The sequence below is a fragment of the Streptomyces sp. NPDC001530 genome (assembly GCF_042894545.1).
GTDB lineage: Bacteria > Actinomycetota > Actinomycetes > Streptomycetales > Streptomycetaceae > Streptomyces.
The window spans coordinates 1-57296 of the sequence record NZ_JBIAVS010000039.1; the positions used below are offsets into that span (position 1 = coordinate 1).

The 57296-nt window shown below is 70.4% G+C and carries 50 protein-coding genes and 1 pseudogene (1 of these 51 running past the window's edge); 31 read left to right on the plus strand and 20 right to left on the minus strand.

Annotated features, from left to right (window positions below):
• Nucleotides 1-188: 188 nt before the first annotated feature.
• Nucleotides 189-992, minus strand: a complete 804-nt coding sequence (locus tag ACFY0T_RS46590; protein ID WP_388884636.1) for a L,D-transpeptidase family protein — start codon at nt 990-992, stop codon at nt 189-191.
• 292 nt (nt 993-1284) lie between these two features.
• On the opposite strand from ACFY0T_RS46590, the gene ACFY0T_RS46595 reads away from it, so the two are divergent.
• From ACFY0T_RS46595 to leuE, 3 genes are all read left to right on the plus strand, one after another.
• Nucleotides 1285-2865: a methylmalonyl-CoA mutase gene (locus tag ACFY0T_RS46595; RefSeq protein WP_388884637.1), complete on the plus strand. Its 1581-nt coding sequence runs from the start codon at nt 1285-1287 to the stop codon at nt 2863-2865.
• An 81-nt stretch (nt 2866-2946) separates the two neighbouring features.
• Nucleotides 2947-3849, plus strand: coding sequence for a hypothetical protein (locus ACFY0T_RS46600; protein ID WP_388884638.1), 903 nt, complete (start codon nt 2947-2949; stop codon nt 3847-3849).
• Nucleotides 3850-3933: 84 nt separating this feature from the next.
• Nucleotides 3934-4584 (plus strand): leucine efflux protein LeuE, encoded by a 651-nt coding sequence (gene leuE / locus ACFY0T_RS46605; RefSeq protein ID WP_388884639.1) that lies wholly within the window; start codon nt 3934-3936, stop codon nt 4582-4584.
• Here the strand turns inward: leuE and ACFY0T_RS46610 are convergent.
• Nucleotides 4581-6026, minus strand: coding sequence for an FAD-dependent oxidoreductase (locus ACFY0T_RS46610; protein ID WP_388884640.1), 1446 nt, complete (start codon nt 6024-6026; stop codon nt 4581-4583). The genes leuE and ACFY0T_RS46610 overlap by 4 nt on opposite strands.
• A 68-nt stretch (nt 6027-6094) precedes the next feature.
• Here ACFY0T_RS46610 and ACFY0T_RS46615 point away from each other — a divergent pair, with 68 nt between their 5' ends.
• On the plus strand, nt 6095-6745 hold the full coding sequence (locus ACFY0T_RS46615) for a TetR/AcrR family transcriptional regulator (protein ID WP_388884641.1): 651 nt from the start codon (nt 6095-6097) through the stop codon (nt 6743-6745).
• Between the two features lie 76 nt (nt 6746-6821).
• On the opposite strand, the gene ACFY0T_RS46620 is transcribed toward ACFY0T_RS46615, so the two are convergent.
• From ACFY0T_RS46620 to ACFY0T_RS46645, 6 genes are all read right to left on the minus strand, one after another.
• Complete coding sequence (locus ACFY0T_RS46620; RefSeq protein ID WP_388884642.1) at nt 6822-7745, minus strand: class I SAM-dependent methyltransferase; 924 nt, start codon at nt 7743-7745, stop codon at nt 6822-6824.
• 138 nt (nt 7746-7883) lie between these two features.
• Nucleotides 7884-8921, minus strand: a complete 1038-nt coding sequence (locus tag ACFY0T_RS46625; RefSeq protein ID WP_388884643.1) for a CU044_5270 family protein — start codon at nt 8919-8921, stop codon at nt 7884-7886.
• Nucleotides 8918-9514 carry an RNA polymerase sigma factor gene (locus ACFY0T_RS46630; RefSeq protein WP_388884644.1) on the minus strand — a complete coding sequence of 199 codons (597 nt, stop codon included), beginning with the start codon at nt 9512-9514 and terminating at the stop codon, nt 8918-8920. The genes ACFY0T_RS46625 and ACFY0T_RS46630 overlap by 4 nt, the downstream gene beginning before the upstream one ends.
• A 132-nt stretch (nt 9515-9646) precedes the next feature.
• Nucleotides 9647-10828, minus strand: coding sequence for an acyltransferase family protein (locus tag ACFY0T_RS46635; RefSeq protein WP_388884645.1), 1182 nt, complete (start codon nt 10826-10828; stop codon nt 9647-9649).
• On the minus strand, nt 10825-12159 hold the full coding sequence (locus tag ACFY0T_RS46640) for an alpha-2,8-polysialyltransferase family protein (RefSeq protein WP_388884646.1): 1335 nt from the start codon (nt 12157-12159) through the stop codon (nt 10825-10827). Before ACFY0T_RS46640 ends, ACFY0T_RS46635 begins: the two co-directional genes overlap by 4 nt.
• Nucleotides 12156-13136 carry a glycosyltransferase family 2 protein gene (locus ACFY0T_RS46645; protein WP_388884647.1) on the minus strand — a complete coding sequence of 327 codons (981 nt, stop codon included), beginning with the start codon at nt 13134-13136 and terminating at the stop codon, nt 12156-12158. The genes ACFY0T_RS46640 and ACFY0T_RS46645 overlap by 4 nt, the downstream gene beginning before the upstream one ends.
• 198 nt (nt 13137-13334) lie before the next feature.
• Here ACFY0T_RS46645 and ACFY0T_RS46650 point away from each other — a divergent pair, with 198 nt between their 5' ends.
• The 21 genes from ACFY0T_RS46650 to ACFY0T_RS46750 all read left to right on the plus strand — a co-directional run bounded on the left by ACFY0T_RS46650 (nt 13335) and on the right by ACFY0T_RS46750 (nt 40984).
• A complete protein-coding gene (locus ACFY0T_RS46650) occupies nt 13335-14642 on the plus strand; it encodes a DUF6716 putative glycosyltransferase (RefSeq protein WP_388884648.1) in 1308 nt (435 codons plus the stop codon).
• Between the two features lie 32 nt (nt 14643-14674).
• Entirely contained in the window at nt 14675-15982 is a 1308-nt protein-coding gene (locus ACFY0T_RS46655) for a cytidylyltransferase domain-containing protein (RefSeq protein WP_388884649.1), read from the plus strand.
• A gap of 14 nt (nt 15983-15996) precedes the next feature.
• Complete coding sequence (locus ACFY0T_RS46660; protein WP_075028354.1) at nt 15997-16935, plus strand: N-acetylneuraminate synthase family protein; 939 nt, start codon at nt 15997-15999, stop codon at nt 16933-16935.
• Nucleotides 16936-16964: 29 nt separating this feature from the next.
• Nucleotides 16965-18116 carry a hypothetical protein gene (locus ACFY0T_RS46665; protein ID WP_388884650.1) on the plus strand — a complete coding sequence of 384 codons (1152 nt, stop codon included), beginning with the start codon at nt 16965-16967 and terminating at the stop codon, nt 18114-18116.
• A 206-nt stretch (nt 18117-18322) separates the two neighbouring features.
• Nucleotides 18323-19417, plus strand: a complete 1095-nt coding sequence (pstC, locus tag ACFY0T_RS46670; protein ID WP_388884651.1) for a phosphate ABC transporter permease subunit PstC — start codon at nt 18323-18325, stop codon at nt 19415-19417.
• Nucleotide 19418: 1 nt separating this feature from the next.
• The gene (pstA, locus tag ACFY0T_RS46675) at nt 19419-20738 is read left to right on the plus strand and encodes a phosphate ABC transporter permease PstA (RefSeq protein ID WP_388884652.1); all 1320 of its coding nucleotides are present in this window, start codon (nt 19419-19421) and stop codon (nt 20736-20738) included.
• Entirely contained in the window at nt 20738-22525 is a 1788-nt protein-coding gene (locus ACFY0T_RS46680; RefSeq protein ID WP_388884653.1) for a substrate-binding domain-containing protein, read from the plus strand. Before pstA ends, ACFY0T_RS46680 begins: the two co-directional genes overlap by 1 nt.
• Nucleotides 22526-22647: 122 nt before the next feature.
• Nucleotides 22648-25338: a hypothetical protein gene (locus ACFY0T_RS46685; protein WP_388884654.1), complete on the plus strand. Its 2691-nt coding sequence runs from the start codon at nt 22648-22650 to the stop codon at nt 25336-25338.
• A gap of 137 nt (nt 25339-25475) precedes the next feature.
• Nucleotides 25476-27470, plus strand: coding sequence for an Ig-like domain repeat protein (locus tag ACFY0T_RS46690; protein ID WP_388884655.1), 1995 nt, complete (start codon nt 25476-25478; stop codon nt 27468-27470).
• A gap of 119 nt (nt 27471-27589) precedes the next feature.
• Nucleotides 27590-28498, plus strand: a complete 909-nt coding sequence (locus ACFY0T_RS46695) for a sortase (RefSeq protein WP_388884656.1) — start codon at nt 27590-27592, stop codon at nt 28496-28498.
• Nucleotides 28499-28619: 121 nt separating this feature from the next.
• The gene (locus ACFY0T_RS46700) at nt 28620-28991 is read left to right on the plus strand and encodes a hypothetical protein (RefSeq protein WP_388884657.1); all 372 of its coding nucleotides are present in this window, start codon (nt 28620-28622) and stop codon (nt 28989-28991) included.
• A 176-nt stretch (nt 28992-29167) separates the two neighbouring features.
• A complete protein-coding gene (pstB, locus tag ACFY0T_RS46705; protein WP_388884691.1) occupies nt 29168-29989 on the plus strand; it encodes a phosphate ABC transporter ATP-binding protein PstB in 822 nt (273 codons plus the stop codon).
• A gap of 340 nt (nt 29990-30329) precedes the next feature.
• Nucleotides 30330-31550, plus strand: a complete 1221-nt coding sequence (locus ACFY0T_RS46710; RefSeq protein WP_388884658.1) for a M20 family metallopeptidase — start codon at nt 30330-30332, stop codon at nt 31548-31550.
• 324 nt (nt 31551-31874) lie between these two features.
• Nucleotides 31875-32927, plus strand: a complete 1053-nt coding sequence (locus ACFY0T_RS46715) for a BMP family protein (protein ID WP_388884659.1) — start codon at nt 31875-31877, stop codon at nt 32925-32927.
• A 293-nt stretch (nt 32928-33220) separates the two neighbouring features.
• Entirely contained in the window at nt 33221-34270 is a 1050-nt protein-coding gene (locus ACFY0T_RS46720) for a BMP family protein (RefSeq protein WP_388884660.1), read from the plus strand.
• A gap of 209 nt (nt 34271-34479) precedes the next feature.
• On the plus strand, nt 34480-36141 hold the full coding sequence (locus ACFY0T_RS46725) for an ABC transporter ATP-binding protein (RefSeq protein ID WP_388884661.1): 1662 nt from the start codon (nt 34480-34482) through the stop codon (nt 36139-36141).
• Nucleotides 36141-37271, plus strand: a complete 1131-nt coding sequence (locus ACFY0T_RS46730; protein ID WP_388884662.1) for an ABC transporter permease — start codon at nt 36141-36143, stop codon at nt 37269-37271. The genes ACFY0T_RS46725 and ACFY0T_RS46730 overlap by 1 nt, the downstream gene beginning before the upstream one ends.
• A complete protein-coding gene (locus ACFY0T_RS46735) occupies nt 37268-38533 on the plus strand; it encodes an ABC transporter permease (protein WP_388884663.1) in 1266 nt (421 codons plus the stop codon). Before ACFY0T_RS46730 ends, ACFY0T_RS46735 begins: the two co-directional genes overlap by 4 nt.
• Entirely contained in the window at nt 38530-38943 is a 414-nt protein-coding gene (locus ACFY0T_RS46740; RefSeq protein ID WP_388884664.1) for a cytidine deaminase, read from the plus strand. The genes ACFY0T_RS46735 and ACFY0T_RS46740 overlap by 4 nt, the downstream gene beginning before the upstream one ends.
• Before the next feature lie 63 nt (nt 38944-39006).
• Complete coding sequence (locus tag ACFY0T_RS46745) at nt 39007-40284, plus strand: thymidine phosphorylase (protein ID WP_388884692.1); 1278 nt, start codon at nt 39007-39009, stop codon at nt 40282-40284.
• Between the two features lie 241 nt (nt 40285-40525).
• On the plus strand, nt 40526-40984 hold the full coding sequence (locus ACFY0T_RS46750) for an STAS domain-containing protein (RefSeq protein ID WP_388884665.1): 459 nt from the start codon (nt 40526-40528) through the stop codon (nt 40982-40984).
• On the opposite strand, the pseudogene ACFY0T_RS46755 reads toward ACFY0T_RS46750, so the two are convergent.
• Nucleotides 40901-41884: pseudogene (locus ACFY0T_RS46755) on the minus strand (sigma-70 family RNA polymerase sigma factor); the annotation flags it as partial. The gene ACFY0T_RS46750 and the pseudogene ACFY0T_RS46755 overlap by 84 nt on opposite strands.
• Nucleotides 41885-42160: 276 nt before the next feature.
• Nucleotides 42161-43474: an MFS transporter gene (locus ACFY0T_RS46760; RefSeq protein ID WP_388884666.1), complete on the minus strand. Its 1314-nt coding sequence runs from the start codon at nt 43472-43474 to the stop codon at nt 42161-42163.
• Between the two features lie 62 nt (nt 43475-43536).
• Here ACFY0T_RS46760 and ACFY0T_RS46765 point away from each other — a divergent pair, with 62 nt between their 5' ends.
• Nucleotides 43537-44490: a LysR family transcriptional regulator gene (locus ACFY0T_RS46765; protein ID WP_388884667.1), complete on the plus strand. Its 954-nt coding sequence runs from the start codon at nt 43537-43539 to the stop codon at nt 44488-44490.
• A gap of 102 nt (nt 44491-44592) precedes the next feature.
• On the opposite strand, the gene ACFY0T_RS46770 is transcribed toward ACFY0T_RS46765, so the two are convergent.
• The gene (locus ACFY0T_RS46770; RefSeq protein ID WP_388884668.1) at nt 44593-45354 is read right to left on the minus strand and encodes an alpha/beta hydrolase family protein; all 762 of its coding nucleotides are present in this window, start codon (nt 45352-45354) and stop codon (nt 44593-44595) included.
• A gap of 113 nt (nt 45355-45467) precedes the next feature.
• Between ACFY0T_RS46770 and ACFY0T_RS46775 the strand changes: the two genes are divergently transcribed.
• A complete protein-coding gene (locus ACFY0T_RS46775; RefSeq protein WP_388884669.1) occupies nt 45468-46622 on the plus strand; it encodes an adenosine deaminase in 1155 nt (384 codons plus the stop codon).
• 143 nt (nt 46623-46765) lie between these two features.
• Nucleotides 46766-47119, plus strand: coding sequence for an ATP-binding protein (locus ACFY0T_RS46780; RefSeq protein ID WP_388884670.1), 354 nt, complete (start codon nt 46766-46768; stop codon nt 47117-47119).
• Between the two features lie 82 nt (nt 47120-47201).
• On the opposite strand, the gene ACFY0T_RS46785 is transcribed toward ACFY0T_RS46780, so the two are convergent.
• The 5 genes from ACFY0T_RS46785 to afsQ1 form a co-directional block, all read right to left on the minus strand.
• Nucleotides 47202-47405, minus strand: a complete 204-nt coding sequence (locus tag ACFY0T_RS46785) for a PspC domain-containing protein (protein WP_388884671.1) — start codon at nt 47403-47405, stop codon at nt 47202-47204.
• A gap of 88 nt (nt 47406-47493) precedes the next feature.
• Nucleotides 47494-48045 (minus strand): VanZ family protein, encoded by a 552-nt coding sequence (locus tag ACFY0T_RS46790; RefSeq protein ID WP_388884672.1) that lies wholly within the window; start codon nt 48043-48045, stop codon nt 47494-47496.
• 266 nt (nt 48046-48311) lie between these two features.
• Entirely contained in the window at nt 48312-48974 is a 663-nt protein-coding gene (locus ACFY0T_RS46795; RefSeq protein ID WP_388884673.1) for a hypothetical protein, read from the minus strand.
• The gene (locus ACFY0T_RS46800) at nt 48971-50560 is read right to left on the minus strand and encodes an ATP-binding protein (RefSeq protein ID WP_388884674.1); all 1590 of its coding nucleotides are present in this window, start codon (nt 50558-50560) and stop codon (nt 48971-48973) included. The genes ACFY0T_RS46795 and ACFY0T_RS46800 overlap by 4 nt, the downstream gene beginning before the upstream one ends.
• An 88-nt stretch (nt 50561-50648) precedes the next feature.
• Nucleotides 50649-51326: a two-component system response regulator AfsQ1 gene (gene afsQ1 / locus ACFY0T_RS46805; protein ID WP_388884675.1), complete on the minus strand. Its 678-nt coding sequence runs from the start codon at nt 51324-51326 to the stop codon at nt 50649-50651.
• Nucleotides 51327-51622: 296 nt separating this feature from the next.
• On the opposite strand from afsQ1, the gene ACFY0T_RS46810 reads away from it, so the two are divergent.
• Nucleotides 51623-52402 (plus strand): SigE family RNA polymerase sigma factor, encoded by a 780-nt coding sequence (locus tag ACFY0T_RS46810; protein ID WP_388884676.1) that lies wholly within the window; start codon nt 51623-51625, stop codon nt 52400-52402.
• A gap of 176 nt (nt 52403-52578) precedes the next feature.
• Here ACFY0T_RS46810 and ACFY0T_RS46815 read toward each other — a convergent pair whose 3' ends face one another.
• A complete protein-coding gene (locus ACFY0T_RS46815; RefSeq protein WP_388884677.1) occupies nt 52579-53598 on the minus strand; it encodes a hypothetical protein in 1020 nt (339 codons plus the stop codon).
• Nucleotides 53599-53813: 215 nt separating this feature from the next.
• Here ACFY0T_RS46815 and ACFY0T_RS46820 point away from each other — a divergent pair, with 215 nt between their 5' ends.
• Nucleotides 53814-54221 carry a peptidase inhibitor family I36 protein gene (locus ACFY0T_RS46820; RefSeq protein ID WP_388884678.1) on the plus strand — a complete coding sequence of 136 codons (408 nt, stop codon included), beginning with the start codon at nt 53814-53816 and terminating at the stop codon, nt 54219-54221.
• A gap of 28 nt (nt 54222-54249) precedes the next feature.
• Here the strand turns inward: ACFY0T_RS46820 and ACFY0T_RS46825 are convergent, their stop codons facing one another.
• Nucleotides 54250-54888, minus strand: a complete 639-nt coding sequence (locus ACFY0T_RS46825; protein ID WP_388884679.1) for a uridine kinase — start codon at nt 54886-54888, stop codon at nt 54250-54252.
• 361 nt (nt 54889-55249) lie between these two features.
• On the opposite strand from ACFY0T_RS46825, the gene ACFY0T_RS46830 reads away from it, so the two are divergent.
• Entirely contained in the window at nt 55250-55660 is a 411-nt protein-coding gene (locus tag ACFY0T_RS46830) for a hypothetical protein (RefSeq protein WP_388884680.1), read from the plus strand.
• A gap of 132 nt (nt 55661-55792) precedes the next feature.
• On the opposite strand, the gene ACFY0T_RS46835 is transcribed toward ACFY0T_RS46830, so the two are convergent.
• Both ACFY0T_RS46835 and ACFY0T_RS46840 read right to left on the minus strand, forming a co-directional pair.
• Nucleotides 55793-56698 (minus strand): aldehyde dehydrogenase family protein, encoded by a 906-nt coding sequence (locus ACFY0T_RS46835; protein WP_388884681.1) that lies wholly within the window; start codon nt 56696-56698, stop codon nt 55793-55795.
• Between the two features lie 2 nt (nt 56699-56700).
• Nucleotides 56701-57296, minus strand: partial view of an aldehyde dehydrogenase family protein gene (locus ACFY0T_RS46840; RefSeq protein ID WP_388884682.1) — the 3' end only. It continues 862 nt past the right edge of the window; 596 of the gene's 1458 nt are visible here — the last part of the coding sequence; its start codon lies off the right edge, out of view; its stop codon occupies nt 56701-56703.

Below are 57296 nucleotides of genomic sequence, written 5' to 3' on the forward strand. Positions count from 1 at the left end.
TGTTGGGCCCCGCCTGTGTGTTTTTTGGGGGCCGCCGTGGGAGCCGGGCCGGCGGCCGGGCGGGGGGGACCCCACAAACAAATTGGGGCGCGGGGGGGGGGGGGGGGGCCCCCCCCCCCCCCCCCCCCCCCCCCCCCCCACTCCCCTTCTCCGCCGATACGGCTTCTCCGCCGATACGGCGCCCGTCGTCACCAGTAGACGACGACCTTGTCGCCCCTGCGGACCTGCGCGAACAGCGCCGCGATCTTCCCTTTGTCCCGTACGTTGACGCAGCCGTGCGAGGCGCCGTAATAGCCGCGGGCCGCGAAGTCCGTGGAGTAGTGGACCGCCTGGCCGCCGCTGAAGAACATCGCGTACGGCATGGACGTGTGGTAGATCGTCGACACGTGGTAGCGCGACTTGAAGTAGACGCTGAACACACCTTCGCGGGTCGGCGTGTACTGCGAGCCGAACCGTACGTCCATCGTCGAGACCGTCTTCCCGTCGACCATCCAGCGCAGGGTGCGGCTCGTCTTGCTGACGCACAGCACGCGGCCCGTCATACAGCGCGGGTCCGGCTGCGCGGGCGGCTGCCCGCCGTAGGGGTACAGCTCCCAGTCGGCCGGCTTGTGCGTCATCCTCGTCAGCCGCTGCCAGGTGACGGTGTCCAGTACGCCGGTGCGCGGCAGTCCGCGCTTGCCCTGGAAGCCCTTCACGGCGTTGACCGTCGGGGAGTCGTACGTCCCCGTCGGCGCGGTGATCAGCCAGGCGACCTGGTGCAGCCGGGCCTGCAGTTCGCGGACGTCGGTGCCCTTGTCGCCGCGCGACCACAGGACCTTGGGGGCGGGGGCGTCCGGCTTGCCGTCCTCCGGCGTGGACGTGGCCGTCGGGGTGGGCGTGGCCGTACGGCCGGTCTTCACGGGCGGCGGGGTCTTCCCGTGCGCGCCCACGGCCTGTGCCGTACAGCCGCTCACCGCGACGAGAGCCGCGAGGGCGGCCAGTGATCTCTTCATACCTTTCGTCTTACCTGTTATGCGCATCCGGACCCCCGTTTTGCCGTTGTGTCACCTGAGATGCTCCCCGCGCGTGACCGGTTGCGAACTAGGCGGCATGGTGGAGAGCGGAACGGCGAGAACGGTGAAAGCGGTGAAAGCGGCGAGCACGGTGAAGGGTGAAACAGGTCCGTGAACCGGTCTGTGAGCAAGGTCCCAGCGTGGGCCACTCCACCGGGCGCACGGCCGCCGCTACAGTCCGTCGCGAGGGTCGGGTCCTACCAGTAAGTAGCTTCAGCGGGAGGCACAGCAAATGGCGCGCGAATCCGAGTCCGGTCTGCCCATCGAACCGGTGTACGGGCCGGAGACTCTGGAGGGCTGGGACCCGGCCGAGAGGCTGGGCGCGCCGGGTTCGTACCCCTTCACTCGTGGCGTGTACCCGTCGATGTACACGGGCCGTCCGTGGACGATGCGGCAGTACGCCGGGTTCGGCACCGCCGTGGAGTCCAACGCCCGCTACAAGCAGCTGATCGCCAACGGCACGATGGGTCTGTCGGTCGCCTTCGACCTGCCCACCCAGATGGGCCACGACTCGGATGCCGCCATCGCGCACGGCGAGGTCGGCAAGGTCGGTGTGGCGATCGACTCGGTCGAGGACATGCGGATCCTGTTCGGCGGCATTCCGCTGGACAAGGTCTCGACGTCCATGACGATCAACGCGCCCGCGGCGCTGCTCCTGCTGATGTACCAGCTGGTCGGCGAGGAGCAGGGGGTGCCGGCCGACCAGCTGACGGGCACGATCCAGAACGACGTGCTGAAGGAGTACATCGCGCGCGGGACGTACATCTTCCCGCCGAAGCCCTCCCTGCGCCTGATCGCGGACATCTTCAAGTACTGCAAGACCGAGATCCCGAAGTGGAACACGATCTCGATCTCCGGCTACCACATGGCGGAGGCGGGTGCCTCGCCCGCGCAGGAGATCGCGTTCACGCTGGCGGACGGCATCGAGTACGTGCGCACGGCGGTCGCGGCCGGCATGGACGTGGACGACTTCGCCCCGCGCCTGTCGTTCTTCTTCGTCGCCCGTACGACGATCCTGGAGGAGGTCGCCAAGTTCCGTGCGGCCAGGCGCATTTGGGCCCGGGTGATGCGGGACGAGTTCGGTGCGAAGAACCCCAAGTCGCTGATGCTGCGCTTCCACACGCAGACGGCGGGCGTGCAGCTGACGGCGCAGCAGCCGGAGGTGAACCTGGTCCGCGTCGCCGTCCAGGGCCTGGCCGCGGTGCTCGGCGGTACGCAGTCCCTGCACACGAACTCCTTCGACGAGGCGATCGCGCTCCCGACGGACAAGAGCGCGCGACTGGCCCTGCGTACGCAGCAGGTGCTCGCCTACGAGACGGACGTGACGGCGACCGTCGACCCCTTCGCGGGCTCGTACGTCATCGAGAAGATGACCGACGACGTGGAGGCCGCCGCCGTCGAACTCATGGCCAAGGTCGAGGACTTGGGCGGCGCGGTCAACGCCATCGAGCACGGCTTCCAGAAATCCGAGATCGAGCGCAGCGCGTACCGCATCGCCCAGGAGACCGACTCCGCTGAGCGGGTCGTGGTCGGCGTCAACCGCTTCCAGCTCGACGAGGAAGAGCCCTACGAGCCGCTGCGGGTGGATCCCGCGATCGAGGCCCAGCAGGCGGAGCGGCTGGCGAAGCTCCGCGCGGACCGCGACCAGGCGGCGGTGGACGCGGCGCTGGCCGACCTCAAGAAGGCCGCCGAGGGCACGGACAACGTCCTCTACCCGATGAAGGACGCCCTCCGCGCCCGCGCGACGGTCGGCGAGGTGTGCAACGCGCTGCGCGAGGTATGGGGGACGTATGTGCCGTCGGACGCCTTCTGAGCAGGGCTTTTGAGGGAACCCGGGGAGTGGGCCGGTGCGTCGTAAGGAGACATACCGGCCCGCTGTCTCGGGGAGGCTCAGATGAAGTTCGGATCGGAGTTCGGATCGGGCAGGCCGCGCGAGAACGTCCCACGGCCGAAGGTGGAGCCCAAGGCCGAGCCGCTGTGGCGAGAGACTCCCGAGCTCGATTTCGGGGATGACATCGGCTTCCCGTTCGACAAGGAGCCGCGGCTGGACCTCAAGGGACTGGCCGTCGACGTCGGTCCGCTCGCCAACGAGAAGAAGGTCCTCGACAACGCGCTGTCCGTGATCGAGGGCATGGAGCCCCCGCTGACCCTCGAGAAGGTCAACGAGAAGACCAAGCACCTCGCGATCACGTTCCACGAAGTCGGTGAGGACGAGGAGTCGGTCATTGCCCTCACATGTCCCCTGGAGCCCCTGGACCCCGAGGGCGCCACCGTCTACGACGCGGCGTCGGCGGTCATCACGGGCCTGCACGGCGACATCGACGCCGCCCTGCTGCAAGGGGTCCACGCCGAACTCAAGAGCGACGGCAGTCTGGCGGCCGGCGCGGCCCGGTGTGTGATCAGCGGCTTCCTCATCCACATGATGCCGACGTCGGTGATCGGCAAGACCGTCACGATGCTCAGCGACGCGGTGCGGGGCATGCGCGAGAAGGCCGAGCAGAAGGAGCTGGAGGCGGCCAAGGACTTCGCGCAGACGCAGGGGTTCGCGGAATGGCTGCGCCATCGGGAGGCCGGCGAGAGCCGGCCGACCGCGCCCGAGTTCGACTCGGCGCTCGACCCGATCGGGATCGATGACAGGACCGTCACGGCCGAATTCCCCGGGTCGTTCGAGCTCTTCGCCGGTCCGTCCGCGCTCGAGCTCGACCACGGGTCCAAGGAGCTCCCTGACGCGTCGATCGACCTTCCCGACGAGACGATCGACTTCCCTGGCCTCGGCGGTCCCTCCCTCGGTCTGTGAACCGCGCGGGTACCCGGAGACCGGCCGTCTCACCGGGCGAAACTCCGGGAGGGAGTGTCGTACCCGCGTGCGACACTCCCTGTCATGCTCGGTGTCACTGATCTCCCCACCTACCTCGCAGGTCTCGTTCTGATCGTCCTGCTACCCGGCCCGAACTCGCTGTACGTGCTCTCCGTCGCCGCCCGGCGTGGTGTACGGGCCGGGTACACCGCCGCCGCGGGTGTCTGGTGCGGGGACACCGTGTTGATGACGTTGTCGGCGGCCGGGGTTGCCTCGCTGTTGCAGGCGAACGCCGTGCTGTTCGGGATCGTGAAGTACGCGGGCGCCGGGTATCTGACGTGGCTCGCGGTCGGGATGCTGCGGGCCGCGTGGGGGATGTGGCGGACCCGGCGGGAGCGGGCCGCCGAGGCCGAGGCGCCCGCGGTCGCCACCGAGGAGCGGCCCTTCCGGCGGGCGCTGGTGATCAGCCTCTTCAACCCGAAGGCGATCCTGTTCTTCGTCGCCTTCTTCGTGCAGTTCGTGGACCCGGGGTACGCCTACCCGGCCCTCTCCTTCGTCGTCCTCGGCGCCTTCGCCCAGCTCGCGAGCTTCCTCTACCTCACCGCGCTGATATTCAGCGGTACGAAGCTGGCGGCGGCCTTCCGCCGGCGCAAGCGGCTCTCCGCGGGCGCCACGAGCGCCGCCGGCGCCCTCTTCCTCGGCTTCGCCGTGAAGCTCACGCTCGCCAGCGCCTAGGAGAGGCCCACGAGGGTGGCGTACTCCGCCAGCCCCTGCGACGTACTGCCCGCCCAGCCGACGTAACCGTCGGGCCGGACGAGGAAGACCCCGGCTCCGTACGCCTCGTAGGAGGGGATCCGCACCGTGCGGACGGCGGGGAGCGGCGGCAGCGTCGTGTTCGTGGCGACGGTCAACAGCGTCCAGTGCGGCCCCCGGAACGCGTCGAAGAGGCGTACGCCGTCCCGGATGCCGTCCGGGGCGCGGTCGCCCGCGTGCAGGGCGTCGTCGGGCAGGTCCGTGCGGCTCTCAACCGCGAGCGAGCGGCCCCTGTAGCCGAGCCCGAGCTGCCGCGTGGCCGCGCCGCGCCGGACCTCGCCCCGGTGCACCCGGGTGGACAGGCCGAGCATGTCGGCGGCGACGGGCAGCCGCTCCTCCTCGTAGGAGTCGAGGAGCGCGACCGGCGCGCCCCCGCGCAGCACCGCGCCCAGCTTCCAGCCCAGGTTGTACGCGTCCTGGACGCTGGTGTTGAGGCCCTGGCCCCCGGCGGGGGAGTGGACGTGCGCCGCGTCCCCGGCGAGGAACACCCGCCCGGCGCGGAAGCGGTCCGCCATCGCGGCGCGCGGCCGGAAGTCCGAGGCCCAGCGCACCTCGGTCACGTCGCCGGGGGACAGGTGCGAGCGGGCGTCGACGACCTTGCGGATGCCGTCGAGGGAGAGGTCGACGTCCGTGCCCTCAGGGAACTGCGCCACGACCTGGAAGTCCTCCGTCCCCGTCAGCGGGCAGATCGCGAGGAAGCCGTCGTCGTCCCCGCGCGGCGGGAAGACATGCCAGTTGTCGCGGTCCAGCCCGGTGATCCGGACGTCCGCCACCAGCATGGGGTTCGGGTCCACGGTCTCCCCGGCCATGCCGATCCCGAGCGCGCGGCGCACCGCCGAACGTCCGCCGTCGGCGGCGACGGCGTACCGGGCGCGGACCGGGGCGCCGGAGGCGAACTCCACTGTCACGCCGTCCTCGTCCTGTGTGAGACCGGTGACCTCCCGCCCGAACGCGACCTTCCCGCCCAGTTCCGCCAGCCGCGCGAACAGGATCTCCTGGGTGCGCCACTGCGGCACCAGCCACGGCTCGGTGTACGGCGAGTCGCCGCTCGCCTCGGCCGGGTCGAACATCTGGTGCTCACCCACCCGCTTGCCGTCCTGCCAGATCATTCCGACCGGGTACGTGCCGCCCGCCGCGCGGATCGCGTCCAGTACGCCGAGGTCGTCGAAGACCTCCATCGTGCGCGGCTGGATCCCCTTGCCGCGCGAGCCGGGGAACAGCCCGTCGGCCCGCTCCACGACGAGCGCGTCCACTCCGCGCCGGGCGAGGTCGACGGCGAGGGCGAGTCCGGTGGGGCCGGCGCCGACGACGAGTACGTCCGTGTTGCCGATTCCGTCTGTGCCGATGATTCCGTCCGCGTTCATGACAGCCTCCTTAACGCTGTTAAGTTGCACGCTCGGAGCATGCCCTTAACGGCGTTAAACTGTCAAGCGTGGTTACCCAGAGATCCCCCAAGCTGGATAAGAAGCAGGTCGTCGAGACCGCCCTGCGCCTGCTGAACGAGGTCGGTCTCGACGGCCTCACGCTCCGGGCGATCGCCAAGGAGCTGAACGTCCAGGCGCCCGCGCTCTACTGGCACTTCAAGAACAAGCAGGAGCTGCTGGACGAGATGGCGACGGAGATGTACCGCCGGATGGTCGCGGGCGCCGGGCTCGCCCCTGACGCCACCTGGCAGGAGCGCCTCCTGACCGCCAACCGCGGACTGCGCGCCGCCCTGCTGAGCTACCGCGACGGCGCGAAGGTCTTCAGCGGCTCGCGTTTCACCGGCACCCTGCACGCCGTCGAGATGGAGCGGACCCTGCGGCTGTTCACGGAGGCCGGTTTCACCCTCGCCCAGGCCGTCCGCGCGACGTCGACCACCTACCTGTACACGCTCGGCTTCGTCACCGAGGAACAGGGCGTCCAGCCCCTGCCGGACGAGCGCCGCGAGGGCTACGACGTCGAAGAACGCGCCCGCCGGATGGCCGACTTCCCGCTGTCGGCCGCGGCGGGCGCGGAGATCTTCGAGGACTACGACCACCACTTCGAGGAAGGGCTGGCCCTGGTGATCGCGGGGATCGAGACGCGGTACGGGATCGGCTGAGCCGACCGCGGTCGAGCGCGACGTCGCCCCGTCGACCGTTGCACGGCCGACCGCCCCGCCCGTCGACCCCCGTATGTCAGCGCGCCCCCGAGTCCCTGCTCGGGCGGGCGCCGCGGATCGCGCGGGTGAGGACGGGCGGCAGCAGGTCGACGGCGATGCGACGGGTGCGGCTGCGGCGCCGGGCGGCGGACGTGTCCGGCCTGGTGGGGGCCCGGTTCGCGGTGGGATCGGGCTCGTTCGCGTACCGGGACGGCGCGAACGACGGTGCCTGCATGCCCTTCTTGGACTTGAGGCGGACGATACGGTGTCCGGCTGCCTGCTGGACGCTCAGGTGGCAATCCTCGCGTTCGCGCACCGCCGCCAGCAGCTCCTCCTGTACGGCGCCGGGATCGTCCCAGGTCCCGTACAGCTTCTGCGTGCTCAGACAGATCGGGCGCAGACCTCTGGTGAGCACCGCCTCCCAGGCGGCCACGGAGACGCCGGGTGTGTGTTCCGAGCGGAAGTCGTCCAGGACGACGACTCCGCCGGGCAGCAGCGCGTCGCGGGCGGCGCCGATGTCGTCGTACACATGCTCGTAGAGATGCGAGGCGTCGATGTGGACGAACCGGCAGGAGCCGGGGGCGACTTCCGCCGGGACCACACTGCTGGGGCCCTGCAGGACGCGGGGCAGCGTGTCGTGGAAGGAGAGGTAGTTCTCCTCGAAGGTCCGTCGGGTGAGCGCGCCGTACGACTTCGTCGACTCCGCCCGGTTGGCGTCGTCCGGCGCGCTGCCCTCGAAGAGGTCGCACACCGTGTACCGCTCGCCATCCTGGAGATGACGGCCGAGGAAGATCGCGCTCTTGCCCATGTACACCCCGACTTCCAGCAGGTCACCCCGCATTCCTGCGGACTCGTGCCGGTCCAGGAACCAGTCGAAGAGCATCTGGTCGAGGACGGGGAACCAGCCGGGTACGTCGTCGAGTACGCGGGGCGGTCGGGTCGTGCCTGATACGAAGGTCATCTGGAGAGAGCACTTCCTTGTACGGACGGGCCTGTACGGACGCTTGCGTGGACGAGCCTGTGCGGAACTCCTCGGTGTCTGCCCGGCGACGCGTGCCCAAACGGGCGGCCAGGTGAACGGCAGACCAATTCCTGTGCGTCACTTGTGCGGAGTGCCCGTCGGCTCGGGCGCCGTCCGTGCCGGGCCCACCGACAGGAAGGTGTTACGGCTGACCAGCCGGCCGTCCTCTGCGCCGCCGATGGCGTAGACACCGGTTTCCAGCAGGAGCGCGCTCTTCGGATCGATGACGAGGCGCCCGCGCCGGTCCTCGCCGTCGAGCTCCACCGCCGTACCGATACGCCCGGCGCCGTCCTTGGCCCGGCCCCGCAGCCGGATGCCCGGGATCTCGGCGAGCAGCTCGTAGAGCGCGCCGCGCAGCTCCGGGCCGGACGGTGCGCGGGACAGCAGGGCGTCGATGCCGTTGAAGAGGGCCTCCCAGACGGTCGGCTGCGGGTTGCTGCCGACGAGGCGGGCCTTGAGCGCCGCCGGGGTGGTGGGCAGCGTACGCAGATCGTCCCAGGTGATCCCCTTGTTCGCGACGCTCCAGCTCATCTGGTCCTTGCTCGGCAGGTGGGTGACCTCGCCGGAGTCCGACTGTTCCGTCAGCCCGTCGCGGCTCAGCCAGGAGACGTAGTGATTGCGGATGACTTCGGCCGGCAGGAACGTGGGGGCGCCGGGCCTCGGGGTCACGCCGTGCCTGATCTTCACCGCGGGGATGTGGTATTCCGCGGCGATCTCCACCCTCCAGTAGCGTGCCGTGGGCTTCGAGCCGCCTACCGCCACGAACGCGACCTGCTGGAGGAACTCGGGCGCGGTCTTGGCGGTGGCCGGTGGCCGGTCGTCGGTCTCACGGGACCCGGCCCTGGGCAGGAACACCGCCCCGGCCGCCACCGCGGCCGCCGCACCGGCCGTCCACAGGATCCGCCGTCGGCTGTGCAGGGGCCGAGGATCCGCGACGGGTTCGTGACGGACCTCCTCGGCCGCGGCCTCGCGCACCACGGCCAACGCCGCGGCCACCACCGCGGGTTCCGGCGGCGCGACCCGCCCGGCCGCCACCAGCCGGTCGGCGCCCGCGAAGTCCGGCGTGAACTCGTCGTCGTACTGCGTGTCGTTCTGGGTGTCGTCGTACTTGGTCATGCCGGATCTCCCGCCCTGAGTTCCGCCGTTGCGTCCGTCTCCCGCGAGGTCCCGAGGGCCTCTCGCAGTCGTGACCGGGCCCGGTGCAGCCGGGAGCGGGCCGTTCCCGGCGGGACCCCGACCGCGGTCGCGGCCTCGGCGGGCGTGAGCTGATCCCATACGACGAGCAGCAGCAGTTGGCGCTCGACCTCGGGCATACCGGCCAGCACACGGCGGATCAGTGGAGCCACCGCGGCGGCGTCCAGCCGCTGGTCGACGGCGTGCCAGGGGTCGGTGCTGGCCTCGCTCTGCGACGGGACCCCCTGGTCCTGCGCGGCGCCTCGCCAATACCCGGCCACCACGACCCGGGCGACCCCGAACAGCCAGCCGCGCGCGGTGCCGCGACCGGGGTCGAAGCCGGCACGGCCGCGGAACGCCTGCAGCCAGGTCTCCGACAGCAGGTCGTCCGCCGCGCCCGGCACCCGCAGCACGAGAAAGCCGTGCAGCGCGGTCGAGTGCCGGGCGACCAGCGGTTCGAACGCCACCGGGTCGCGCACCGACCGGGTGAGCAGCTCCTCGTCCGTCGCCGAGTCCGTTTCCGAGTCCGTTTCCACCGGACCTCCCCTCCCGCGGCCGTGAGAACGACGACCGCACCCGGTGATTGGCGGCCCGGTGCGGGCGCGTTCGGCGGAGGGGCGATTTCCGGCCAGGCGAACGGGTGGCTTCAGAGGCGTCTTACGGAGCGGTCAGCGCCTCGGCGTCGACAGGGCCGACCGTAGCTTCGGCGTCAGCCATTCCTCCACGTACCGGTTCAGCAGCCAGGCCAGGAGCAGCATGGTGGCGACCGTGGCCAGGAAGGTGCCGTACGACGGGATGTGCAGCGTCCGGTGGTAGTACTCGATGGCGACCCAGCCCAGGTGCTCGTGGACCAGGTAGAAGGGGTACGTGAGCGCCCCCGCGACCGACAGCCAGCGCCAGTTGGCCCAGTTCAGCCAGCCGAGCGCGATGGCCATCACCGCCAGGTAGCCGAACGTGACGACCAGGACGATGCCGAACGAGGAGCGGTAGGAGAAGAACTCCGGGTTCGGGGCGTGCCACAGCTTCGCCACGGCGTAGTGCTGGCCGATCAGCCAGCTCACGCCCACGATGCCCCAGGCGTACGCGTCCCGCCGGTCCCGGTGGATCAGGTAGAGGCCGACGCCGCCGATGAAGTACGAGGCGTACTCCGGCATCAGGACGATGTTCAGGAGCGGCTCGTTCGCGGCCTGCGCGATGGCCGCCGCCAGTGTCCAGCCCGCGCAGAAGAGGATCACCCGCTGCCGGTTGGCGCCCGGCAGGACGATGCACAGCGCGAAGAGGGCGTAGAAGCGGACCTCCGCCCACAGCGTCCAGCAGACGCCCAGCACCCGGTCCACGCCCAGGGGTTGCTGGAGCATCGTCAGGTTCACCAGCGCGTCGCTCGGCGACACCGCGTGGAACGCGACGACGGGCAGAGCGAACACCGCGGTCACGAGGATCACCGCCGCCCAGTAGGCGGGCAGCAGCCGGGAGGCGCGGGAGGCGAAGAACGAGCGCAGGGACCTGCCCCAGCCGCTCATGCAGATCACGAACCCGCTGATCACGAAGAAGATCTGGACACCGAGGGGGCCGTATGCGAACCACTCGTGCAACATCGGGAATTGGTGGCTGGGGGAAGTGCCCCAGGCCCGCGCGACCTCCCCGTCGCGGCCGCCGTAGTGGTAGCACGCGACCATCAGCGCGGCGACGAGCCGCAGCCCGTCGAGCGCACGCAGGCGTGGCGCGTGCGCCCGGGGCAGTATCCGGGGCGGGACGCCGTCCGCACCGCCTTCCGGCGCGGACTTCGGGAGCGAGGCGTCCGCAGGGGCGGACACGGATGCGGAGGCCGACGCGGCGGCGGAGGCGGTCATCCGAGCGTCGCCCGCTTCAACGACCGTGCGCGGCGCGCCACTCGGCGTACCGTCGCGTTGCGCGGGATGAAGGCGAGCTGTGACGGGACCGCGCCGGGCAGCGCCAGTGAGGTGAGGCGTCGACGCTTGAAGTACCGCCAGGTGTGCTGATTCAGATGGTGCGTCAGATACTCCTCGGCGGCCTTGCGCAGGTCGGGGTAGATCTTCGGCTGCATGGCGAATCCCACGGCTCGTACGAGTCCGGTCAGGGCGGTGACGTCCAGGCCGCGCCGCTGCTCGGTGACCGCCGCCCTGTCCGTCAGCTCGGGCAGCAGGGCGTCCACGATGGTGACGGGGACGCGATTGCTGTTCTCGTACGGCGTGAGGCGGTCGAGGAGCGGCTCGGTGCCGACGCGGGCGACCGGCAGGCCGTACAGCGCGGACGCCGTGAGCAGCGCGGTGGAGAAGCAGCCGACGACCAGGGCCGGGCGCATCCGCTGGTAGAGCACCTCGGCGAGGACCGGGGTGTCGAGCACGGTGAGGTCGGCGCCGAGCTTCTCGGCCTCCTTCTCCAGCATGCGCGACCAGCGGGCCGGGGCCGAGGGGTGCGGCTTGAACACCACGCGGGTGTGGCCGAGTGCGAGGGCGCCCTTCAGCATCTGCACGTGGAGGTTCTCCTCCTCCTCGGCGGTGAGGATGTCCAGCGCGGAGAGGTACTGGCCGAGCAGCAGGGCCGGTTCGTCGATGGAGGGCAACTCGTCGCCGGTGTCGCCGAGTTCGGCGAGCACCTTCACGAAGGCGTCCGTCGGGACGATCTCCGGCTCGACATCGAACTCCGTGAGGAGCAGCGGCTTGAGGCCGGGGACCAGGTCCAGGTGGAGCAGCCGGGTCACGCGCGTGCCGACCAGCGGGTCGATCTTGTTGCGGGTGGGGCCGTAGCTCATCAGGCCGTCCGCGTACACGGTGACGGGCGCGCCGGTGAAGATCTGCGAGACGCCGAGCGCCGGGTTCACCTGGATCGACTCGACGGCCAGCTCGATGTCGTCGTCGCCGAGGTTCCAGGCGAGCCGCAGATGCCGCTCCCACAGGGGCACGTCGTCGAGCCGCGGAGCCCAACCACCGGGGTGGAAGGGGGAGATGGTCTCGTTCCACGAGATCACGTCGTCGAAGCGGCCGCGCAGCCGCTCGAAGCCGGGCATCTCGTCCACGCCCGACGTCGTCTCGGGAGTCGCCGCGTTGTTGGAGACGAGCAGGATGCGACGGTCGGCCGGCGCGAAACACTCGGTGTCCAGCGCCGCGGCCAGCGTGGCCGTGCCGTACAGCGTGGACGCCATGAAGATCTGCGTGGTCACGCGGCCACCCCCGCGGCGGGAGCGGGCCGGCGGCGCAGCCGGCGCAGTCGCGTCGCGCGCTGCACGTCCATCGAGTCGAGGGCGTCGTCGAGCACGTCCTGCGGCATGCGCCGCAGCGCGACCGCGCTCATCGACTTGAGTTTCCGTGCCACCGCTGGCTCGAACCTTTCGATGGATCCCAGGTGATGGGAAATAATCGCGCAATACGTGCGCACGGCTTTGGGCAGGAGTTTTTCCGCCTCGCGGTCCTCGGCGGTTTCGGCCACCACCTGATCGAACGCGCGAATGAAATCGAGCTGACGTACGTCCCCGATCTGGGTCAGTGAGGAGGCTACGCCACGCCGGTAGAACACGCCCAGCAGCCCCACCGTGGCGAAGGATTCCGCCTCCCGGTGCAGCTTCCAGATCCACGGCCGGTCCTCGGCCGTGCGCAGTCCGTCGGTGAAGTGCAGCAGCCCACGGTCGACCAGCCGGCGGTGGTAGATGCCCGCCCAGGCGTAGGCGTAGTCGACGGAGGTGGAGCGGTCGGCGGGCAGGATCGCGTCGCGCGGACGCATCACCACGCCCCGCCGGCCGTGCGGAACGCGGTGGATGGTGCGGGCGCGCGCGGTGCACTGGACATGGTCCGTACGGACGAAGTCGCAGCCCAAGTCCTCGATGGAGGCGAGGAGTTGCTCGTAATAGCCGGGGGCGAGCCAGTCGTCCCCGTCGAGGAACGTGAGGTAGTCGCCGCGCGCCTTGTCGATCCCGGTGTTGCGCGCGGTGGCCAGTCCTCCGTTCTTCTCGTGTCTGACATACACCGCACCCGGGAGCTCGCGCTCCGCGCGCGCGAGAATGTCCGGTGTCTCGTCGCGCGAGCAGTCGTCGACGAGAATGAATTCGAAGTCTGCGCGGGCGTTCGCACGCAGGCTCTTCAGGGTGTCGGGTGCGTATTGCTGCACGTTGTAGAACGGCACGATGACGGAGAGCTTGACCACCCACGTGACGTTAGGCGGCGGCCCGTCATTCGTCTTGACCGGCGGCTTGATGTCAGGTGAACGGCGCGTGGCGAAGCTGTGAACCGGGCTTTTTTCCTGTGCCCAAGCGGCCCGATTCGCCATTCGTCGATGTGCTGTTAACCCTTTGTTGCATTCGGGTTGGGCCGCAACTCGAAATAGCTTCCTAGCGTCTTGGACGTGCCAGCAAGTACCACGAAGTCCCTGCGGGTCGCCGTCCTCGCGGATTCCGATACTAGGTGGAAATGGGGCTCGCTCACCGCGAACCGTATTTCTCCTAACGAATCGGACATTCGCCTCGACGGATTCCTCCTGCGCGGCCGTGCCACTCCCACCGCCCGCCAGCTCGAAGAAGTCGGCGTCCGCGCGGATTCCCTCCGTGAGGTCACCGCCGTCGAATTCCTGCGCGAGATGGCGAAGGAGCAGTACGACGTCCTGGTCCTCGCCCTGGTCGGCGGCGCCGTCCAGGCGATGCTGCACGGCCTGGCACACGCCTGGCAGGGGCGCGAGAAGCGGCCCGTGGTCGTCACCGGCTATGTCGGTGTCGTCTACGAGAAGCTCGCCGACGGCCTGCTGCTGCGGCACGGCGCGGACCTCGTCCTCGCCAACTCCCGCCAGGACGCGGACCGTTTCCGGGCCGTGTACGAGGGAGTCGGCGCCGACGCCTCCTCGGTCACGGAGGTGGCGCTGCCGTTCCTCGGCGGTGCCGCCTATGAGAAGAACGACCCGTACACGGTCGTCTTCGCCGCGCAGCCCTCCGTACCGGAGAGCCGCAAGGACCGTACGTACCTGCTGAACCGGCTGATCCAGCACGCACGGCTGCACCCGGACCGCGAGGTCCTGCTGAAGCTGCGCTCCAAGCCGGGCGAACACACCACGCACATCGAGGAGTTGCCCTACCAGAAGCTGGCGCAGAAGGCCGATCCGCCCGCCAACTTCCGCCTGGTCTACGGGCACATGGGCGAAGTCCTCGACCGCACCGACCTGCTGGTCACCATCAGCTCCACCGCCGCCCTGGAGTCCCTGCACCGCCGCATCCCCACCGTCGTGCTCACCGACCTCGGGGTGCGTGAGGCGCTCGGCAACCACCACTTCGTGGGCTCCGGCTGCCTCGCCTCCTGGGACCAACTCGACGACGGGCACCTGCCGTTGCCGGATCCCGCCTGGGTCGCCCGGCAGGGTGTCGCCGCCGACGGCTCGTACGAGACGGCCTTCGACGTGGCGCGGTTCCGCATCACCGAGCTGCTGGAAGCGTCCGAACTCCCGCCCCTCGCCCCCTACTACACGCCCGTCACCGCGCCCGGCTATCTGCCCGGCATCCTCGCCCGCCACCACCTCGGCCCGGACGGCAGCCCGCTGCCCGGCGCGCCCGCCGCGGACAAGGAACCCAGCCCCGTACGGCAGATCGTGCGCCGGGCGGCCCGCGGCGCCTACCGCCACGGAGTGCAGCGCGTGGCTCCCGTCATCCGGCGGATGGGCGAGCTGTGAGCGCCACGATCCCCTCCCAAGGAGTACAGACCATGTCCAACCCGGAAGCGGGCCAAGCGACGCCGGTACGTCGCGTGCTCGCGGTGATCCCCGCGCGGGGCGGCTCCAAGGGCGTCCCCGCGAAGAACCTCCTCCCGGTCGGCGGCGTCCCGCTGGTGGCCCGCGCCGTGCGCGAGTGCCGCGCCACCCGGCTGGTGACGGACGTCGTGGTCTCCACCGACGACCACGCGATCGCCGCCGCCGCCCGCGAGGCCGGCGCCGAGGTCGTGCTGCGCCCCGCCGCCATCGCCGGTGACACCGCCACCTCCGAGGCCGCCGTGCTGCACGCCATGGACGCCCACGAGGCGCTGCACGGCGCGGCCGTCGACGTGGTCCTGCTGGTCCAGTGCACCAGCCCGTTCATCGTCCGCGAGGACGTGGACGGGGTCGTGAACGCGATCGTGGAGAAGGGTGCGGACACCGCGCTGACCGTGGCCCCCTTCCACGGCTTCGTGTGGCGCGACGGCGACGACGAGCCCACGGTCCCGGTGGCCGTCGACACCGAGCGCACGGCGGCCGTGGGCGGTACCGACACCCTGGTCACCGGCACGGCGACCAGCGGCGGCTACGGCATCAACCACGACAAGTCCTTCCGCCCGCGCCGCCAGGACCGCCCCCAGGACCTCCTGGAGACCGGCGCCGTCTACGGCATGGACGCGGCCGGCTTCCGCGAGGCCAAGCACCGCTTCTTCGGCCGTACGGAACTCGTGCGCACCGACCCGGCCCGCGTGCTGGAGATCGACGACCCGCACGACCTCGCCCGGGCAAGGGCGCTCGCGCCCCTCTTCGACGCTTCACGTCCGGGCGCCCTCCCGACCGCCGACGACATCGACGCGGTCGTCCTCGACTTCGACGGCACCCAGACCGACGACAGGGTGCTGATCGACTCCGACGGACGGGAATTCGTCTCCGTGCACCGCGGAGACGGCCTCGGTATCGCCGCCCTTCGCAAGAGCGGGCTGACGATGCTGATCCTGTCCACGGAACAGAACCCGGTCGTCGCCGCCAGAGCCCGGAAGCTGCAGATCCCGGTCCTCCACGGCATCGACCGGAAAGACCTCGCACTGAAGCAGTGGTGCGAGGAGCAGGGCATCGCGCCTGAGCGCGTGCTCTACGTCGGCAACGACGTCAACGACCTCCCGTGCTTCGCCCTCGTCGGCTGGCCCGTGGCGGTCGCGAGCGCCCACGACGTCGTGCGCGGCGCCGCACGCGCGGTCACCACCGTCCCCGGTGGCGACGGCGCGATCCGAGAGATCGCCAGCTGGATCCTCGGCCCCTCTCTCGACTCCCTCGACAAGTAAGGAACTTCTCCGCCATGAGCACCAACTCCCGCCTGCGCCAGTTCGGTTCGAAGACCGCCGGCCCGGGTCACCCCGTCTACGTCGTCGGCGAGATCGGCATCAACCACAACGGCGAGCTCGAGAACGCCTTCAAGCTGATCGACGCGGCCGCCGAGGCCGGCTGCGACGCCGTGAAGTTCCAGAAGCGCACCCCGGAGATCTGCACCCCGCGCGACCAGTGGGACATCGAGCGCGACACCCCCTGGGGCCGCATGACCTACATCGACTACCGCCACCGCGTGGAGTTCGGTGAGGACGAGTACCGCCAGATCGACGAGTACGCCAAGAGCAAGAACATCGACTGGTTCGCCTCCCCCTGGGACACCGAGGCCGTCGCCTTCCTGGAGAAGTTCGACGTCCCGGCCCACAAGGTCGCGTCCGCGTCCCTGACCGACGACGAGCTGCTCCGCGCCCTGCGCGCCACCGGCCGCACGGTCATCCTCTCCACCGGTATGTCCACCCCGAAGCAGATCCGCCACGCGGTCGAGGTCCTCGGCTCGGACAACATCCTGCTCTGCCACGCCACGTCGACCTACCCGGCGAAGGCCGAGGAGCTCAACCTGCGCGTCATCAACACCCTCCAGGCCGAGTACCCGAACGTCCCGATCGGCTACTCCGGCCACGAGACCGGCCTGCAGACCACGCTCGCCGCGGTCGCCCTCGGCGCCACCTTCGTCGAGCGCCACATCACCCTCGACCGCGCCATGTGGGGCTCCGACCAGGCCGCCTCCGTCGAGCCGCAGGGCCTCACCCGCCTCGTCCGCGACATCCGCACCATCGAGGCCTCCCTCGGCGACGGCGTCAAGAAGGTCTACGAGTCCGAGCTCGGCCCCATGAAGAAGCTGCGCCGTGTCACGGGCGTCGTCGCCGAGGCGGAGATCGCCGCGGCCGCGGGCGAGCCGGTCGCGGTCTGAGCGCCTTACGACGGGACGGTCGTACGACGATGAGCCCCCGCGCCGGTTCCGCCGGCTCCCACACTCTCGCCTTCGTCGAGAGTCCGGTACAGCTCCTGAACGTGCTGGAGTGGGCACACACCCATGCCCACAGCGCCACGGCGCCCGGCGCGGGGGCCTCCGAGGCGACCGGGCCGGTGTCCGGCGCGGGGGCCTCCGGGATGGCCGAGCCGGTGTCCGGCGCGGGGTTCACCCTCGTCGTCCTGTCTCCCAACGACCCGATGACCCGCGGCCAGCTGCGCCGCATGGCCGAGCTGGCCCGCGACGAGGGCCACGAGGTCCGCTGGGAGGAGGCACGCGGCGGCACCACGGCCCCCTTCCACACGATCGGCGGCCTGGCCCCCCTCCTCCGCAAGGCCCAGCGCATCGTCATGGGAGACCCCTTCTCCCGCTACGTACAGCTGCTGCTGACGATCACTCGCGCCCAGGACCTGGTCGTGGTCGACGACGGCACGGCGACGATGGAGTTCGTCGCCCAGCTCGCCCGCGGCGAACGCCTGGTGCGCTGGCACCGGCGCGGTGGCCGCCCGGGCGCCCGCGACGTCCTCTTCGCGCCGGTCTCGGCCTCGGCGCGCCGCCGCCTCACCCCGAACGACCGCCGTACGGTCGAGGTCTTCTCCTCCATGCCGATCGACTCGGCACCGGACGGCGTCCGCATCACCGCCAACGACTTCTCCTGGACCCGCGCCCGCTTCGGCCCGCCCCGCATCACCAAGGGCGCGGACCTCGTCGGCACGTCCCTGGTCGAGACGGGCGTGGTGGACCCGGACCGCTACCTGACGGCGGTGAAGAGCCTGGCGGGGGCGCACGGCGCGACCCGCTACTTCGCCCACCGCCGTGAGAGCACCGACAAGCTGCACCGCCTGGCCGCCGAGACGGGCCTCGAAATCGTCCGCCCCGACCTCCCGCTCGAGCTGATCGCCCGCCGCGGCCCGATCGGCCGTACGATCCTGAGCTTCCCGTCGACGGTCGTCCACACCCTCCCGCTGGCCCTGGCCGGCACCGAGGTCCGCGTCGCCGTCTGCGACATCGACCCGACCTGGCTGACGGAGACCGCGTCCCCCCGGGCGCAGGGGTTCCTGTCGGGGGTCACGGGGACGGCGCGGGACGTACACCGGCTGTCCTCGGTGGCGGCGGTGTAGAGACACGCTCGAACGCTCGACTCGCAGAACCTCCACGGGGCTCGACTCGCAGAACCTCCACAGGTAACGCACCGAACAGACATACGTTGTTCGCGATCCAGCCACGGATCACGCGTGGGACCGACACGATTCGGCCATTGAATCTCCCCGCGCGGTGCCATCCGGCCGCCGCGCTCTGATTCCGTTTCCGGAATGGGGGGACCGCAGTGGCGTCCGCGCAAGAGGAGTCCGACAGACCGGAGTCCGACAGACCGGAGTCCGACAGACCGAGGACGGGCATACCGGTCTTCGGCACTCTGGTCCCCGGCACACTGGTTTTCGACAAGCCCGCTCCCCGGCGTCCGTACGCGGCCCGAGGGCTCGGTGACCGCATCTTCCGGTACCAGTTGACGGCCACCGGTGTCGCCGTCCTCGCCGTCATGGCGGGGGTCGGGCTCTTCCTGCTTCTGAGGGCAGGTCAGGCGCTGCGCGCCAGGGGCTTCGCCTTCCTCACCACCGCCGAATGGCAGCCGGACGTCCACCGGTTCGGCATCGCGGCCGTCCTCACCGGCACCGTACTGATCGCCGCCGTCGCGGTGACGATCTCCGTTCCGCTGGCCGTCGGGACCGCGCTGTTCATCTCCGACGTGGCCCCGCGCAAGCTGCGCCGCACCCTGGTGACGATGGTCGACCTGATGGCGGCCGTACCGTCGGTGGTGTACGGGCTGTGGGGGCTGTTCTTCCTCCAGCAGCACGTGATCGGTCTGTCGCGGTGGCTGTCCGAATGGCTCGGCTGGATCCCCCTGTTCAAGGTGGACGGCACCCAGCCGGGCGAGCCGCTCGCCTCGGAGAGCGTCTTCACGGCCTCCACCTTCGTCGCCGGGATCGTGGTCGCGCTGATGGTCGCGCCGATCCAGTGCTCGGTGATGCGCGAGGTCTTCTCGCAGGCCCCGGCGGGCGAACGGGAGGGCGCGTACGCGCTCGGCGCCACCCGCTGGGGAATGATCCGCGCGGTCGTCCTGCCGTACGGCAAGGGCGGCATCATCGGCGGCACGATGCTGGGGCTCGGCCGGGCGCTCGGCGAGACGATCGCGGTCTACCTGATCATCTCGCCGGTCTTCACCATCCAGCCGCACATCCTGCAGACCGGCTCGAACTCGGTCTCCTCGCTGATCGCCCTGCACTACGGAGACGCCTCCACCTTCGGCATGTCGGCGCTGATGGCAGCGGGCCTGGCGCTGTTCCTGCTCACCCTGGCGGTCAACTTCACCGCCTCCTCCGTGGTGGCCCGCTCCCGTTCCGGCGCACAGAGCGAGGCATGAGATGAGCGTCGTAGAAACCGTCGTGAATACCGCCGTGGATACCGCCGTAGAAGAGACGCCCGTCCCGATCGCCGCGGCCGCGCCCCCCGGGCCTTCGTCCGGCGCGCCGGAGCGAGTCCCGCCGCCCGACCGTCCGCGCCGCATCGGTGGCGTCAGCCGCTCCGGGGTGCTGTCCCTGTGCGGCGCCGCCGCCTCCGGACTCTGTGTCACGGTGCTGCTTTTCGGCCAACTCGCCCCGTTTTCCGGCGGGTTGGGCTTCACCGTCACCGCCTACCTCGCCTTCCTGACGATCTACGCGGTGCTCATCGGCCTGGAGGAGGACGGTCAGGCCGTACGCGACCGGGTGATGACGGTCGTGCTGTGGACGGCGGCCACGCTGCTGTTCTCGGGGCTCTTCCTCGTCGTCGGCTTCACGGCCTGGCGCGGCCGGGAGGCGCTGCCGCACGGCAACTTCTTCACCCAGGACATGCAGTCCTCCGGCCCGCTCGACCCGCTCACCCACGGCGGCATCGCCCACGCGATGCTCGGCACGCTCACCATGATCGCCATCGCGCTCGCGATCACGGTCCCGCTGGGCCTCGCCTGCGCGGTCTACCTGAACCAGATCCCGGGCCGCTTCTCCCGGTTCGTGCGCACCATCGTCGAGGCGATGACCGCGCTGCCGTCGATCGTCGCCGGACTCATGGTGTACGCCACGTGGATCCTCGGCCTCGGCATGCAGAAGTCGGGCCTCGCGGCCGGCTTCGCGATCAGCGTGATGATGCTCCCGATCGTCATCCGCGCCTCCGACGTGGTGCTGCGGCTGGTGCCGGGCACACTCACAGAGGCGGCGGAGGCACTCGGCGCGCCGCGCTGGCGCACGGTGTGGCACGTCGTCCTGCCCACCGCCCGCTCCGGCCTCGCCACGGCCGTCATCCTCGGCACCGCGCGCGGCATCGGCGAGACCTCGCCCGTGCTGCTCACCGCCGGCTTCACGGCGGCGCTCAACGCCGACCCGACGAGCGGGCCGATGGTGTCGCTGCCGCTCGCCGTCTTCAACTTCGTCAAGTCGCCCGAGCCCACGATGATCGCCCGCGGTTTCGGCGCGGCGGCCGTCCTGATGGCCCTGGTCCTGGTGCTGTTCGTGATCGCCCGGGTGATCGGCGGCCGCGGCCCCGGCCACCAGACCAAACGCCAGGCACGCCGCACGGCCCGCGCCTCGCGGCGCGACGTCGCCCGCTTCGACGAACTGCACGCTCCCGGGCTGTCCCTGTTCGAGAAGCCCGGCCCCGACGCCGGCCCCATCCCCGCACCCGCCACCGCCACTGGAGAGAACGACTGATGCGCAGCCACCTCCATAGCGCCCTTCGGCGCCTGCGTGCCCTTGGGACCCTCGGCGCGCTGCTCGGCGTGATCGCCGGGCTGCTGGCCGGACCCGCCGCCGCCCCGGCCGCGGCCGAGAGCTACACACCGATTGCCGGGGCGGGTTCCACCTGGGCGGAGAACGCCGTCGACGAGTGGCGCCGCGCCGTCAACCAGTACGGCATGCGGATCAGCTACGCCGGCACCGGATCTTCCGACGGCCGCCGTCAATTCCTCAGCGGAACCGTCGACTTCGCGGTCTCGGACATTCCGTTCCAGACCCACCCGACCGACGGCTCGGCCGCCGAACGGCCCGCGTCCGGGTCGTACGCCTACATGCCGATCGTGGCCGGCGGCACCGTCTTCATGTACCACCTGACGGTCAACGGCAAGCGGGTCACCAACCTGCGGCTCTCCGGCGACGTGGTCACCAAGATCTTCACCGGCGTGATCAAGACCTGGGACGACCCGGTGATCAAGGCCGACAACCCTGGACTGCAGCTCCCGCACCGCACCATCGTCCCTGTCGTCCGCTCCGACGGCTCGGGCTCCACCGCCCAGTTCACGATGTGGATGGCCAACCAGCACACGTCGCTGTGGCAGGCCTACTGCCGCAAGGTCGGCCGCTCCGGGGCCTGCGGGCAGACCTCGTACTACCCGACCGTGTCCGGCATGATCGCCCAGTCCGGCGACCTGGGCGTGGCGGGTTACGTCGCCCAGAACTACGGCGAGGGCGCGATCGGGTACGTCAACTACTCGTACGCGCTCAACGCCCACTATCCGGTCGCCAAGGTCCTCAACCACGCGGGCTACTACACCGAGCCGACCCCGCAGAACGTCGCGGTCTCGCTGCTCAAGGCGAAGATCAACACGGACAAGAGCTCGGCGGACTACCTCACGCAGAAGCTCGACGGCGTCTACAACGACACCGATCGGCGCAACTACCCGCTGTCCAGCTACTCGTACATGATCCTCCCCCTGAAGGTGCAGGGCACCTTCACCAAGACCAAGGGCAAGACGCTCGGTGCGTTCTCGTACTACTTCATGTGCCAGGGCCAGCAGCAGGCGCCCTCGCTCGGCTATTCGCCGCTGCCGATCAACCTGGTGAAGGCGGGCTTCGAGCAGATCCGCCGGATCCCGGGAGTGCAGGCGCAGAACATCAACATCAAGGGCTGCAACAACCCGACCTTCTCCCCCGACGGGCGCAACAAGCTCGCCGAGACCGCGCCCTACCCGGCCGCCTGCGACAAGAAGGGCGCCCCGCCCTGCACCACGGGCAGCGGTGGCGCCAAGGCGGGCGGCAGCTCCGGGGGATCGGGGTCCACGGGCGGTACGAGCGGCGGCGCCGGCACCTCGGGCGGTTCCGCGAACGGCGTTACGACCGGCGGGAGTTCGGGGGGAAGCGGGGGAGCCGCGGGCGGGGGCGGCACCGGCGGCAGCGCCGAGCCCGTCGTCGACCCGGACACCGGGCAAACCCTGTCGCCCGGCTCCGGCGGCAGCTCCGGTTCGGGTTCCGGTTCCGGCTCGACAGGGGGCGGCGGCAGCGGCACGGACGGCACGATCGCCCTCGCCCAGCCGGTCGCGGTGGCCGGCAGCCACGGCTGGACCAGCACCCAGACGCTGATGCTGCTCGCCGCGTTCATGGTGCTCGGGCTCGTGCTGCTGCCGGCCGCCGTCTCCCGGGCGATGACCGGGCGCGGCGGCAACAACGACGGGAACGGCAACGGCAACGGCAACAAGGACGTCACGGACGGGAGTTCGCGATGAACCGCCGAGGAACGGCAGGCGGGCCGAACCGCCGAGTGGCGATGGGCGGGACGAATCGCCGAGAAACGACGGGCGCGTCGAACCGCCCGGGGAGCCGGGGGAGCAGGGGGAGCAGGGGCAGCATGAACCGCGTACGACGCCTGGTGCTGCGTGTCGTCGCCGGAGCCGCCGTAGGCGCCCTCGCGGGCCTCGGCGTCGCGCAGGCCGCCGGGCCCGCGACCGCCGCGACCGCCGCGGACGCCACGGCCTCCGCCGTCACTGTCTCCGGACGCGGCGAGTTCAAGGACATGAAGTTCACGGTCGGCCAGACCACCCACCTCACCAGCCAGGCGGTCACGGTCTCCTGGTCCGGCGGCACCCCGACCACGTTCGCGGGCACGCTGTTCAACACCGACTTCGTGCAGATCATGCAGTGCTGGGGCGACGACGACGGCACCGTGCCGGCCAACCCGGGACCCTCGCGCACCCAGTGCCAGTACGGCGCTTCCCCGATCACCGACCGGGGCAGCTGGCCGGGCAACGACTACGACGACACCCGCAAGATCTTCTACAGCGCCGATCCCACCAACTACGGCCAGGACGACCGGTACGGGGCGGCCAACCCCAACGCCCCGGGCGAGGTGCCCTTCAAGTCCGTCGACGGCACGGTGATCACCTCCGGCACCCAGAACAACCCGTTCTTCAACCGCAACACGACCAATGAGGTCGACTTCGCCCGCACCGGCGCCGACGGCACCGGCAAGGAGTTCTTCGAGGTGCAGACCGCCAACGAGGCCCCGCACCTGGGCTGCGGCACCCCGGTCACGGAGAACGGCAGCACCGCGCCCCGCTCCTGCTGGCTGGTGATCGTCCCGCAGGGCCACCTCGACCTGGACGGGAGGCCGTACGCGGACACCAGCCAGGTCAACGCGGGCTCTCCGGTCTCCTCCACCAACTGGAAGAACCGCATCGCCGTCAAGCTCGACTTCAACCCGGTCGGCACCAGCTGCGCCCTCGGCGCCGACGAGCGCGCCACCACCGGGAGCGAACTCGCCGCCGACGCCATGACCAGCTGGCAGGCGGCCCTGTGCCCGACCGGCACGGTGTACGGCTACACCGAGCTCGGCGAGCCCGACACCCGGGCCCGGCTCAGCAACGACGGCTCCTCCGGGCTCGCCTTCACCACCCGGGCGCTCGGCGCCGACGCGGGCACGACGGCACCCTCCGACACGACCGTGTACGCGCCGGTCGCGCTCTCCGGAGCCGTCATCGGCTTCACCGTCGAACGCAGACCCAAGGCGGGCGCCCCCGACTCGGTCCGCAAACTCGCCGGAACCAAGGTCGAGTCCATCGACCTCACCCCGCGCCTGGCCGCCAAGCTGCTCACCGAGTCGTACCGCAACTCGCCCTGGGGAGCGGTGCTCGGCGACAACGCCGCCACCGGCTACGGCTGGGCGAAGAGCAACCCGGCGGGCCTGGCGAGCGACCCCGAATTCATCGCCCTCAACCCGGAGTTCGCCGATCTGTCGGTCTCCGAGACCCCAGCCACCGACACCGACCTGATCACCTCGCTCGGCCACAGCGACTCGGCCCGCGCCCTGTGGCAGTGGATCCTCGCCGACAAGGAGGCCCGCGGGTTCCTCGCCGGTGCCTCCGACGACTGGGGCATGCACGTCAACCCGTACTACAGCACCAACGCGGACCTGAACCCGACCGGCGCCCCCTTCGACCCGGCCACCGCCGACGACTACCCCAAGAGCGACCCCTGGTGCACGATCCCGCCGGGCACCGACGCCACCGTCAAGCAGTGCATGACCGACTTCCACCCGTACGTGGAGGACATGCACTCCGGCGCCCTGCACACCCGGCGCGCCGACACCCTGTGGAAGTCGAGCTGGGACGCGCTCGCCAACCCGCCCGCCTTCAAGAGCCCAGGGCCGCAGACGGTCGGCTCCCGGTTCGTGATCACCGTGACCGACGCGGCCTCCGCCGAGCGATACGGCCTGCAAACCGCCCGGCTGCGCAACACCGCCGGAAAATTCGTGGCACCGAGCACGGCGTCGCTGACCGCGGCCGCCGCGAGCGCCACCGGCACCGGCGCCCCCGAGATCACTCCGGCCAAGGCCACCGCGAAGGGCGCCTACCCGCTCGCCCAACTCGTCTACGCCGCCGTACGCCCGGCCAAGATCGACGCGGCGGCCCGCAAGGACTACGCCGCCCTGCTGCGGTACGCGGCCGGTGCCGGGCAGACCAGCGGCGCCGACCCGGGCCTCCTCCCGGCCGGATACGCCCCGCTGTCCACGGCCCTGCGCGGCAAGGCGACCGACGCCGCCGACGCGCTCGTCCACTACACCGCGCCTTCCTCTTCCTCTTCCTCGTCCGCTCCCTCCTCCGACGGCGGCGGCTCCGACGGCGGATCGACCGGCGGCGGCACGGGCGGCAGCGGCGGCAGCGACTCCCTCGGCTCCGGTGACGGATCGGGCGGCAGCGTTTCCGGTGGCTCCACGGGCGGCTCCGCCGGTGGCGACAGCGGCGCGACGCCGAGCGCCGACGCGAGCCCGACGCCGAGCGACAAGCCCTCCTACGACGGCGGCAAGGCCGTACAGACCACCGCGCGGGGCACCACACCCGACGACCCGGCCAACTCACTGCGGTACGCGGTCCCGGTCGGTGCCGCGCTCGGCGCCGTGGCCGGCATCGGGGCGCCCTTCGCGGGCGGCAGCAGACTCCGGCTGCCGCTGCGGATCCCGCTCCCGGGCGGCCGCGGTCTGACCATCCCCGCGCTCACCCTGCCGGAGCGGCTGCGCAGGCTGCTGCCACCCGGCCGGGGCTGAGCCCCGGAGCGCGGGCCCCGTCGGGCCGGCGCTCCCCACAGACGGCCGCCCGCCCCGAAAGGCAGTCGGGGCGGACGGCCCGTACCACCCTGCCAGATTCACCCGACGTCACGTCGCACACCCTCTGGAGACTCTCAATGCGCACAACGCGCTGCACCGCGGCGATGGTCGCCGCCGCCGTGGTGTCCGGCACGCTGGCTCTGGCGAGCCCGGCGTCCGCCGACCCCACCCCCGCCGGGACCTTCCGCCAGCTCGTCGGCGTGGGCTCCGACACCACCCAGGACGTGCTCAACGCCCTCGCCGGCGACACCGTCAACGGCAAGAGCTACTCCGCCACGGCCGTGAAGTCGGCGTCCGGCGCGGGCCTGGCCTCATACGACGCGATCGAGCCCGGCACCGGCTCCACCACGTCCACCATCCAGACCCGCACCGGCGGCCCGACCTTCCTGCGCCCCAACGGCTCCGGCAAGGGCCGTCTCGCCCTGAGCATGTCGCTGACCGGCGACAAGTTCCCCGACAGCTCCGGTGTCTCCATCAAGGGCCAGGTCGACTTCGCCCGCTCCTCCAGCGGCCCGAGCACCTCCGGCACCGCCTTCACCTACATCCCGTTCGCGCGTGACGCGGTCGGCGTGGCGGTCCGCGGCTCGGCCCTGAACTCGCTGACGGTCGACCAGCTGCACGACATCTACTCGGGCTCGCTGACCGTGGTGAACGGCCAGACCGTGCACCCGCAGATCCCGCAGAGCGGCTCCGGCACCCGCAAGTTCTTCCTCGCGGCGATCGGCCTCACCGACGCCACGCTCTCCCCGAACGTCCCGATCGTCCAGGAGAACCAGGCCAACGGCGCGCTCACCGAGAACGGCGCGCTCGTCCCCTTCTCCGTGGGCAGCTGGATCGCCCAGAACAACGGCGTCGCCCCCGACTACAGCACCACCGCGGCCGCCGCCGGCGCCCACCTGGCCAGCGTCCAGCTGCCCGGCGACACCGGCGCCACCAGCCCGGTGACGACGGTGAACGGCAAGCTCACCCCGGTCGGCGGCTACTACGAGAACGCCACCTTCGGCCGCGACGTCTACAACGTCGTCCCGAGCCGGGCGATCGATCCCTCCAGCATCTTCTTCGACAAGGCGCTGTATGACGTCTTCGTCACCAGCGGCACCCACGAGGCGGGCCTCGCCTCCGACAACGCCGAGAAGGTCATCGCCGACTTCGGCTTCATGAACGAGTCGTACAACGGCTCGGTCAACCCGGCCAAGCACGCCAAGCTCGGCGGCCTGGAGGAGTCGGGCATCGACACGTCGACGCCCGCCGCGCCCGTCCTGAAGGCCACCCGCGGCGACGCGAGCGTCAAGCTCAGCTGGACCGCCCCGGCCGCGACCGCGCTTCCGGTCACCGACTACCGCGTGACGCTGATGCGTTCGGACGGTTCCGTCGCGGCCACCAAGGACGTCTCGGCCGGCACCAGGTCGTACACCTTCAGCGGTCTGGCCCTGGGCACCTACACGGCCACGGTCAGCGCCGCCAACCTCAACGGCAGCGGCCCCGCCGCCTCCTGGACCGGCATCATCAAGTACACCACCGCGACGAAGGCCACCGCCGCGACGACCGCGTACGGCAAGACCCCGAAGGTCGTCGTCACGGTCAGCGACACGCACGGCGTCGTCCCGAGCGGCACGGTCACCGTGAAGGAGGGCACCACCACCCTGGGCACTGGCACCCTGGACAGCACCGGCAAGGTCACCGTCAGCCTGTCCAACCACCTCAAGGTCGCCACGCACACCCTCACGGTGTCGTACGGGGGCAACGGCAAGCTCCTCACGTCCCACACGACCGCCAGCCTGACGATCACCAAGGCGACGCCGACCGTCACCGTCACCGCGCCCGCCACGATCAGCCACACCAGCCAGGCCAAGGTCACCATCAAGGTCTCCGCGACCGGCACCACGCCGACCGGCACGGTCCGCATCTACGAGGGCTCCGTCGTGCGCGCCACCGGCACGCTGAGCGGCGGCCAGGTGACCATCACGCTGCCCAAGCTGAGCACCGGCACGCACACCATGCACGCGTGGTACATGGGTTCCTCGGCGGTGTACTCGAAGAACAGCGCGAACTTCACCATCAAGTCCACCTGACACGTGGTGAGTTGAGTCATCCGACTGCCGGGGAGGACCCGCCTCCCCGGCACCGGCGCACCGGTGAGAAAGCCTCCTCGGTACCCGCAAGAGAGCAAGAGAGAAGGAGACGGGTCGACGTGACGGTCGCCGTACAGACCACGCTCGCAACGCCCGCGCCGCGGCCACGCGTTCTGGGCGTCACCGCCGTCCGGCACCTCGCCCGGGGCGGCCTGCTCACCCTGGCCGCCCTGCTGCTCGGCCTCACCGCACAGCTGCTGCTCGTCAGCGGCCTCCAGGAACGGGCCGCCCAGCACGCCGCGTTCGACCAACTGCGCGCCCAACTCGCCCTGGGTACCGCCCCGGTGGCCCAGACCGACCAGCAGGGCGATCTGCTCGCGCCCGGCACCCCGGTCGCGCTCATCGACATCCCCGCCGTCCATGTGCACCAGGTGGTCCTGGAGGGCACCGACTCCGCCGTCCTCACCGACGGCCCCGGCCACCGTCGGGACACCCCGCTGCCCGGTCAGGCCGGCACCAGCGTGCTGATGGGCCGCGCCGCCGCGTACGGCGGTCCGTTCGGGCGCCTCGACGAGCTCGCCGCGGGCGACACGTTCACCGTGACCACCGGCCAGGGGAGGGCGAAGTACCAGGTCTTCGGCGTACGCCGGGCCGGTGACCCGGCGCCCGCCACGGTGGCCTCCGGCAAGGGCCGGCTGGTCCTGGTCACGGCCACCGGGCCGCGCTTCATGCCCGGCGGCGTTCTGCGCGTCGACGCCGACCTGGTCTCCGCCCCCGTCCAGACCCCCGCAGCCGTCATCCGCTCCGGCACGCTCCCGGAGTCCGAGCAGCCACTGGCGGGCCCCTCCGGTGTGCCATGGCCGCTGGTCATGTGGCTCCAGGCGCTGGTGGCCGTCGCGGTCGCCGCGGTGTGGACCTGGCACCGCTGGGGCCGCCACCAGACCTGGATCGTCTTCGCCCCCGTCATCGCGGTCCTGGGCCTCCAGGTCGCGACTCGCACTACCGAACTCCTGCCCAACTTGACGTGACCGCCGCACCCGGCCACACCTCGTGCGCGTACCCCGTCCGCGTGCCCGGTGCGGTGACACGCCCGAAGCTCTGACGGACGCCGCGACCGAAGCCCGGCCCGAAGCGCCGACGGACGCCGCGATGGAAGCCGCAACGGAAGCCGTGACGGAAGTCGTGACGGAAGTCGCGATGGAAGGCGTGACGGAAGCCGCCACCGAAGCCCCGACGGAAGCCCTGATCGGAGCACCGCCGGAGCCGCCGATCGAAGCCCCGACGGAAGCCCTGATCGGAGCACCGCCGGAGCCGCCGATCGAAGCCCCGACGGAAGCCCTGATCGGAGCACCGCCGGAGCCGCCGATCGAAGCCCCGACGGAAGCCCTGATCGGAGCACCGACCGAGCCGCCGATCGAAGCCCCGATCCAGGCCCGCCCCGATCCAGGCCCGCCCCGCTCCATGCCCCCGCTCCAGATCCACCCCGCTCCAGATCCACCCCCGCTCCAGACCCGCACCTGATCCCGATCCACCCCCGCCCCAGACACGCCCCTGCTGAGACCCGACCCCGCCATGAGGTGCCTGACGTGACCGATGCGACCGCCGCGCGCGACAGCGCCGCGACCGAGACCGCCCCGACGACCGACACCGCCGTCGTCCACACGGGGACCGCGACCGCCCTGGCCGACACCGTCGTCCTGCCGCCCGTCCCGGCCGGTGCGCCCACGGCGTCCGGCCCGACCGCCCCCGCGACGCTCGAAGCGCGCGCCGTCTCGGCCTGGTTCGGCAGCCACCAGGTGCTGGAGCGCGTCTCCCTGACCATGCCCGCCGGGCAGGTCACCGCCCTGATCGGCCCCTCCGGGTGCGGCAAGTCGACCTTCCTGCGCACGCTCAACCGCATGCACGAGCTGATCCCCTCGGCAGCACTCGCGGGCGAGGTGCTCTTCGAGGGCGAGGACATCTACGCTCCCCAGCGCCGCCTGACCGACGCCCGGCGCCGGATCGGCATGGTCTTCCAGAAGCCCAACCCGTTCCCGGCCATGTCGATCTACGACAACGTCGTGGCGGGCCTGCGCCTGACCGGCACGCGAGTGAGCCGCCGCGAGAAGGACGAACTGGTCGAGGAGAGCCTGACCCGGGCCGGCCTGTGGAAGGAGGTGCGGGACCGGCTGCGGCAGCCCGGCGGCGCACTCTCCGGCGGCCAGCAGCAGCGTCTGTGCATCGCCCGGGCGCTCGCCGTACGCCCCCGGGTGCTGCTCATGGACGAGCCCTGCTCGGCGCTCGACCCCACGTCCACCCGCCGGGTCGAGGAAACCATCCACGAACTCGCCGGTGAGGTGACCGTCGTGATCGTCACCCACAATATGCAGCAGGCGGCCCGCGTCTCCCAGCAGTGCGCCTTCTTCCTCGCCGAGCAGGGCACACCCGGCGGCATCGTCGAGCACGGCCCCACCGAGCACATCTTCGGCACCCCCGAGGACCAGCGCACGGCGGACTACGTGGCGGGCCGCTTCGGCTGAGTACCGGGCACGGTCCGTGTGGAAAGCGCCGCGTGGCGGTGACGCTTCCGGAATCCGCGGAGCGAGATCTGTGGGACTGTGGGGTACGGGAATGGGCTCGGGCACCCCGAGTGTTTCCCAGTCGGAGTCCGTGGGTAACCCCAGGCGGATTCGGATCATGGGATGCCCGACCGGGCTGGTTCAAGATCCAATAGCCCGGAAAGCCGGGCGAGTTTACCCATCCCCGCAGATACCTATGCGCCGTGCGGCCAGATTTTCTTACCCTAACGGGCTGAAGTTTTGTTGATCGTGGGTCAGTTGGCCGCCCCGTCGCCCTACCCTTCAGAGGGTGAACCAACTGATGTCCCGAGATTCCGAGGCCGATCTCCCCGGGGACCCACAGCTCCCCGGCGCGCTGCCCGAGGCGCTGCGCGCCGAACTCGTCGCGTTCCGCCGCGATTTGCACATGCACCCCGAGCTCGGCAACCAGGAGTTCCGCACCACGGCGGCGCTCAAGGCGCGCCTGGAGCGGGCGGGCCTGAAGCCGCGGGTGCTCGCCATTGGGACCGGGCTCATCTGTGACATCGGCGACTGGGACGGCGTACAGCCCGTGCTCGCGCTGCGTGCCGACATCGACGCGCTGCCCATTCCGGACACGAAGGCCGACTGCGCGTACCGCTCGACCGTGCCCGACCGCGCCCATGCCTGCGGCCACGACGTCCATACGGCGGTCGTGCTCGGCGCCGGGCTCGTCCTCGCCGAACTGCACCGCGAGGGGCTCCTGCCCCGTCCCGTGCGGCTGATCTTCCAGCCGGCGGAGGAGGTGCTGCCCGGCGGCGCCCCCGACGCGATCGAGTCGGGCGTCCTCGACGGCGTCGGGCGGATCATCGGCGTGCACTGCGATCCGAAGGTCGACGCGGGGCGTATCGGACTGCGGCACGGCGCCATCACCTCGGCGTGCGACCGGCTCGAGGTCTCGCTCGACGGCGCGGGCGGTCACACCGCGCGCCCTCATCTCACCACCGACCTCGTCACCGCCGCCGCCCGCGTCGTGACGGACGTACCGTCACTCGTCGCCCGGCGCGTGGACGCCCGCAGCGGACTCGCCGTGACCTGGGGGCGGATCGAGTCCGGGCACGCCTGCAATGTCGTCCCGCAGCACGCCGAGCTCTCCGGGACCGTACGCTGCCTGGACCTCGACACCTGGCGGGCCGCGCCCGACCTGGTCCACGCCGCCATCGACGAGATCGCGAACCTGTACCGCGCCAAGTCCGAGATCAACTACATCCGGGGCGTCCCGCCGGTCGTCAACGACGCGGCCGTCACGGAACTCCTCCGCGACGCCATGACCGCCCGGCGCGGGGCGCACTCGATCGAGGACACGGAACAGAGCCTCGGCGGCGAGGACTTCTCCTGGTACCTGCAGCACGTGCCCGGCGCGATGGCCCGCCTCGGCGTGCGGACACCCGGCGACCGCACCACCCGTGACCTGCACCGGGGCGACTTCGACGCGGACGAGTCGGCCATCACGGTGGGGGTCGAGCTGTTCACGGCGGCGGCCCTCCTCGACGCCGAGGCGTGACGGAGGGGCGCGGCGGCTGTTCCGGTCGCGCCCCCCACTCCTCCGGAGTAGCGTCCTCCACAGGCGTCCACAGGCGTCCACAGGCGTCCGCAGCCTTTCGCACCGTCACGCGTACATCGCGACGCGCGCACGGAACGTGACGATCACGGTGGGTGCTATGTCTCCTTATGCGTCTTTCGGTCCCATGGTTCACAGGGACGTAACCGGCCATCGGCACGAATGGATAACGGCCAGGCGCAACCCCGTTCCCTGAAGTGTCTACGCGCGTTAATGTGCGCCGAACTGAGCACCCACTGCGGGGCTTTGGAGAATGGGGAACTTCAGATGCGTCGGATATCCAGCCTGACCCGCGTCGCGGTGGGGGTCGCGTCGCTCGCGCTCGCAGCCACGGCCTGTGGCGGCACCAGTAGTGACAAGGGCAACGACAGCGGCGAGAGCAAGAGCGGCAAGGGTCTTGCCATCGCGTACGACGTCGGCGGCAAGGGCGACCAGTCCTTCAACGACGCCGCGTACTCGGGCCTGGAGAAGGCGAAGAAGGAGTTCGGCTACCAGACGGCCGACATCGAGCCCACCGACGGCGAGACCGACGCGGACAAGGAGCAGCGTCTGGCCTCGTTGGCGAAGCAGGGCTACAACCCGGTCATCGGCATCGGGTTCGCCTACGGCCCCGCGCTGGAGGCCGTGGCCAAGAAGTACCCGAAGACCAGCTTCGGCATCGTGGACTCGGTCGTCGAGGGCAAGAACGTGGCGTCCCTGGTCTTCGCCGAGCAGGAGTCTTCCTACCTCGCCGGTGTCGCCGCCGCCAAGGCCACCAAGAGCAACACCGTCGGCTTCGTGGGCGGCGTGGACATCCCGCTGATCCACAAGTTCGAGGCGGGCTACACGCAGGGCGTCAAGGACACCAAGCCCGGTGTCAAGGTCCTGTCGCAGTACCTGACGCAGACCGCCCAGGAGGGCGGCTTCTCCAGCCCCGACAAGGGCAAGGCTGCCGCCGAGGGCCAGCTGGAGAAGGGTGCGGACGTCATCTACCAGGCCGCCGGCCTGTCCGGCCAGGGCGTGATCGAGGCCGCCGCCAAGAAGAAGGTCTGGGCGATCGGTGTCGACTCCGACCAGTACAAGCAGGAGGCGCTGGCCGCGTACAAGGACTACATCCTGACCTCCGCCCTCAAGGATGTCGGCGGTGCGGTGTACTCGCTCGCCAAGTCGGTCAAGGACGGCAAGCCGCTGACCGGTACGCAGACCTTCGACCTGAAGGTGGACGGCGTCGGTCTCGCCGACAGCAACCCGAAGATGGCGTCGATCTCCGGCCTCACGGACGCCGTGGCCAAGGCCAAGGCGGGCATCATCGACGGTTCCATCAAGGTCAAGACCGAGTAGTCGCCGCGGCGGATCGTCGCGAGACCGCCTGAAACAGGCGAACGCGGTCAAAATCACACACAGCGGGCGGGCACTCCGGTGCCCGCCCGCTCTCGTGTCCCCATCGCAGGTCACCCACCGCCACCGGACCTTTGCGGTCGGCAAGCCTCTGCCGGGCGAGGACGTGGCGTCGGGCACAGCCGCATAACAAGGTGGACAGAAGGGGTTTTCTAGTTGGTCTACGCGCGTTAATCTGCGGCGAAGCCAGCGCCGAAGCCCTTCCGTCAGGCGCTTGTACGACAGGAGCACAACTCATGCGCCGGGTTCCCCGCATCGCGCTCGCAGGCGCTGCGACCGCCTCTCTCGCCCTCGTTCTGTCCGCCTGCGGCGGCACCTCGACCTCCTCCAGCTCGTCGGAGTCGAAGGGCGACAAGGGGCTCGCCATCGCGTACGACGTCGGCGGCAAGGGCGACCAGTCCTTCAACGACGCGGCGTACGAGGGTCTGAAGCAGGCGAAGAAGGAGTTCGGCTACGAGACCGCCGACCTCGAGCCGACCGACGGCGAGACCGACGCGGACAAGGAGCAGCGCCTGGTCTCGCTGGCGAAGCAGGGCTACAACCCGGTCGTCGGCATCGGCTACGCCTACGCGCCGGCCGTCAAGGCGGCCGCCGAGAAGTACCCCGACACCACCTTCGGCATCGTCGACGACTCCACGATCACGGCGAAGAACGTCGCGGACCTGGTCTTCTCCGAACAGGAGGCCTCGTACCTCGCCGGTGTCGCCGCCGCCAAGGCCACCAAGACCAACACCGTCGGCTTCGTCGGCGGCGTGGACATCCCGCTGATCCACAAGTTCGAGGCGGGTTACGAGCAGGGCGTCAAGGACACCAAGCCCGGTGTCAAGGTCCTGTCGCAGTACCTGACGCAGACCGCCCAGGAGGGCGGCTTCTCCAGCCCCGACAAGGGCAAGACGGCCGCCGAGGGCCAGATCGAGAAGAAGGCGGACGTCGTTTACGCGGCGGCCGGTCTGTCCGGTCAGGGTGTCATCGAGGCCGCGGCCGCCAACAAGGTGTGGGCGATCGGTGTCGACTCCGACCAGTACAAGCAGGAAGCCCTCGCCAAGTACAAGGACAACATCCTGACCTCCGCGACGAAGGACGTCGCGAAGGCGGTCTACAACCTTGCGAAGTCGGTCGAGGACGGCAAGCCCGAGAGCGGTATCGTTCGGGGCGACCTGAAGTCCGGTGAGGTCGGCCTGGCCGACTCCAACCCGGAGTTCAAGAGCAACACCGCGATCCAGGACGCCGTCAAGGCGGCCGAGGAGAAGATCATCAGCGGCGAGATCAAGGTCAAGACCAGCTGACGAGCAAGACCTCAGGAGCAGCTAGTAACCCCGGGGTTACGTCCGCTCAACGGGGTACGGGGAGCCTGGCTCCCTGTGCCCCGTTCTCGCGACGCGTCGCCCCTTCTGTTGCCGTAGGGGCGCTACGCGCGTAGACGACCCCCTTTCCCTCAGGAGAGTGCGCCATCAACGCGTCCAGCAGCCCTCCGGCCGGCGCGGTCAACGGTCAGGTGACCGCAGTCGAACTCGCCGGGATCACCAAGCGATTCCCGGGTGTCGTGGCCAACCACGACATCCACCTCAGCGTCCGCAAGGGCACCGTGCACGCCCTCGTCGGCGAGAACGGCGCCGGCAAGTCGACGCTGATGAAGATCCTCTACGGCATGCAGAAGCCGGACGAGGGCACCATCGCCGTCGACGGCGTGCAGGTCAGCTTCTCGTCGCCCGCCGACGCCATCACACGCGGCATCGGCATGGTCCACCAGCACTTCATGCTCGCCGACAACCTCACGGTCCTGGAGAACGTGGTGCTCGGCAGCGAGAAGCTGTACGGCATCGGCGGCGGCGCCCGTAAGAAGATCAAGGAGATCTCCGACCGCTACGGGCTGAACGTACGCCCGGACGTGCTCGTCGAGAACCTCGGCGTCGCCGACCGCCAGCGCGTGGAGATCCTCAAGGTCCTCTACCGCGGCGCCCGCACGCTGATCCTGGACGAGCCCACCGCGGTGCTCGTGCCGCAGGAGGTCGAGGCGCTCTTCAGCAACCTGCGCGAGCTCAAGTCCGAGGGCCTCGCCGTCATCTTCATCTCGCACAAGCTGGGCGAGGTGCTGTCGGTCGCCGACGAGATCACTGTCATCCGCCGGGGTACGACGGTGGGTACGGCCGTCCCCGCCGAGACCACCCCGCGTCAGCTCGCCGAGATGATGGTCGGCAGCGAACTGCCGACCCCGGAGACCGCCGAGTCGACGGTCACGGACAAGCCCGTGATCGAGGTCAAGGCCCTCACCGTCTACGCGAGCGGCGGCGCCTCCCTCGGCGAGCTCGCCGAGCCGACGGCCACCGGTCTGCTCACGGAGGACACGGCCGAGACCGCGGGCGGGATGAAGCGCGTCCTCGACGACGTCACCTTCACCATCCACGCGGGCGAGGTGATGGGCATCGCCGGTGTCGAGGGCAACGGCCAGACCGAGCTCATCGACGCGCTGATCGGTCTGAAGAACGCCGACTCCGGCTCGATCCAGTTCCTGGGCGAGGACATCACGCCGTGGGCCACCCGCAAGCGGCGTGAGCAGGGCATCGGCTACATCCCCGAGGACCGCCACCGCCACGGCCTCCTCCTGGAAGCCCCGCTCTGGGAGAACCGCATCCTCGGTCACGTCACCGAGAAGCCCAACGCGAAGGGCTTCTGGCTCGACATCAAGGGCGCCCAGGACGACACGCGCCGGATCGTCAAGGAGTACGACGTCCGTACGCCCGGCATCGACGTCACCGCAGCCTCCCTGTCCGGCGGCAACCAGCAGAAGCTGATCGTCGGCCGCGAGATGAGCCATCGGCCGAAGTTCCTGATCGCCGCCCACCCCACCCGCGGTGTGGACGTCGGCGCGCAGGCCCAGATCTGGGACCAGATCCGCGAGGCCCGCCGCGAGGGACTCGCCGTCCTGCTGATCTCCGCCGACCTGGACGAGCTGATCGGCCTGTCCGACACTCTGCGGGTGATCTACAACGGCAAGCTGGTCGCGGACGCCGACCCGGCCACCATCACCCCGGAGGAGCTCGGCTCGGCCATGACCGGCGCCGCCTCCGGTCACCTCGAGAACGAAGAGCTCGCCGAGCAGGTGCAGCTCGAAGAGCACGCCGATACCCCGGACGCCCCGGAAGACGAGGCCCGCTGATGAAGAAGTTCGACAAGGAGCGCGTGCTCCTCGCGGTGGCCGGACCGGTCATCGCGCTCGTCGTGGCCGTGGCGCTGACCTCGGTCGTGTTGATCGCCTCGGGGAAGAACCCGATCGAGCCGTACACGATCATGTTCGAGCAGGCGACGTTCTCCGACATCCAGGTCCTGATCATCAACCAGGCCTCGATGTACTACATCGCCGCGCTCGCGGTGGCCATCGGCTTCCGCATGAACCTGTTCAACATCGGCGTGGACGGCCAGTACCAGCTCGCCGCCATGATGGCCGCGGTCGTCGGCGCGCATGTCGCGCTGCCGGCGGTCCTCCAGGTTCCGCTACTGATCCTGACCGCGGTCCTCACCGGCGCGTTCTGGTCCGGTATCGCCGGTGTCCTCAAGGTCACCCGCGGTGTCAGCGAAGTCGTCGCGACGATCATGCTCAACGCGATCGCGACCTCCGTCATCGCCTACCTGTGGCTGCCCAGCGTCTTCGGCGTCAAGGTCGGCAACAACAACACCACCGGCGAGATGCACAAGTCCGGCTGGATCCCCGGCTTCGACATGGGCGAGGCCGGCGAGATCTACGGGCTCGTGATCCTCGCGGTCCTGCTCGGCATCGGCTACTGGATCGTCCTCAACCGCACCCGCTTCGGCTTCGACCTGCGCGCCTCGGGCGCCTCGGAGAGCGCCGCCTCGGCCAGTGGTGTGGACCCCAAGCGCATGGTGCTCACCGCCATGCTGCTCTCCGGCGGGCTGGCCGGCCTCGCGGGCCTGCCGATCCTGCTCGGCGACTCGCACACCTACAGCCTGAACTTCCCGACGGGCATCGGCTTCCTGGGCATCGGCATCGCCCTGCTCGGCCGCAACAGCCCGACCGGCATCGCCTTCGCGGCCCTGCTGTGGGCCTGGCTCGACAAGGCGTCGCCCGAGCTCGACTACCAGGGCTACGACAAGGAGATCGCGGTCATCATGCAGGGCCTGATCGTCCTCGCGGTCGTGGTCTCGTACGAGGCCGTACGCGAGTGGGGTCTGCGCCGCCAGCAGCGCCGCGTCGGCGCGGAACTCGCCGCAGGACACGTCCTCGGCGCCTCCTCTGACAACAACACCGAGAAGGAGGCGGCTGGCCGATGAGCACCGCAACCGACGTCAACCAGCCCAAGGTGCGGCCGGCCGCCCCCGGCGGCCGCCGGCTCTCGCTCCCCGTCCTCCTGCTGGTCATCGCGGGCGGCCTGGCGCTGACCTCGATCGTCCGCATCATCACCGGCGCCGACGGCATCACCAACGTCAGCCAGATGTCCACCGCGCTCCAGCTGGCCGTCCCGATCGGCCTCGCCGGTCTCGGCGGTCTGTGGGCCGAGCGCGCGGGCGTCGTCAACATCGGCCTCGAGGGCATGATGATCCTCGGCACCTGGTTCGGCGCCTGGGCCGGCTACCAGTGGGGCCCGTGGACCGGCGTCCTCATCGGGATCATCGGCGGCTGCGTCGGCGGTCTGCTGCACGCGATCGTCACGGTCACCTTCAACGTCAACCACATCGTCTCCGGTGTGGCCATCAACATCCTCGCGCTCGGCGCCACCCGCTACCTCGCTCCGCTCGCCTTCGAAGGCGTCCAGGGCGGCTCGGCCAAGCAGTCCCCGCCGGTCGAGTCGCTCGGCAACTTCACGGTGCCGGGACTCTCCGACTGGCTCAGCACCCTCAACTCCAAGGGCTGGTTCTTCCTCTCGGACATCGCGGGCCTGCTCGGCGGCCTGGTCACCAACGTCTCCTGGCTGACCCTGATCGCCGTCGCACTGATCCCCGCCACCTGGTGGATCCTGTGGCGCACCTCCTTCGGGCTGCGCCTGCGGTCCTGCGGCGAGAACCCGATCGCGGCCGAGTCGCTCGGCGTCAACGTCTACAAGTACAAGTACCTCGCTGTGATCATCTCCGGCGGCCTGGCCGGCCTGGGCGGAGTCTTCCTGTCGATCGTCGCCAACCCCTTCTACCTGGAGGGCCAGACCAGCGGCCGCGGCTACATCGGTCTCGCCGCGATGATCTTCGGCAACTGGATGCCGGGTGGCCTCGCCGTGGGCGCCGGCCTGTTCGGCTACACCGACAGCCTCAACCTGCGCGGCGGCTCTTCCAACGTCCACGCGCTGCTGCTGCTCGGCGCCCTCCTGCTGGCCATCGGCGCGATCTGGCTGCTCATCAAGAAGAAGTACGTGCCCGCCGTGATCACCCTGGCCGTCGGCGTGCTGGTGTTCCTCTGGTACGCCCTCACCAACGAGGTGCCGAACCAGGTCGTCTCCGCCACGCCGTACGTCATCACGCTGCTCGTCCTCTCGCTGTCCGCGCAGCGGCTGCGGATGCCCAAGGCGGACGGCCTGCCGTACCGGAAGGGACAGGGCAAGTGACGTCCGCCGACGCGGGTTCCGCGACCGTCGACTGGGAGGCCCTGCGGGAGGTCGCGCGGGACGCCATGACCCGGGCGTACGCCCCGTACTCGGGCTACCGGGTCGGTGTCGCGGCCCGCGTCGACGACGGCCGGATCATCTCCGGCTGCAACGTCGAGAACGCCTCGTACGGGATCTCGCTGTGCGCCGAGTGCGGTCTCGTCTCCCAGCTGCACAACTCCGGGGGCGGCCGCCTGACGCACTTCACCTGCGTCGACGGGCGGGGCGAGATCCTCGTCCCCTGCGGGCGCTGTCGCCAGCTGCTGTTCGAGTTCGGCGGGCCCGACCTGCTCCTGGAGACCCCGGCCGGAATCCTGCCGCTCTCCGAGATGCTGCCGCAGGCCTTCGGGCCGGGCCATCTCACCCAGTAATTCCCACGCGGCCCCTCCGAACCATCTGGAGGGGCCGCTGCCTTCGGAAGGAAAGCCATGGCCATGGACGCCGTCTCCGTCATCCGCACCAAGCGGGACCGCGCCGAGCTCAGCGACGCGCAGATCGACTGGGTCATCGACGCGTACACCCGCGGCGAGGTCGCCGACTACCAGATGGCCGCCCTCAACATGGCGATCCTGCTCAACGGCATGAACCGCCGTGAGATCGCCCGCTGGACGGCTGCGATGATCGCGTCGGGAGAGCGCATGGACTTCTCCATGCTGTCCCGCCCGACCGCCGACAAGCACTCCACGGGTGGCGTCGGCGACAAGATCACGCTTCCGCTGGCGCCGCTGGTGGCGGCGTGCGGCGCCGCGGTCCCGCAGCTGTCCGGGCGCGGCCTCGGCCACACCGGCGGCACGCTGGACAAGCTGGAGTCGATCCCGGGCTGGCGCGCGCTCCTGTCGAACGAGGAGATGCTGCACGTCCTCGACACCACGGGCGCCGTGATCTGCGCGGCGGGCGACGGCCTGGCTCCCGCCGACAAGAAGCTGTACGCCCTCCGTGACGTGACCGGCACGGTCGAGGCGATCCCGCTGATCGCGTCCTCGATCATGTCGAAGAAGATCGCCGAGGGCACGGGCTCGCTCGTCCTGGACGTGAAGGTCGGCTCCGGCGCCTTCATGAAGACCATCGAGGACGCGCGAGAGCTGGCGTCCACGATGGTGGGTCTCGGCACCGACCACGGTGTGAAGACGGTCGCGCTCCTGACGGACATGTCGACCCCGCTCGGCCTGACCGCGGGCAACGCCCTCGAGGTCCGCGAGTCGGTCGAGGTCCTCGCGGGCGGCGGCCCGGCCGACGTCGTCGACCTCACCATCGCCCTGGCCCGCGAGATGCTGGACGCGGCCGGTGTGAAGGACGCGGACCCGGCGAAGGCCCTGGCCGACGGCTCCGCGATGGACGTGTGGCGCCGCATGATCGCCGCGCAGGGCGGCGACCCGGACGCCGAGCTGCCCGTCGCGCGCGAGCAGCACGTGGTGAACGCCCCGGCCTCCGGTGTGCTGACCCGCCTCGACGCGTACGACATCGGCATCGCCGCCTGGCGTCTCGGCGCCGGACGCGCCCGCAAGGAAGACCCGGTGCAGGCCGGCGCGGGCGTCGAACTGCACGCCAAGCCCGGCGACACCGTGACGGCGGGCCAGCCCCTCCTCACCCTCCACACGGACACCCCCGAGCGCTTCGAGTACGCCCTCCAGGCGGTCGACGGTTCGTACGACATCGCCGCCGCGGGCACCGACTTCACGGCGTCGCCGGTGGTACTGGAGCGCATCGCCTGACCTGCGGTTTTCGCCCACTCCCGTCCTTGGGGGCTCCGCCCCCAAACCCCCGCTGTCGCGCTGACGCGCTCGTCCTCAAACGCCGGACGGGCTGAAAATTCAGCCCCTCCGGCGTTTGAGGAGCCGGGTCTGGGGCGGAGCCCCAGGGACGATGGGGGTCCCCCCTGCTCGAGCGAAGCCGAGAGCTTGGGGGAGGGTAGGGGCGGAGGGGGCGAAAAAAGTCTGCCTGTGTGGGGGCGCGATGAGTTCCGGGCCCCCGCGCGGTCTACTCGTCGTGAATGCCACGACACCCGCCGTACTCGTGCTGCCCGGCCCCGTCACCCGTGACGAGGTGCCGGGGCTCTGCGACGACGTACGGGCGCGGCTGGAGGCGACCGGGGCCAGGGTCATCGTCTGCGATGTCGCGGGGCTCGGTCCGCCCGGCCTCACCACCGTCGACGTACTGGCGAGACTGGAGCTGGCCGCGCGGCGGGCCGGGGGCCGGATACGACTGCGGAACGCGGACCCGGCCCTACGCGCCCTACTGGACCTCGTCGGCCTCCGCTTCGAGTCCGTCGACGCCGCCGACGCCATCTATGCCTTCGACGCCTTCGAGGCCGGAGACTCCACCGGCTTCGTCGAGTCGGAGGGGGAGTCCGAAGAGCGGGAACCAGCGGGCGGTGTCCAGGAAGCAGTGGAACCCGGTGATGCGCCCCTTTGAGACCTCCAGCACCTGCACGGCCCAGGGCGTGTAGCCACCCGCCTCCGGATCCGGCTTGTAGTGCGCGAACCCCGGCAGACCATTGACCTCGACCGGCACCAGGCGCGAGCCCGCGCAGCCGGCGCCCATCGTCGTCATGAAGCCGGTGATGTCCTCCGGGCCGCGCAGCCACAGGTCGAACGGCGGCATCGTCATGATCGCGTCCTCGTGGAGCAGCGCGGTCAGCGCCGTCATGTCGTACCCCTCGAACGCCGCGACATAGCGCTCCAGGAGCTTCTGCTGCTCCTCGTCGAGCGGATCTGAGGTGGCGGCGTCCGCGTCGGCGCCGTCGCTCTCGGCGAGGGTGGCGCGGGCCCGCTGCAATGCGCTGTTGACCGACGCCACGGAGGTGCCGAGCAGCTCGGCGACCTCGCTCGCCTTCCATGCGAGGACCTCGCGCAGGATGAGTACCGCCCGCTGCTTCGGCGGCAGTTGCTGCAGGGCCGCCATGAAGGCGAGGCGCACCGACTCCTTCGCCACCGCCGCCTCGGCCGGGTCGCTGACCGTCGGCAGGACGCGGGCGTCGGGCATCGGCTCCAGCCAGGTGTTGTCCGGGCGGGGAGTGAGCGCCGCCTGGGCCAGGGGTGAGGGGGCGGTGAGGTCCATGGGGCGAGCCCTCTTGTTGCCCGCGTTCAGCATGTCCAGGCAGACGTTCGTCGCGATCCGGTACAGCCAGGAACGCATCGAGGAGCGGCCCTCGAACTTGTCGTAGCTGCGCCAGGCGCGGACCATCGTGTCCTGTACCGCGTCCTCGGCCTCGAAGGAGGAGCCGAGCATCCGGTAGCAGTACCCGGTCAGCTCGACTCGGTGCTTCTCCAGGCGAACGTCCAGGTCTGTCGTCGTCGCCGTACCGTCGCTCATAGCCAACCCACCCCTGTGGCTGTGTTCCGTCCCGCGCGTCGTTGCGCCAGCACTTCGGAAGCTACCGCAGCCCACTGACAATGGCGTGCGGAGCGGAACAATGCGCAGGTCGGGAGGGGCGCGGGGGATACCCCCCGTATCGCGCTGGCGCGCTCGTCCTCAAACGCCGGAGGGGCTGAAAGGTTCAGCCCCTCCGGCGTTTGAGGAGCGGGGGTTTGGGGGCGGAGCCCCCAAGGGACGGGAATGGGTAGGGGCGGCGGGGGCGAAGAAACTTCTTCAGTGGGCCAGTGCCGGCTTGCGGCGGGACTGGGCGCGCGCCGCATGGGAGCCGAAGACCGTGATGGTCACGACGCCGAGGACGGCCAGCAGTCCGAGCGTCACCGTGCCACCCCAACCGCCCGCGTGGAAGGCGACGGCCCCCAGCGTGCTGCCGGCACTGGAGCCGACGTAGTACGCGGACTGATAGAGCGCCGAGGCCTGGGCCCGGCCACGCGTGGCGGTGTGGCTCACCGACGACGACGCCACCGCATGCCCCGCGAAGAATCCCGCGGTGATGAGGACCAGACCGAGCAGGACCAGCACCAGCGAGTCGGCCAGGGAGAGGAGCAGACCGGAGGTCGTCGTACCACCCGCCAGATAGAGCGCGCCGCGGCGGCCCAGCCGCCCGACGAGCCTGCCCGCCGTCGACGCCGACACCGTACCGACCAGATAGACCAGGAAGATCGAGCCGATGATGCCCTGGGGGAGCGAGAACGGCGCGTCGGTCAGGCGGTAGCCGATGACCGTGTAGACCCCGCCGAAGACCATCATGAACAGCGCACCGATCGCGTACAGCCGGCACAGCAGCGGGTTCGCGAGGTGGTCGCGCACCGTGCGCGCCAGGACCCGCGGCCGCAGCGAACCCGGCGTGAAGTGCCGAGGCGCCGGAAGCAGCAGCCGGAAGGCGACCGCGCACGCCACCGCGATCACACCGATCGTGGCGACGGCCACCCGCCAGCCCCACTCCTGCGCGACCCAGCCGGTGATGACCCGGCCGCTCATCCCGCCGACGCTGTTGCCCGCGACGAAGAGGCCGATCGCCGTGATCAGGGCCTTGGGGCGGACCTCCTCCGCCAGATACGCCGTCGCCGACGCCGGAAGTCCGGCGAGCGCCGCGCCCTGCACCGCCCGCAGGGCGACCAGCGCGCCGATCGACGGGGCGAACGGCACCAGCAGCCCGACCGTCACCGCCACCGCCAGCGACGCCGTCATCAACGTACGCCGCCCGAAACGCTCCGACAGTGCGCTCATGGGGAGGACGAAGAGCGCCAGCGCACCTGTCGCGGCCGACACCGTCCAGCTCGCCTCGCTCGCAGTGACCCCGAAGTCCGTGGAGACGAGCGGGAGGAGGGCCTGCGTGGAGTAGAGGAGCGCGAAGGTCGCGACACCCGCGAGGAAGAGGGCGAAGCTCATCCGGCGATAGCCGGGCCCGCCCGGGGCCATACGGGAGTCGACGGACGAAGGGGCGGAAGGGGCGGAAGGGGCGGAAGCGGCGGCGGTGGCGGTGGCGGCGCCCACGGTCGTGGACGCCCCGGTACTGGCGGAAGGCATGCTTCGAACCTAAAGACCCGCCACTCATCCGTCCAATGCATGGAAACCCCATAATCGTTCCCATGGCGCATCAGCAGAGGTCAGAAGCTCACCTGTCACCGTCCAGTGACACAGAAGACATCGTCGCGGTGCTCGCCCCACGCCTCGCGTACTTCGCTGGAGTCGCCCGTACCGAGCACGTCACCCGCGCCGCGCAGGAGATGCAGGTCCCGCAGTCGACCCTGTCGCGGGCCATGGTCCGGCTCGAACAGGACCTGGGCGTCGACCTGTTCGCGCGCAGGGGGCGGACCGTCTCCCTCACGGCCGCCGGGCGTACGTTCCTCAGCTCCGTCGAGCGTGCCCTCGCCGAGATCGAGCGCGCCGCCGACCAGGTGCGCGCCGACGCGGACCCGGCCACCGGCAAGGTCGCCTTCGGCTTCCTGCACACCATGGGGTCCGAGACCGTTCCGGGGCTGATCCGCGCCTTCCGCGCCGATCATCCCCGCGTCCGTTTCAGCCTCGTCCAGAACTACGGCGAGGCGATGCTTGAGCGGCTGCGCTCGGGCGAGTTGGATCTGTGTCTCACCTCGCCTGTGCCGGACGCGCCCGACCTGGTGGGCCGCCGCCTCGACGAGCAGAAACTCCGGCTCGTCGTGCCGGCCGACCACCACCTCGCCGCCCGTAAGCGCATCCGCCTCGCCGAGGCCGCCGACGAGACCTTCGTGACCCTGGAACCCGGCTACGGCATGCGCCGTATCACCGACGACCTCTGCAAGGAGGCGGGCTTCAAGCCGCGCATCGCCTTCGAGGGCGAGGAGGCGGAGACGCTACGAGGCCTCGTGGCGGCGGGGCTGGGCGTCGCCCTCCTCCCACCACCGGCCGTCCCCCGCCCGGGAGTTGTGGAGCTGACGGTGACCGCCCCACGCGCGGTACGCGAAATCGGGGTGGCCTGGCTGGACGGCCACCCCGACACCCCACCCGTCGCCGCCTTCAAAAAGTTCCTGCTGTCACGACGGGGGCAATTGCTCCCCGACTGACAGCAGGCTTCAGGGGCGCGGGCTGTGACATCTTGCGGCTCCGCCGCGTGGGCGCGACAAGCGCCCGCAGCCCGCAGCCCGCAGCCCGCAGAGGAACACAACCTAGCGACGCAAGGCCTTCCCGAACCCGGAAGCAAGCGGCATCCGCAACCCCAACGGCGGCGGAGCCGCAAACGCATCCTCCAGCGGACGGGACAGCGTCCGGCCGAACAGCGACCCCATGACGAAGTCCTCCGCCAGCGCATGGACTTCGGCCCGGTGCTGATACAACCCGTGCCCGTCGGAGTGCACCTCGAACCGGCAGATGTCCCGGTTCGCCTTCTTCGCACGCGCCGCGAGCCGGAAGGACAGCTCCGGGTCGGTGCGCTCGTCGTTCGTGCCGTGCACGATCAGCACACGGCGTCCGGCCAGCTGCTTCACCGGTTCGGGTGGCGCCGCCACGTCCTCCTCGGGCAGCCAAGGGGCGAGCGCCAGTACGGAGTTGACGGCCGTGTGCCCGCCCGCGCGCAGTGCCGCCCGGCCGCCCATGTCCACGCCGGCCAGGCACACCGGGACGTCTCCGTAGCGGCGTACGACCTCGTCGGCGGCCCAGGACGCGTCGTTCGCCAGATGCGCCTCGCTGCCGTTCCAGCCGCGAAACCGATAGTGCACCACGTGGGTGACCAGGCCTTCCGCGTGTCCGGCGCGGGTGAGGCGGCGTCCCAACGCGCGTACGGAGGCGGTCGCCATCATGGGGGACGGTCTGCGGGCGGAGCTCTCCTCGCCGCCCGGGAGCAGCAGAACCACTCCGCTGACCGCCGTCGGCTCCGGGCCGAGCGCCCTCCCCAGCCGGGCCCTGCGAACCGGCGTCGCTTGCTGTGCCATGACAGAACAGTGTCAGAAGCGATGGTGTACGCCACCCGTCCGCACGGTCACCGTTACGTATCGACGGATCCGTACAACAGGAGATCTACGCGCGTAGGGTCTACAGTGCGAAAATGACGAGCCAGATCCAGAACACCCCGAGCTCGGAACAGATCCGCCGGGCGCCCAAGGTCCTGCTGCACGATCACCTCGACGGGGGCCTGCGCCCCGGGACGATCGTCGAACTCGCCCAAGAGACCGGCTACTCCAGCCTCCCCGAGACCGACCCCGGCAAGCTCGGCGTCTGGTTCCGCGAGGCCGCGGACTCCGGTTCCCTGGAGCGGTACCTGGAGACCTTCGCCCATACCTGTGCCGTCATGCAGACCCGCGAGGCCCTCGTCCGGGTCGCCGCCGAGTGCGCCGAGGACCTCGCCGAGGACGGTGTCGTGTACGCCGAGGTCCGGTACGCGCCCGAGCAGCACCTGGAGGCGGGGCTCACCCTCGAAGAGGTCGTCGAGGCGGTCAACGAGGGCTTCCGGAAGGGGGAGCGGCTGGCCCGGGCGAACGGTCACCGGATCCGCGTGGGCGCGCTGCTGACCGCCATGCGGCACGCGGCCCGCGCCCTGGAGATCGCCGAACTGGCCAATCGCTACCGGGACCTGGGTGTCGTCGGCTTCGACATCGCCGGTGCCGAGGCCGGCTTCCCGCCCACCCGGCACCTCGACGCCTTCGAGTACCTCAAGCGGGAGAACAACCACTTCACCATCCATGCCGGTGAGGCCTTCGGTCTGCCGTCCATCTGGCAGGCGCTGCAGTGGTGCGGCGCCGACCGGCTCGGGCACGGCGTACGGATCATCGACGACATCCAGGTCGCGGCGGACGGCTCGATCAAGCTCGGGAGGCTGGCGTCCTACGTCCGCGACAAGCGCATCCCGCTGGAGATGTGCCCCAGCTCCAACCTCCAGACCGGCGCCGCCGACTCGTACGCCGCCCATCCGATCGGGCTGCTGCGACGGCTGCATTTCCGGACCACCGTGAATACGGACAACCGTCTCATGTCGGGAACCAGTATGAGCCGGGAATTCGAGCACCTTGTCGAGGCATTCGGCTATACGCTCGATGATATGCAGTGGTTCTCAGTCAATGCTATGAAGTCAGCATTCATTCCTTTCGATGAACGACTGGCTATGATCAATGACGTGATCAAGCCCGGTTATGCGGAACTGAAGTCCGAATGGCTGTTCCAGCAGACAGCTTCCACCAGCGGTTCTGCGAGGAATCAGGCCTGATCAGAGGGATGGTTGAGCGGCCGGGTCTTCACTTCTTCTCCATGACTCGGCCGCTTTTCGATGTTTGCCGCGGGCGGCTTTGCGTGTTTACGGTTTTGGACCGCTCACCATCCCCGTCTCACGGATCCAAGGACGCATTCACAATGAAGCAGTCTGCTGCCAAGACCCTCGGTGTCGCCGCTCTCGGTGCCGCCTTCGCCGCCGCCGGCGCGGGTGCCGCGAACGCCGCGCCGGCCGTGCCCGACGCCTCCTCGGCGCTGGACTCCGTCACCCAGACGCTGCCGGCGGAGAACGTCACCAAGGCGCTGCCCGGTGCCGGCGAGGCGCTCACCCAGGGGCAGGGCGCGCTCGGCGGGGGCCTGGCCGCGGCCCAGCCCGCCGCCGCCAAGCTGCTCGCCGACGGGCCGGCCGCGCCCGTGGCCGGGCTGCTCGGGGGGCTGCCGCTGCACGGGCTGCCCACGCACGGTCTGCCGGTGAACGGGATTCCGCTCGGCTGAGGCCTTCCGCTCCCGCGAACGCCGGTGAGGCGCACCCTGGTTGGGTGCGCCCCACCGGCGCGTGTGCGAGGGCTGCTGGGGCTCACCAGGCCGTGCGCGCGGCCTTGTCCTCCGACGGGAGCAGGATCCACAGCGCTATGTACAGCAGGAACTGCGGGCCCGGGAGCAGGCAGGAGAGCACGAAGATCACGCGCATCGTGGTCGCGGAGATGCCGAAGCGCCGTGCCAGCGCTGCGCACACTCCGCCGATCATGCGGCCGTTGGTGGGGCGGGCAAGGGCGGTCATGGTGGCTCCTTCGCGAACCGTGGTTGAGTGCCGGCGTCCGGCTTCGATGTCTTCAACGCTACGGGGACGAAGGGGGTCAAGCGTCGCTCTACGGTGCGATCCCGACCCTGGGAATCGTCGGGGTCCGACCCTGAGCCGTGTCCTCCCGGGGGAGGGCCGCGCGGCGTCGGGTCTCGGCCCGGCGGCGGAGCCTGGCCCTGGCGGCGGGCACGATCGCGAGGTGCGCGAGGGCGACGCCGACCGTGTTGAGCAGGATCGAGTCGATGTCCACGACCTGGCCGGGGACGCCTGTCTGCAGGAGCTCGATGCCCAGCGAGAGCAGGGCGCCGGCGGCGACCGTACGGATGAGGGAGCCGAGGGGGGAGACGGCGAGCTTGCCGCCCGCCATGGGGAGCAGGACGCCCAGCGGGGCGAGCAGGGCCAGGCCCTCCGCGATGCGGCGGGCCGCGACCTGGGGGCCCAGTGCGAGGTCGGCTCTGATGCCGGCGAACGGCCGCAGGTTGGCGGCGCTCACCCAGGGGACGTCCAGGGGGCGCAGGGTGATCCAGGCGACGAGGGCGAGGTGTGCGACGAGGAGGACACCTCCTGCCACACGGACGCGGGTCACGGCGCTGCCGCCGTCTGAACCTTGACGCTGCACGCCCCCCAAGACGCGGGGTCCGGCACGATCGGTTCCGGGGGTGGGTTTTTCGTCCCCTCCGCCCCTACCCTCCCCCAAGCTCTCGGCTTCTCCCCCAGTGCCTTAAGGGCCTGGGAGGGACCCCCAGAGCAGGGGGGACCCGCATCGTCCCTGGGGCCCGCGGCGGAGCCGCTGATGGATGCAGCGCCCCCAGACCCCCGTATCGCGCTGACGCGCTCGTCCTCAAACGCCGGACGGGCCAAGACTCTCCAGCCCCGGCCGGGACATCACGACCCCCCGACCTCCGTCGACGGTGGTGACACCGTGTCGGGGTCGGAGCGGACCTCGGCAGTGCACTCGTAGCTGCGGAGGGGCGCCGGGGCCGGCCCGCCGAGGATGACGGAGCCGTCGTCCTGGGCGGCGGCGGAGTCGGAGAAGGTGCAGATGATCTGAGCCAGGGCGGACGACGTGAGGTCCTCGGGCGGCGTGCTCAGCCGGAGGGTGTCCTCGGGATCCCTGTCACGGGGCCCGCTGACCGTCATGCCACCGCGCACGTCCGTCGTGTACCCGGCCTGCCGCTCCGCCGTGGAGGGCGTCTCGGCGAGTTCGTCGAGCAGCCCCTGGGCCACCAGCACCCGCCGCTCCGCCTCCGCCGTACCGTCCGGAATGCGCACCGACCGGTCGACCGTCACCAGTTGCGCCGAGCAGAGCAGGAACACCTGGACCGGGACGCCCCGGGAGGACTGGGTGGAGATGTCCGGGCCGGACAGAGCACACGGCACCCGCGACGGCGCCGCGCCGAAGTCCGTCGGCACCTGAGTGGGGCGAATGCCACAGCCCACGAGCAGCACGGCGAGCAGAGGGACGCCCAGCCAGGCACGCGCGCCCCGGAGACGCGAGCGGCGTACGAGGCGTTCGGCATGCGGGTGCGGGAGTCGTGCGGTTGTCATCCGGTGGTGCCCTTCGTGCCGTTCCCGCTCCCGCTCCCGTGGCCGTTCCCGTTGTGCGGGTCGTCGGTGAGCAGTTCCGACGTGTCCTGCGGGAGGCGCAGGGTGAAGACCGCGCCCCCCTTGGGCCCGTTCGCCGCGGTGATCTCGCCGCCGTGGATGTGTGCGTTCTCCAGGGCGATGGAGAGGCCCAGGCCGCTGCCCTCGGAACGCGGGCGGGACGCGCTCGCCTTGTAGAAGCGGTCGAAGACGTGGGGGAGGACGTCCTCGGGGATGCCGGGACCGTGGTCCTGGACCTCGATGACCAGCTCCTCGCCCTCCACGCGCACGGACACCCGTACCGGCGAGCCCCCGTGCTTGAGCGCATTGCCGATCAGGTTGGCCAGTATCACGTCGAGGCGGCGCGGATCGAGGCGGGCCGTGATGCCGCGCTCGGCGTCCAGGTCGACCGCGTCCAGCCAGGCGCGCGCGTCGATGCACGCGGTGATCTGGTCGGCGATGTCCACGTCGTCGAGGACGAGCCGGGCGGTGCCCGCGTCGAAGCGGGTGACCTCCATGAGGTTCTCGACCAGGTCGCCCAGGCGGCGGGTCTCGCTGACGACCAGGCGTACCGCCGGTTCGATCATCGGGTCCACGCTGCCCGTCTCGGCGTCCAGTTCCTCTTCGAGGACCTCGGTGACGGCCGTGATGGCGGTGAGGGGCGTACGGAGTTCATGGGACATGTCCGCCACGAAGCGGCGGGAGGCCTCGTCCCGCGCGCTCATGTCGGCCACCCGTTTCTCCAGGGCTTCGGCCGTGCGGTTGAACGTCCTGGAGAGATCGGCCAGTTCGTCCGTACCCGACACACGGAGTCGCGTGTCCAGCTTGCCCTCGCCCAGGCGGCGGGCCGCGATGCCCAGGCGGTGCACCGGCTTGAGGACCGTGGTCGCCGCCGCCTGCGCGAGCAGCGCCGAGCCGATCAGGGCCAGGCCCGTGGCGATGCCGAGGGACCAGGCCAGCGAATTGAGGTCCTTCGCCTCGGGTTCCAGGGACTTGAGCATGTAGCCGGTGGTCGTGCCGCCGATCACCTTCGCGCCGCCCACGAGGTAGGGCTTGTCGTCGTCGGTGACGCGCTGCCAGTACAGGTGGTAGGCGGACTTGTTGTTCGAGGTGAGCGGCTGCTCTTTGTTCACCGCCTTCTGGAGGGACTTGGGTACGTCCTCCAGCGTGAAGGTGTCCAGCGCGGAGTTGCCGACGACGGTCTTGCCGTTCGCGTCCTGGGCGACCAGCAGCACGCTGAAGCGCTGGCTGCTGTTCGCCATCTGCCCGGCCGTGCGCTGCAGTTCGTCCTGCGCGGGGTGCACCGGCAGCAGGCTCGCGTGGTTGCGCATCTCCTGCTGGAAGTCGCGCAGCACCGCGTCCTGCGTACGCGTCAGCACGGCCTCGCGGTTGAGCCAGTACGCGATGCCCGACGCCGATACGGCGGCCGTGAGCGCGACGAGTCCGAACACCACGACCAGCCGCAGTCGCAGGCTGGTGAAGCGCACGCCGGACAGGATCGCCTTGCGTGCCGCGGCCCAGCCGCGGAGCTTGTCCTGCGGTTTGGTCACCGTGTCCGACCGTTCGCTTCTCCGCCCGTGCGGCGCAGAGGTGCGGCTTTCGTACCCGAGTGCGGCCCGGCGGCCGCACGTGCGTCGCTCACGACGGGGTGTCCAGCCGGTAGCCGACGCCACGTACGGTGCGGATCAGGGTGGGCGAGGACGGCACGTCCTCGACCTTCGCGCGCAGGCGCTGCACGCAGGCGTCCACCAGGCGCGAGTCGCCCAGGTAGTCGTGCTCCCACACCAGACGCAGCAACTGCTGGCGGGACAGCGCCTGTCCGGGGCGGCGGCTCAGCTCCAGGAGCAACCGCAGCTCGGTGGGCGTCAGTTGCAGATCCTCGCCGTTCTTGGTGACCGTCATCGCGGCGCGGTCGATGACCAGCGAACCGAACGTCGCCGAGTCGGTCGCCTCGCGCTCACCGCGCCGCAGCACGGCACGGATCCGGGCGTCGAGCACCCGGCCCTGCACGGGCTTGACGACATAGTCGTCGGCGCCGGACTCCAGGCCGACCACGACGTCGATGTCGTCGCTGCGCGCGGTCAGCAGAATGATCGGCAGCTGGTCGGTGCGCCGGATGCGCCGGCACACCTCGAATCCGTCGATGCCGGGCAGCATCACGTCCAGCACGATCAGATCCGGCCGCTGCTCACGCAGCAGTTTCAGACCGTCCTCGCCGGTGGCAGCGGTGGCCACACGGTGTCCCTGGCGCGTCAAAGAGAGCTCCAGGGCCGTACGGATGGCGTCGTCGTCCTCGATCAGCAACAGGGAAGGCACGAACGTCATTCTGGCCCATGTCATGGCCGGGTATCGACCGTTGGAGCGCTCCCATCCATCTCCCGCACAGAAGGAGGGCCCTCCTGGACGGCGGAGAGACCCCGAGTGGTCATCTGCGTAGTCGTACCGTTCTTCTCTGTGATCGTGCTGTGACGCGCCTGCGGATGGGCCCTGTGACAGGTCTGTGACAGTCGGCGGACACGGCCATGAAGTGGCCCGGGCAAGCTTTTCGACACAAGCAAGGAAGCACGACGGAACGAACCGAAGAGCCGGGACTCCACGACGGGGGGCGCGAGATGAACACGCTGCACAGCACCAGCACTAGCGCAGTTGTCACGCGTCTGCACGACGTCGCCCGGGCTACGGAGAAGTCCGGCGCCGTGAGCGGGCGGGGGTGCGCTCGCGGCGCCGGGCGTCAGCACACCGCGTACATGACGGTGGTTGACGCGTTCACGGGGGAGAGCCCCGCGGCGACCGCCGCTGTGGGCACGGTCGGGGGGAAGGCTCACGGGGGAGCCGCGTACGGGGAGGCCACGGGGGAGCGTCGTTCGGTGTCGGAGGCGGAGTTCACCGCCTACGTCCAGGAGCGCCGCGCCTCCCTGTACGCAACCGCCTACCACCTGACCGGTGACCGGTTCGAGGCCGAGGACCTGCTGCAGAGCGCGCTGTTCTCGACGTACAAGGCCTGGGACCGGATCAGCGACAAGGCGGCCGTCGGGGGATACCTGCGACGGACGATGACCAACCTGCACATCAGCGCGTGGCGCCGCCGCAAGCTGAACGAGTACCCGACCGAGGAGCTGCCGGAGACGCCCGGTGACACGGACGCGATGCGCGGCACCGAGCTGCGCGCCGTGCTGTGGCAGGCGCTGGCCCGGCTGCCCGAACTCCAGCGCACGATGCTGGTCCTGCGTTACTACGAGGGCCGCACCGACCCGGAGATCGCGGAGATCCTCGACATCAGTGTCGGCACGGTGAAGTCCAGCATCTGGCGGTCGCTCCGCCGGCTGCGTGAGGACGAGGTCCTCAGCTTCGGCCGTGACGAGGAGGAGTCCTTCGGGGAGCTTGTCGCCTGAAGGTCTGGGGGGAAGCAAGGGGAAGGTAGTACGGGGGAGCAGTACCGGGGGGAACCAACGGGGTCACGGGGGACCACGGGGGATCACGGGGGAAAGAGAAAGGTCCAGGCGGACGGGGGGTCCGCCTGGGCCTCTTTTCGTTGTCCGCATTCGTTGTCCGCGCCTTGCCGTGTGCGCTATCGCGCCGCCTTGTCGTTCGCCACGATCGACTCCGCCTTGTCGACCATGCGCCGCTTGCGTTCCTTCACCGCCGCGAGCGTGTCCGCGTGCTCCTTGATGAGCTGCTTCTGGAGGCCGGACTCGATGGCCTGGCGTGTCACGACGTAGTCGGTGGCGCTCTTGCAGCGCACATCGGCCTCGGCCGTGCGGATCTCCCGGGCGGAGGGCGCGGGGAAGTTCGGGTGCGGGCCGTTCGGGCTCGTCTTCTGGGTGCGCCAGGTCGAGTCGTCGACCGCGGAGAGCGGGTCCGGGTAGTCCAGGCCGGACTTGCGCATGCAGGCGCTCCAACGCTTGTCGAGCGCGACGGTCGCGGGGTCCTCACGGGTGGTGCCGGATGCCTGGCCGAACAGGTTCTGGACCGTCATCAGGTCGTCGCCGGCCCGGTCGGCCAGGGCCTGCCGCTGGGCCTGCCCGTGGCAGCCGCCCTTGGGGACACCGGCCGGGACCGCGGCCGCGGCCGTGCCGTTCTCCTTGTCGGCCTGCTGCGCGGTGCCGGTGTAGACGGCCTGTGCCGCGGGGGTGATCGTCTTCTCCCGCGCCAGCTCCCGCTGCTGCGCGGTCACGGCCTCCCGCTTGGTGACGCCGTCGGGCAGTGGCGGCTTGTAGCCGTAGACGCGGACCGACGCCAGGTCGGTCGGCCCGTACTTGCGGGCGTTGGTCGGAATGCTGCCCGGGGGCGCCTGGTACGCGGGCCGGGTCACCCCGAACTTCTTCATGCAGGAACGGGTCAGGACGTCGACCGCGCGGTTGACCGTCTCGGTCTCCTCCGTGGTCGGCTTGTAGGCGTCCAGGGGGTACGCCTTGGGCGCGTGGGCGAAGGACGTGGCGACGACCGGTGTGGTGTCCTCGCCGTCCTGCCCGTGCCGCTTGCCCTGGTCCGTCTGCCCGGAGGAGCAGGCCGTGGCGAGGAGTGCGACGGCGGTTGCCAGGGTGATCGTCGCGCCGGTGCGGGTCACCGGGCTCGTCCTGTTACGCATGTTTCAGGTGATCATTCGTGATGCGTACCGTCAAGTGCCCTGAGACGAAAGGCAGTTCGAGTGTGCGCTTTCCGGACATGGTCAAGGATCTTTCGGCCATCACAGGAAGGTGATCATGTACGGCGCCGGTTGATGTGCCAGGGTCACGTGCGCAGTACGGCGCTCTCCGCCCGCAAGGGCGGGGGGCCTCACAGCGCCGGAAGGAAGGGTACGAAATGAAGAGAGCACGCGGTCTCGTGGCGGCATCGGTGATGTCCGTCGCGGCCGTCTTCGCTGCGATGACCCCCGCTCAGGCGGCCAGCAACGACGGCACCTGCAACACGGGCGAAGCCTGCATCTACCGCCTCCTGGACTACTCGGGCGGCATCTACGACACGCTGTCCAGCAAGAAGAGCTACAGCGGCCTCGTCTTCCACGGCACGTCGACCACCATCGACAACAAGGCGAGCTCGGCCAGGAACAAGGACGCCGACCACAACCTGTGGTTCTACCAGCTGAACAACTGGGCCGGTGACACCTGGGGTCTGCCGGCCGGCGCCTCCACGAACTTCAGCGGCTCGGACGACAACAAGTGGTCCTCGCACTGCTGGACCGGATCGACCATCGGCTGCCCGGGCGGCTGACGGAGACCCGCGCGGTCGGGACGCGTGACTACGCCGCCGTCGGACGCGCAGTCGCGCGGCGCCCGGCGGCCGCGGCGGTCAGGCGGCCCAGGGCCTCGTCCTTGTCACAGGGGTGGGCGCCCAGGGCGGCCTGACGGGCCACGATCGAGCGCTCGGCGCGCATCAGGCGCCAGCCGCGGCGCAGCAGGAAGGGCACCGACTTGCGGCCCTCCTTCAGATCCCGCACGAAGCGGCGGCGGAACGTGGTGACCGGGCCCCGCGACAGACACAGCGCGTCGGCCAGCACGCCCAGCTCCCGGCAGCGCTCGACGATCTCCGCGGCGAAGATTCCCTCCGCGATGAACAGCGGAGTCCGCTCGATGTGCAGCGTCTCCGTGCCGGTGCGGGCGCTCAGCGAGATGTCGTACACGGGGATGGTCGTACGTCCCGTACGGCACAGCTCCTCGATCGCGGCGACCGCGGTGTCCGCGTCCCAGGACAGCGGGTGGTCCCAGTCGATGTCCTCGCTGCCCTCCACCTGCGGCAGCGTCGGGTCCGTGCCCTCCTTGTAGAAGTCGTCGAGGCGCAGCACGGGGAGCCCGGAGTCGGCCGCGAGAAGGGACTTTCCAGAGCCGGAGGGGCCGCAGAGCAGCACCACGCGGGTGGGTATCGGGGGATGGGAACCCAATTCTCCGTACCTTCTGTGAATTGACTTGGTTTCGCCGCGCATCGGACGCCTCCAGGACATTATCCCCTCCCCCGAGACCCGTCCGGGCCCCGGCTGCGGTCAGTCGGACGAGGGCTCCGTCACGAAGCGGACCGACGCGTCCAGCTTGCGGGCCAGGGCTGGATCGAGATCGCCTTCGCCGCGCACGGGGTGACGCTGACGCACACGGTGCACTGGCGCTGACACACGCGGGTGGACTGGCGCTGATATGCCTGTTGACCCTCACAGGCGAATGAGAAGCCCGGACCGCCCGCAACGCGTGTCGGGTCAACTACTCTTCGCGTCTGACCAGTTGCTCTCCGCTCCCCGAAGAGGAAACCTGATGGCGCGACACGCAGCCCAGCAGACCACCATGCCCCGCACGACCGCGCGTATCGCCGCCGCAGCGGTCGGCGTGGTCGCTGCAAGTGCGGCCGCGGCCAGTCCGGCCGTCGCGGACACGGACCCCGTGCTGGACGTCATGCGCACCCGGCCCACCTCGCTAGGCAACGTCGACCCGCAGGCGGGCGTGGCGGCCCTGACCGGATCGGTGGGGTACGTCACCGGCCCCGTCGCGGGCCTCAAGCCCAACCCGCTGGCGGGCACCGGGGTCGACCCGCTCGACAACGGGATCGGCACCCAACTCGCCGACTTCAAGCCGCTGTCCTCGCACACCCTGACCAGGCCGGTCGCCCAGGCGCAGTCGGTCGGCAGCATTCCGGTGCTGGGGCAGGTGACAGGGCTGCTGCACTGACGGTGATCTGCCGTTGACATAGGAGAGCCGCGCTCCCCCTGGACGGAGGGGAAGCGCGGCTCTCCCGTGCACGGGGCCCCAGGGACACGGATCGGGGCCCCGAGACCTCGGTACGCCTTGGCTCGTACGCCCTCAGTACGACGAACCGGAGGCGCCCAGTGACCCCGTCGGATGCCAGACCGTCTTCGTCTCCAGGAAGGCGGTCAGGCGCTCGATGCCGGGAGTCTCCGAATAATCCACAGCCTGTGGACGAAGAACGCGCTTCAGGTTGTCCGCGGCCGCGATCTCCAGCTCCTTGGCGAGTACGTCGTCCGCGCCCGCGAGGTCGATCGCGTTGACGTCCTGGTGCGCGGCGAGCGGCGTGGCGATCTCCGCCGTCTTGCCGGAGAGCACGTTGACCACACCGCCGGGCAGGTCGGAGGTGGCCAGGACCTCGCCCAGCGACAGCGCCGGAAGCGGCGACTTCTCGGAGGCGACGACGATGACCGTGTTGCCGGTCGCGATCACCGGGGCGATCACCGAGACCAGGCCAAGGAACGAGGACTCCTGAGGGGCCAGGACGGTGACCACGCCCGTCGGCTCCGGGGTGGAGAGGTTGAAGAACGGGCCCGCGACGGGGTTGCCGCCCCCGACCACCTGGGCGATCTTGTCCGTCCAGCCCGCGTACCAGACCCAACGGTCGATCGCCGCGTCGACGACAGCGGCGGCCTTCGACTTCGACAGGCCCTCGGCGTCCGCGACCTCGCGTACGAACTGCTCCTTGCGGCCCTCCAGCATCTCGGCGATGCGGTAGAGAATCTGGCCGCGGTTGTACGCCGTCGCGCCCGACCAGCCGCCGAACGCCTTGCGGGCGGCGACGACCGCGTCACGGGCGTCCTTGCGGGAGGAGAGGGGCGCGTTGGCCAGCCACTTGCCCTTGGAGTCCGTCACCTCGTACACCCGGCCGCTCTCGGAACGCGGGAACTTCCCGCCCACGTACAGCTTGTAGGTCTTGAAGACGCTCAGACGCCGCTGCTCGGACTTCTCAACTGCGCTCATCTTTATCGCTGGCCCTCCGGGCTCGACGGGGCGAGGTACGCCTCCAGGCCGTGACGACCGCCCTCGCGGCCGAAGCCCGACTCCTTGTAACCGCCGAACGGCGAGGTCGGGTCGAACTTGTTGAACGTGTTGGACCAGATGACACCCGCGCGGAGCTTGCTCGCGACGGCCAGGATCCGGGAGCCCTTCTCGGTCCAGATGCCCGCCGAGAGGCCGTACTGGCTGTTGTTGGCCTTGGCGACCGCCTCGTCCGGGGTGCGGAAGGTGAGGACGGACAGGACCGGGCCGAAGATCTCGTCGCGGGCGATGGTGTGCGCCTGGGTGACGTTCGTGAAGAGCGTCGGGGCGAACCAGTAGCCGCTGTCGGGCAGTTCGCAGGCCGGGGACCAGCGCTCGGCGCCCTCGGCCTCGCCCTGCTCGACGAGCGAGGTGATGCGCGCGAGCTGTTCGGCGGAGTTGATGGCGCCGATATCGGTGTTCTTGTCGAGCGGGTCGCCGAGGCGGAGCGTGGACAGCCGCCGCTTGAGCGAGTCCAGCAGCTCGTCCTGGATCGACTCCTGGACGAGCAGCCGGCTGCCCGCGCAGCACACCTGGCCCT

Bases quoted from the DNA above. Each gene is read 5' to 3' on its own strand.
- ACFY0T_RS46590 (WP_388884636.1), bottom strand. From the start codon at position 992: ATGAAGAGATCACTGGCCGCCCTCGCGGCTCTCGTCGCGGTGAGCGGC.
- ACFY0T_RS46595 (WP_388884637.1), top strand. From the start codon at position 1,285: ATGGCGCGCGAATCCGAGTCCGGTCTGCCCATCGAACCGGTGTACGGG.
- ACFY0T_RS46600 (WP_388884638.1), top strand. From the start codon at position 2,947: ATGAAGTTCGGATCGGAGTTCGGATCGGGCAGGCCGCGCGAGAACGTC.
- leuE (WP_388884639.1), top strand. From the start codon at position 3,934: ATGCTCGGTGTCACTGATCTCCCCACCTACCTCGCAGGTCTCGTTCTG.
- ACFY0T_RS46610 (WP_388884640.1), bottom strand. From the start codon at position 6,026: ATGAACGCGGACGGAATCATCGGCACAGACGGAATCGGCAACACGGAC.
- ACFY0T_RS46620 (WP_388884642.1), bottom strand. From the start codon at position 7,745: ATGACCTTCGTATCAGGCACGACCCGACCGCCCCGCGTACTCGACGAC.
- ACFY0T_RS46625 (WP_388884643.1), bottom strand. From the start codon at position 8,921: ATGACCAAGTACGACGACACCCAGAACGACACGCAGTACGACGACGAG.
- ACFY0T_RS46635 (WP_388884645.1), bottom strand. From the start codon at position 10,828: ATGACCGCCTCCGCCGCCGCGTCGGCCTCCGCATCCGTGTCCGCCCCT.
- ACFY0T_RS46655 (WP_388884649.1), top strand. From the start codon at position 14,675: ATGTCCAACCCGGAAGCGGGCCAAGCGACGCCGGTACGTCGCGTGCTC.
- ACFY0T_RS46660 (WP_075028354.1), top strand. From the start codon at position 15,997: ATGAGCACCAACTCCCGCCTGCGCCAGTTCGGTTCGAAGACCGCCGGC.
- ACFY0T_RS46665 (WP_388884650.1), top strand. From the start codon at position 16,965: ATGAGCCCCCGCGCCGGTTCCGCCGGCTCCCACACTCTCGCCTTCGTC.
- pstA (WP_388884652.1), top strand. From the start codon at position 19,419: ATGAGCGTCGTAGAAACCGTCGTGAATACCGCCGTGGATACCGCCGTA.
- ACFY0T_RS46680 (WP_388884653.1), top strand. From the start codon at position 20,738: ATGCGCAGCCACCTCCATAGCGCCCTTCGGCGCCTGCGTGCCCTTGGG.
- ACFY0T_RS46685 (WP_388884654.1), top strand. From the start codon at position 22,648: ATGAACCGCGTACGACGCCTGGTGCTGCGTGTCGTCGCCGGAGCCGCC.
- ACFY0T_RS46690 (WP_388884655.1), top strand. From the start codon at position 25,476: ATGCGCACAACGCGCTGCACCGCGGCGATGGTCGCCGCCGCCGTGGTG.
- ACFY0T_RS46700 (WP_388884657.1), top strand. From the start codon at position 28,620: ATGGAAGCCGCAACGGAAGCCGTGACGGAAGTCGTGACGGAAGTCGCG.
- ACFY0T_RS46710 (WP_388884658.1), top strand. From the start codon at position 30,330: ATGTCCCGAGATTCCGAGGCCGATCTCCCCGGGGACCCACAGCTCCCC.
- ACFY0T_RS46715 (WP_388884659.1), top strand. From the start codon at position 31,875: ATGCGTCGGATATCCAGCCTGACCCGCGTCGCGGTGGGGGTCGCGTCG.
- ACFY0T_RS46720 (WP_388884660.1), top strand. From the start codon at position 33,221: ATGCGCCGGGTTCCCCGCATCGCGCTCGCAGGCGCTGCGACCGCCTCT.
- ACFY0T_RS46730 (WP_388884662.1), top strand. From the start codon at position 36,141: ATGAAGAAGTTCGACAAGGAGCGCGTGCTCCTCGCGGTGGCCGGACCG.
- ACFY0T_RS46735 (WP_388884663.1), top strand. From the start codon at position 37,268: ATGAGCACCGCAACCGACGTCAACCAGCCCAAGGTGCGGCCGGCCGCC.
- ACFY0T_RS46745 (WP_388884692.1), top strand. From the start codon at position 39,007: ATGGACGCCGTCTCCGTCATCCGCACCAAGCGGGACCGCGCCGAGCTC.
- ACFY0T_RS46750 (WP_388884665.1), top strand. From the start codon at position 40,526: ATGAGTTCCGGGCCCCCGCGCGGTCTACTCGTCGTGAATGCCACGACA.
- ACFY0T_RS46760 (WP_388884666.1), bottom strand. From the start codon at position 43,474: ATGCCTTCCGCCAGTACCGGGGCGTCCACGACCGTGGGCGCCGCCACC.
- ACFY0T_RS46765 (WP_388884667.1), top strand. From the start codon at position 43,537: ATGGCGCATCAGCAGAGGTCAGAAGCTCACCTGTCACCGTCCAGTGAC.
- ACFY0T_RS46770 (WP_388884668.1), bottom strand. From the start codon at position 45,354: ATGGCACAGCAAGCGACGCCGGTTCGCAGGGCCCGGCTGGGGAGGGCG.
- ACFY0T_RS46775 (WP_388884669.1), top strand. From the start codon at position 45,468: ATGACGAGCCAGATCCAGAACACCCCGAGCTCGGAACAGATCCGCCGG.
- ACFY0T_RS46780 (WP_388884670.1), top strand. From the start codon at position 46,766: ATGAAGCAGTCTGCTGCCAAGACCCTCGGTGTCGCCGCTCTCGGTGCC.
- ACFY0T_RS46785 (WP_388884671.1), bottom strand. From the start codon at position 47,405: ATGACCGCCCTTGCCCGCCCCACCAACGGCCGCATGATCGGCGGAGTG.
- ACFY0T_RS46795 (WP_388884673.1), bottom strand. From the start codon at position 48,974: ATGACAACCGCACGACTCCCGCACCCGCATGCCGAACGCCTCGTACGC.
- ACFY0T_RS46810 (WP_388884676.1), top strand. From the start codon at position 51,623: ATGAACACGCTGCACAGCACCAGCACTAGCGCAGTTGTCACGCGTCTG.
- ACFY0T_RS46815 (WP_388884677.1), bottom strand. From the start codon at position 53,598: ATGCGTAACAGGACGAGCCCGGTGACCCGCACCGGCGCGACGATCACC.
- ACFY0T_RS46820 (WP_388884678.1), top strand. From the start codon at position 53,814: ATGAAGAGAGCACGCGGTCTCGTGGCGGCATCGGTGATGTCCGTCGCG.
- ACFY0T_RS46830 (WP_388884680.1), top strand. From the start codon at position 55,250: ATGGCGCGACACGCAGCCCAGCAGACCACCATGCCCCGCACGACCGCG.
- ACFY0T_RS46835 (WP_388884681.1), bottom strand. From the start codon at position 56,698: ATGAGCGCAGTTGAGAAGTCCGAGCAGCGGCGTCTGAGCGTCTTCAAG.